Source organism: Aeromonas taiwanensis (assembly GCF_000820165.1).
GTDB classification, from domain to species: domain Bacteria; phylum Pseudomonadota; class Gammaproteobacteria; order Enterobacterales; family Aeromonadaceae; genus Aeromonas; species Aeromonas taiwanensis.
This window is the reverse complement of record NZ_CDDD01000015.1, coordinates 1-57,055: the sequence shown is the minus strand read 5'-3', so window position 1 is coordinate 57,055 and position 57,055 is coordinate 1. Positions and strand designations below refer to the sequence as shown.

Sequence of the window (57,055 nt, the reverse complement as noted above, 5' to 3'; positions counted from 1 at the left end):
TACGCAGGGCTTCGCCAAACTTGTCGACAGCCGGCTCGGCCAGACCATATTCCAGATCCTGCTGGGTTTGTCTGGCAAACAGGGTATGGATGAAAGGGGACTTGCTGTGGCGCACCGGGTGGCCAAAAACCAGATAACGATCCATCAAAGAGTTCCATCAGGGGGCAATATCCCGATTTAACGGGTTTTCTGATGCGGGGACAAGCCGAATATCGGCCAGTAAAAAGGGGCCGTCATGGCCCCTCGGTTCACAGCCACTCCCGTGGCGCAAGGTAATCGGCATACAACAACGCCTCTGGGCTCCCAGGCCCCGGCTGCCAGTCATACTCCCAGCGAGCCAGCGGTGGCATCGACATCAGGATCGACTCGGTACGTCCCCCGGTCTGCAGACCAAACAGGGTCCCCCGGTCATACACCAGGTTGAACTCCACGTACCGGCCCCGGCGGTAGAGCTGGAACTCCCGCTCCCGCTCACCATAGGGCAGCGCCTTGCGCCGTGCCACTATGGGCAGATAGGCATCGAGATACCCCTTGCCCACCGCCTGCATGAAGGCGAAGCACTCCTCGAACGGCCAGCGGTTCAGGTCGTCGAAGAAGAGCCCACCGACTCCGCGCGTCTCGTTGCGATGCTTGAGGAAGAAGTAGCGATCACACCAGGATTTGAACTCGGGGTAGATCTCCTCGCCAAAGGGTCGGCAGAGATCATGGGAAACCTGATGCCAGTGCCGCACATCCTCTTCAAACGGATAAAACGGTGTCAGGTCGAAGCCACCTCCAAACCACCAGATGGGCGCCTCGCCCTCTTTCTCGGCGATGAAGAAACGGACGTTGGCATGGCTGGTCGGCACATAGGGGTTGTTCGGGTGGATCACCAGAGACACTCCCATGGCCTCGAACCGGCGACCGGCCAGCTCGGGACGATGCGCGGTCGCCGACGCCGGCATGGCGTCACCATAGACATGGGAGAAGTTGACGCCCCCCTGCTCTATCACGGCACCATGGCGCAGCACCCGTGTCCGGCCACCACCACCGCCCTCGCGGTGCCAGAGGTCCTCCACAAAGCGCCCGGTGCCGTCAGCCTGCTCCAGGCCATGGCAGATCTCGTCCTGCAGCTGCAGCAGGAAGGCCTTGACCTGGGCCACATCCGGTTTGCTCATCTTGTCTCCAGTCAGACAGGATCTCGAACGCCCTGTCCATTTTTATCGTAATGTCATGGGCTTATCACCCAAAGTGCTACGCGGGATCCCACCTCCGCTCAGGAAGGGCGAATGATGGCGCCGGTACGGGCGTCCTTGATCTCCGACGGATTGGCCTGGCCCCCCACCTCGCCGGGCAGGATATAGGCCAGCTGGCTCGCCAGCAGTTCACCGATATCAGCAACCCGACGCGCAGGCTCTTCGCCGGTCAGGTTGGCACTGGTGGAGACCAGCGGCTTCCCAAAGGCACGGCACAGGGCCTGCACCTGAGGATGAGCCGTGACACGCACCGCCAGGGTATCGAACTGACCGGTCAGCCAGGACGGTGTCGTCGGGCGGGCCGGCATAATCCAGGTGAAGGGGCCTGGCCAGCTGGCTTCGACTCGCGCCAGTTGCTCATCGCTGAGCTGGCTCAGATCGATGTAATCCTGCAACTGCGCCAGCTCGGCCGCGATCAGGATCAGTCCCTTCTCAACAGGTCGCTGCTTGATGGCCAACAGGCGCTGCACCGCAGTTTCGGAATCCGGGTCACACCCCAGACCAAACACGGCCTCGGTGGCATAGGCAATCACCCCTTCACCTTCAAGGGCGATGACGGCTTGTTCAAATTCGTTTGACATAAAAAATGCGACAGCCGAGCTGTCGCCTCTCATCACTGGGTTGTTGGTTAAACCGCCATGGCAGCCCTCAGGGCCATCATCTTACACATGCAGGCCTCATGGAAACCTGATGTGCGGCATGGCATCAGGCCACGCTACATATCAGCTGTGTAGCCGCATCATGAGACAATCGAACGCCGACCCACCGATACGACGCGCGCCATATGGAGCATGGCGAGAGGAAATCTCTCGGTTAGCCACCGGCATCATGGCAGCAGGATTATACCCGCTCAATCTGATGGCAGCATTTCTTTTGCGGGCAGACCCAGCGCAGGCTCCCCCTCACTTTCTTCTCCACCATGATGCCCCAGCCACACTCGGGGCAAGGCATGGGAACCGGCTTGTCGTTCACCACATACTTGCAATGGGGGTAGGCATCACAGGAGTAGAATTGCTTGCCGTAGCGCGAGGTGCGGCTGACAAGGTGCCCCTTGCCGCACTCGGGGCAGAGGATCTGGGTGTCGTCGCTCTCCTGCAGGGATTCGATGTGTTGACAGGTCGGATACTGGGTGCACCCCACGAACAGGCCGTAGCGCCCCTTTTTGATCGCCAGGGGATGACCACAATCCGGGCATACCGACCCCTCGAGCACTTTCTCGATGTCGCGACCGGAGGGGGTAAGGGAGCGGATATAGTCGCAGGCGGGATAGGCCGAGCAGCCCAGAAAAGGGCCGTGCTTGCCCTGGCGGATCACCAGATCGGCACCACACTGCGGGCACGGTTCGCGCTCGAATGCGTGTTCGTGGGCAGAAAAGAGGTGATGATCGATCTTTGACATGGGCCGCGCCTTGAAATCCAGATGGCCTGAATTCTACCAGCGCGGCACAAGGCTGTCAGTGAATGACGCCGTCTGACTCGTCAAACACCAGCTCTTCCATCTGCTGGTAGGCATTCTCGCTGCCCGGCACGTTGAACAGGACCATCATGACGACCCACTTCAGGTCATCCAGTTCGATGTCCGGCTTGTCCAGCTCGAGCAGGCGCTCGATGCAGATCTCGCGGGTTTCGGCGTTGAGCACCTGGGCCTGCTCCAAAAACAGCAGGAAACCGCGACACTCGGTGCTAAGGCGCACCAGTTCTTGCGGGGCGTAGATCCGCATCGACCCTTGCGCACTGGCGGTGACGTACACCTCCCGCTCGCTGTCATGCAGATTGGCCAGCCGCTCCAGCCAGTTGAGCGCCTTCTCGATTTCGTCCTGATTGAAACCGGCCCGGCTCAGTTCGTCGGTGAGTTCATCCTGCTCGACCATCACATCTGCATCGCTGTGGATGTAGGTCTCGAAAAGGTACATCAATACATCAAACATGATTCGCCCTCCTCGCTCTGACGTATCCACCGGCTACCGCCATCACTGCACCGACCAGCTCCAGCTCAACCAACCTGCCCAACACGACTTCGACAGGAAGCTGGGCCCGCTCGGCAACGGTATCCACGCTCGTGGCTTCATAATCTACGTTATCCAACAAATCGGCATAAGGCAATTCGCCATTATGCAATGCCTCGGAAGCAATTCCCCTTCCTCCCATGGCCGACACCAGAGCAGGCAACTCCTCCAGCACATCGGCCGCATTCAAGACCAGCTTGGCCCCCTGCTGAAGCAGGCGGTTGCATCCGGCAGCCTGGGTATTCTGTGGAGCACCGGGCACGGCAAAGACCTCGCGCCCTTGCTCCAGCGCGTAGCGAGCCGTGATGAGCGAACCGCTTTGTTCAGCCGCCTCCACCACCAGCGTCCCCAGCGACAAGCCGCTGATGATGCGGTTGCGGCGGGGAAAGTGTTCGGCCAGTGGCCCCTTTTCCGGTGCCAGCTCGGACAGGAGCAGACCGCCCTGCTCGAGGATCTGCATCGCTAGCCCCTGATGGCGCCTGGGGTAGAGGCAGTCAAGCCCTGACCCCAGCACAGCCAGGGTTATACCACCCGATGCCATCGCCTGCTGATGGCAGACGCCATCGATACCCAGCGCCAACCCCGAAGTGATCGCCAGACCGCATTCCACCAGCTCGGCACACAGACGTGCTGCGTTGTCCTTGCCTGCATAAGTGGGGTGACGGGTACCCACCATCGCCACTTGTGGCAAGGAGAGGGATGGGATATTCCCGCGGCAATAGAGCAGCAACGGAGCGGCGGGGATCTCTTTGAGTAGCGCAGGATAGGCAGGATCATCCGGACACAGCAGGACGTTGTCAGGCGCCTCGGCCCAGCGCAGCCCTTGCTCCACCACGAGAGAGGGTTGCCTCAGTTGCCTGATCTGGGTCGGGAGAAGGCCGAGGGCCTGCAACTCGGCGTCATCACGTTCAAACAGGGTGTCGATGTTGCCATCGACATGTGCGAGCAGCCGGGCTGCCGTCACCGGGCCGACGCCGGTGACCGCATCCAGCGTCAGCCACCGTGACAACCGTTCGAGAGGGACGGGCACGTCAGAAGTTACTGACCTGATAACCAGAACCGACCAGATCCTGACTCTGCAGGATGAGGCCATAGCTCAACTTGTCATACACCTTGAACAGCATGACCCTGGCAACGGCCTCGGCAGGCAGGGTCGACTTGCCCGAAGAGTAGAATGCCTTGTCATAGACGGATGCATATTCCCGATATGACGTCTTGCCATTCTTGTCCACCAGCCCTGCGCCTGGACGCTGGATCTCGAGCACATCTCCAGGTGCAACTTGATCGCGCTGCCCCTTGTTGATCAGCACGACGTCAAACTTGCCTCCCCCGTGTACCTTGCTAGGTAACTCGATCACATACCCGGGCGAGATGGATGGCGCCGCCTTGGGCATGAACACGGCAGAGAGACTCTCTTGTGACGGCAGCGGCATCAGCTTGTCCCCCTGGTAAACCTCGCGCCTGTTGTGGGTCAATGTGACGCGGGTGCTGTCATTGTCCAGGCGATCCTCCGCCCGCACCGTGCCGACAAAGACAGCCTCCTGGCCGAGCAGCTCGCCAGTGTGCTTGTCCTTGTATGCCACGCCGGGGCGATAGACGCCGTAGCTCTGGCCGGGGGTCAGGGAACCCTTCACGTAGAGGGTATCACCCTCCAGCATGCCTATGTGTTTGTCGTTGTTGCCAAGCACATAGGGGAGATCCTTGCTCTGCTGGCTGTTGGCCAGAATGTGATCGGTTTGCAGGAAAGGGCCTATCTCGCTGAGGGGCAGGGTCGGGATCGGATTGGCCTTGTTCTCGTACCGGTTCTTGGGCGAGAGGCGGATGACCTGCTTGCCCCCCTGGCTGGCCTTGCCGAGGCGTGGCTCACCGTTGACCCAGCTCAGATGCAGCACGTCACCGGGGTAAATCCAGTGTGGATTGGCAATCTGGGGATTGATGTTCCAGAGGCGCGGCCAGAGCCAGGGTTCGGCGAGATACTGACCCGAGATATCCCAGAGGGTATCTCCCTTCTGGACCACATAGGTCTCGGGATAACCGGATTTCAGGGTCAACTGCTGTGCCATGGCGCCACCGGCCAGGGCTGTCGCCAGGCAGGCGACGACGATTTGCTTCAGATACATAACACTCCCTGTTACTTCTGCACGCAAAGTGTTGCTGTTTTTTGTCGGCGTAAATGACTAGAATTACGTCAATATTGACTGCGTTTATATGAAACTAAAGAAAAAATTATGGCCATTCTAGATGTATTGCGTTTCCCCGATGAACGCCTGCGCACAGTCGCGGCCCCTGTCGAGGCCTTTACACCCGAGTTACAACACATTGTAGATGATATGTTCGAAACCATGTACGCGGAGGAAGGCATAGGCCTGGCCGCGACTCAGGTCGACATTCATCAGCGTATCATCGTCATCGATGTCTCTGAAAACCGTGAAGATCAGCTGGTGTTGATCAACCCGGAGATCCTGGAGCAGTCCGGCAGTACCGGCATCGAAGAGGGTTGCCTCTCCGTGCCCGGCAACCGGGCTCTGGTGCCGCGCGCCGAGTGGGTCAAGGTCAGGGCGCAAGATCGCCACGGCAACACCTTCGAGCTGGAAGCGGACGATCTGCTCGCCATCTGCATACAGCATGAGATGGATCATCTGGTCGGCAAGCTGTTTGTGGATTACTTGTCCCCGCTCAAGCGCCAGCGCATTCGTCAGAAGCTGGAAAAGATGGCCCGTGAAGATCGCAAAGTCCTCTGAGGATCCGCCCCATTGAACAAGCTGAAACTGATTTTTGCCGGTACCCCCGACTTCGCCGCCCGTCACCTGGCGGCGTTGTTGTCTTCCGACCACGAGGTCGTCGCCGTTTATACCCAGCCCGACAAGCCCGCTGGCCGTGGCCAGAAGCTCACCGCCAGCCCGGTCAAGGAGCTTGCGCTGGCCCACGAGCTGCCGGTCTATCAGCCCGCCTCCCTGCGCAACGAAGAGGCACAGGCTGAACTGGCGTCACTGGGCGCAGATCTGATGGTCGTGGTGGCCTACGGCCTGATCCTGCCCAAGGTGGTGCTCGACACCCCGCGTCTGGGCTGCATCAACGTGCACGGCTCCCTGCTGCCGCGCTGGCGCGGCGCGGCCCCCATCCAGCGCTCCATCTGGGCGGGTGATGCCGAGACCGGCGTCACCATCATGCAGATGGACGTGGGACTGGACACCGGCGCCATGATTCGCAAGGTGACCTGCCCCATCGCGGCCGACGAAACCTCAGCCAGCCTCTATGACAAGCTGGCCGGTCTGGGCCCGCAGGCACTGGTCGACACCCTCAATGCCATGGCCGCCGGCAACACCGCCGCCGAGCTGCAGGACGACACCCTGGCCAACTACGCCGAGAAGCTCTCCAAGGAAGAGGCGCGCATCGACTGGTCCATGGACGCTGCCGCCATCGAGCGCTGCATCCGCGCCTTCAACCCCTGGCCCATCAGCTGGTTCGAGGTTGCCGGCCAGACCGTCAAGGTGTGGCAGGCCGAGGTCGTCGCACAGGAGCACGACCAGGCGGCCGGCACTCTGCTCAAGGCCGACAAACAGGGGATTGACGTGGCCACAGGCAAGGGTGTGCTGCGCCTGCTGACCCTGCAGCCCCCCGGCAAGAAGGCCATGCCCGTCACGGATCTGCTCAACTCTCGCCGCGACTGGTTTGAAGCCGGCACGCAACTGCTTTGATCTGGATTGAATTGACACAGGCGGGGCTCACGCCCCGACATGTGCATCTAAGGTAACGCTATGAAAACACGCGCACAGGCTGCTCTCGTCATTCAACAGGTGCTGGATCAGGGCCAATCCCTCTCCGCCGTTCTGCCTGCTGCCCAGGAGAAAGTCGCGCCCCGCGATCGCGCCCTCCTGCAAGAACTCTGCTACGGAACCCTGCGCTGGCTGCCCCGTCTCGATGCCGCTGTCGGCGAGATGATGGACAAGCCGCTCAAGAACAAGAGCCGCATCTTCCACTACCTGATCCTGGTCGGTCTCTATCAGCTCATCTACACCCGCATCCCGGCTCATGCCGCCGTGGCCGAGACCGTCAACGCCGTCAAGTTGCTCAAGGGCACCTCCCTGCGCGGCCTCATCAACGGGGTGCTGCGCAACTTCCAGCGCAGCGCAGAAGTCATACTGCTGCGCATCGACCGCGTGCCCAGCATCCGCCTCGGCCACCCGGAGTGGCTCACCAAGCGGCTGCGTCAGGCCTATCCCGACGACTGGGAATTCATCATGGAGGCCAACAACCAACGTCCCCCCATGTGGATCCGCAACAACGGCCAGCGCCAGAGCCGCGAGGCCATGCTGGCCCGCATGAGCGAGGCGGGTATCCCGGCCTCTGCCGGTGAAGAGGGGAAAGACTGCATCCTGCTAGAACGCCCTTGCGACGTGACCAAACTGCCCGGCTTCGAGCAGGGTGACTGCTCCGTGCAGGACGGCGCCGCCCAACAGGCCGCCCGCCTGCTCGACCCGCAACCGGGCGAGTGGGTGCTGGATGCCTGCGCCGCCCCCGGTGGCAAAACGGCCCACCTGCTGGAGCGCCAACCCAAGCTGGCTGGCGTCGTCGCGGTGGATGCCGACGAGCAGCGCCTCATGCGGGTGCAGGAAAACCTGGATCGCATCGGCCTCCATGCCCAGGTGATCCACGGGGATGCCAGCACGCCGGATCTGTGGTGGCCACAGGGGCAGTTCGACCGCATCCTGCTGGATGCTCCCTGCTCCGCCACCGGCGTCATCCGTCGCCACCCTGACATCAAGTGGCTACGCCGGGACCAGGACATCCGTGAACTGGCCGAACTGCAGCGCCGTATCCTGACCGCACTCTGGGGCAAGCTGAAAAGCGGTGGCACCCTGCTCTACGCCACCTGTTCAGTGCTGCCGGAAGAGAACCGGGAGCAGATCCGCGCCTTCCTGGCCGATACCCCGGATGCCCGCCTGGTGCCACTGCATGCAGCGGACACCCCGGCCAGTCCTGGCCGCCAGTTCCTGCCCGGTGAGGCGGAGATGGATGGCTTCTACTATGCCAAGCTCATCAAGCTGTAGGCCGAACAGGCGGATGGCAGGCCCGGTGACGGGCCGCCTCATTTCGAAGCAACAACCTTGAGTACGATGTCCTTATGAAGATCATCATTCTGGGCGCAGGTCAGGTAGGTGGCACCCTGGCCGAGAACCTCGCCGGCGAGAACAACGACATCACCATCGTCGACACCGACAGTGATCGCTTGCGGGAGTTGCAGGACAAGTTCGATCTGCGGGTGGTGAATGGCCACGGCGCCCACCCCAGGGTGCTGCGCGAGGCGGGTGCCCAGGATGCCGACATGCTGGTCGCGGTCACCAACAGTGACGAGACCAACATGGTCGCCTGCCAGGTGGCCTACTCCCTGTTCAACACCCCGAACAAGGTAGCGCGCATTCGCTCCCCGGCCTACCTGGTGGAGCGGGATCGCCTGTTCCTGCCGGAATCCGTGCCCGTGGATCACCTGATTGCCCCCGAGCAGCTGGTGACGGACTATGTGCGCCGTCTCATCGAGTATCCCGGCGCCCTGCAGGTGGTGGACTTCGCCGGCGGCAAGGTGGGTCTGGTGGCGGTCAAGGCCTACTACGGCGGCCCCCTGGTGGGCAATGCGCTCTCCACCTTGCGGGATCACATGCCCAACATCGAGACCCGGGTCGCCGCCATCTTCCGCCAGGGTCGTTCCATCCGTCCCCAGGGCACCACCATCATAGAGGCGGACGACGAGGTGTTCTTCGTGGCGGCGGCGGGCCACATCCGCGCCGTGATGTCGGAACTGCAACGCCTCGAGAGTCCCTATCGGCGCATCATGATCGTCGGGGGCGGCAACATTGGCGCCGGCCTCGCCCGCCAGCTGGAGAAGCGTTACAGCGTCAAGCTCATCGAACGCAACCAGAAGCGGGCGGAGCAGCTCTCCGAGAATCTGGAGCACACCATCGTCTTCTGTGGCGATGCGGCGGATCAGGAGCTGCTGGCGGAGGAGCACATCGACCAGATCGACGTCTTCATCGCGGTCACCAACGAGGACGAGGCCAACATCATGTCGGCCCTGCTCGCCAAGAAGATGGGTGCCAAGAAGACAATGGTGCTGATCCAGCGTGGCGCCTATGTGGATCTGGTGCAGGGTGGCTCCATCGACATCGCCATCTCCCCCCAGCAGGCCACCATCTCGGCCCTGCTGACCCATGTGCGCCGGGCCGACATCGCCAACGTCTACAGCCTGCGCCGCGGTGCGGCCGAAGCCATCGAGGCCATCGCCCACGGGGACGAGAACACCTCCAAGGTGGTGGGCAAGACGGTGGGCGAGCTCAAGCTGCCGCCCGGCACCACCATAGGTGCCGTGGTCCGGGGTGACGAGGTGCTGATCGCGCACGATCGCACCAAAATTCAGCAGGATGACCATGTGGTCATGTTCCTGGTGGACAAGAAGTACATCCCGGAAGTGGAACGCCTGTTCCAACCCAGTCCCTTCTTCCTGTAAGCCGGCCATGTACCAGGCAACGGCATCCAGACCCGGCTCCTTACCTCAGGCAAGGTCCGGGTCTTTTTTTAATCAACGACCAGGTTATCTTGCATGATCAAGCTGCGTCCCATCGTCTTCACCCTCGGGCTGGTTCTCTCCAAGCTGGCCCTCTTCATGTGGCTGCCCACCCTGCTGGCCTTGCTGACCGGCTCGGAAGGCTTCGTCGAATTTCTCAAGTCGGTGCTCATCACCCACGGCGCCGCCCTGCTCTGCCTGCACTACGGGCGCAAGGAGGAGTTCCACCTCGGGGTGCGGGAGATGTTCCTGCTCACCACCTCGGTCTGGGTGGTAGCCTGCGTTTTCGGCGCCCTGCCCTTCGTCTTCATCACCCACATCGGGTTTGCCGACGCCTACTTCGAAACCATGTCGGGGGTGACCACCACGGGCTCCACCGTGCTTTCCGGGCTGGACAACATGGCCCACAGCATCCTGCTGTGGCGCTCCATCTTGCAATGGTTGGGGGGCGTCGGCTTCATCGTGATGGCGGTGGCGGTGTTGCCCTACCTCAACGTGGGGGGCATGAAGCTGTTCCAGACCGAGAGCTCGGATTGGTCCGACAAGAGCGCCCCGCGCGCCAAGACGGTGGCCAACAACATAGTGCTGGTCTATCTGGTGCTCTCAATGCTCTGTTTCCTGGCCTACTGGGTGAGCGGCATGACCCTGTTCGAGGCAGTCAACCACTCGATGACCACCCTCAGCACCGGCGGCTACTCCACCTCGGATCAGTCCATGTCCCACTTCTCCAACGAGGCACACTGGATTGGCACCCTCTTCATGTTCCTCGGCGGCCTGCCCTTCCTGCTCTACGTACAGGCCCTCTCCCGCCGTGACAACAGTCTGTTGCGGGATGCCCAGGTACAGGGCTTCTTCTGGCTGATCGTCTGGGTGACCGTGGTGGTGACCTTCTATCTGTGGGTCAGAGATATTTACGGCTTCATGGACGCCCTGCGCATCAGCACTTTCAACATCGTCTCCGTGCTCACCACCACCGGCTTCGGCCTCGGCGATTTTGGTACCTGGGGGCCGCTCACCAGCATCATCTTCATGATCCTGCTGGCGCTCGGTGCCTGCTCCGGCTCCACCTCCGGCGGCCTCAAGATCTTCCGGGTACAGGTGGCCTTCGCCCTGTTCAAGAAGCAGATGCGCCAGTTGATGCACCCCTCCGGCGTCTTCCCGCAGAAGTACAACGGCCGCCCGGTGAACGACGCCATCATCCGCTCCCTGATCTCCTTCGTGCTGGTCTACTTCGCCATCATACTGCTGATTGCCGCCCTGCTGGCCGCCATCGGCCTGGATCCCCTGACCGCCATCTCGGGCTCCATCACCGCCGTGGCCAACGTGGGCCCGGGCATGGGGCCGGTCATCGGCCCCAGTACCAACTTTGCGAGCCTGCCGGATTCCGCCAAGTGGATACTGTCGTTCGGCATGCTGCTGGGACGACTCGAGATCCTGACCGTGGCGGTGCTCTTCTTCCCCTCCTTCTGGAAGCAGTAAGCCGCCGTCCACAGGAGCGCAGACGCAGAAAGGGCAGCCACTGGCTGCCCTTTCTGTTGTCGTGACCTGAATGAGCGAGCGCCTCAGTCGGCCGGCTCCTCCCGCTCCAGCGCCCGATCAACCAGGGACTCCGGCAGGGGTTTGGTGACCTCCACCCCCAGCTCGCGAAAGCGCTCGGCCTGGGCGATCAGGTTGCCGCGGCCGTTGACCAGCCGCCCCATCGCCTTGTCGTAGCTCTCCTGCGCCTTGTGCAGACTGCCCCCCATCTGCTGCATCTCCTCCACGAACAGCCGCAGCTTCTCGTAGAGGCGCCCCGCCCGCTCCGCGATCTGGCGCGAGTTCTGGTTCTGCCGCTCGTAGCGCCACAGATTCTCTATGGTGCGCAGCGCCACCATCAGGTTGGTGGGGCTCACCAGCAGGATGTTGTGATCCAGCCCGTAGCGCACCAGGGAGGGATCCGCCTCCAGGGCGGTGAGGAAGGCCGGCTCCACCGCCACGAACATCAGCACATAGTCCAGGGTACGCACCCCGGGCAGCTGCTGGTAATCCTTGCGGCCCAGCTCGCGAATGTGGTTGCGCACCGAGGCGACGTGCTCCTTGATCGCCACCGCCTTCTCCAGCTCGTCGTCCGCGTTGTACCAGCGCTCATAGGCGGTCAGCGACACCTTGGCGTCGATGATGATGTCCTTGTCCTGGGGCAGGTGAACGATGACATCGGGCTGATAGCGCTTGCCCTTGTCCACCTCGATATTGACCTGGGTGTGGTACTCGTGGCCCTCCCGCAGGCCGCACTCGGAGAGGATCCGGGCCAGCACCACCTCGCCCCAGTTGCCCTGCTGCTTGCTGTCCCCCTTGAGGGCGCGGGTCAGGGCCGCCGCCTCTTCCGTCATGCGGGCGTTGAGCTCGGCAAGGCGCTCCAGCTCGAACTTGAGGTTGTGGCGCTGGGCCGTCTCCTGGGCGTGGGTCTCTCCCACCTGACGGCGAAAGCCCTCGATCTGCTCCTTGAGCGGGGTTAGCAGCAGATCCAGGCTGTTTTGATTGAGTTCGCGGAAGTTACCCGAGTTTTGCTCGAAGATGCGGTTGGCAAGGTTTTCGAACTGCTGGCTGAGGCGTACCTCCGCCTGCTGCTGCAGCTGCAACTTCTCGGCACTGGCGAGGCGCTCGCTGCGCAGGGTGGCTTCGGCATCCTTGAGACGGGCGGTGAGCTTGAGCAAGAGGGTCTGCTGCTGCTCCAGCTTCTGCTGGACCAGCATCTTGTCGTCCTGCAGCTCGTCGCAGCGATCCTGCAGCACCTGATGACGCTCTTCGAGGAGCAGGGCCTCTTCCCGGGCACTGCGGCGCCCCGCCAGCCAGCCAAGCAGCAGGGCGAGCAGGGCCGCCAGCACGGCGGGCCACCAGGTCAGCAGCGGGCTCATCGGTCACCCCGTCTGGACAGGGTATGGAGGAACACCTCTGGCACGCTCGGCGTTGCGACCCGGCACATCATCGACGCCCCCGCTGGCGCAGGAAGAGTTCGAGGTAGCGGTTGAGCAGCAACCAGAGCAGCACGTAGATCAGATAGGCCGCCAGCACCACCCACTTGTGGCTGTTGACCCCGGTATCGAGTTCGCTGAACTCGATACCCTTGAGATGGCAGTAAGCCCACATCAGCAGGGGGAAGACATAGAGCAGAGAAGCACGCCACAGAAATAGCCACATGAGTTCATTCATCCCGCAAAAAGATCCGCCTAGCTTACACAAGGGCAACCCGGCTTGCGATCCTGCCCCGAGCTATTCTCTGGCTTGCCCGGTGAAAACTGGATAAAATTAACCCCTAATAGGTATAGGGGTGAGCATGACTCATTTTTTCTGTCGCTGGCTGGCACACGCATTGAGAGGCCCCCGCAGACCCAAGGTGGTTTGCCATGAGGCGCGCCCGCCCTGGGCCATCGAAGAGTCCCAGTTCCTCACCCTGTGCAAGCGCTGCGGGGCGTGCTTCAAGGCCTGCCCCAACGGCCTGCTCAAGCCCGCCGACCGGCCCGAGTACGCTGGCAGCCCCGTCGCCGGCACCCCGGTGCTGGATCTCGCCTGCGGCCAGTGCAGCTATTGCGGCAGCTGTGCCAGAGCCTGTCCCACCGGGGCGCTGGACCTGCGCCTCGGCCGCCAGGTGCAGACCCGGGTCAGGATAGAGGCGAGCTGTCAGGCCCGTCAGGGCTTCTATTGCCTGTTGTGCGAGGATGCCTGCCCCCTGCAGGCGATCAAGGTCAGCAACGGCGGGGTCAGCGTCAACATGGCGGCCTGCGATGGCTGCGGTGCCTGCGGCCTTGCCTGCCTGCACGGCGCCATCACGCTTGTCCCCCAGCCCTGAACCGATTTCCAAGCCAGATTGATGCAGACAGCAAAAAGGGGCCATCAGGCCCCTTTGTTCTGCCATCGCCCTCAGGCCATGGTCAGGATATTGTCCTGCTCGATGCCAAGCAGGTGGCAGAGCCGGGTCGGGTCCCGCACCGCATCGGCCAGGGTGTACTCCCCCAGCACCTCGAGGAAGGCGTTCATGGCACGGCGCAGAATGCCCTGGATGCGGCAGCCGCCGGAGAGGCGGCAGTTCTCGCGCTTGCAGTCCACCGGGCAGAGCACGTGTTCCATGTCCATCACCACATCCCGCAGGTTGATGGAGACGGCGGAACGACCGAGCCGGATACCCCCATGCTTGCCGCGCACCGTCTCGATGTAACCCTTGATGCCGAGCTGGTGCACTATCTTGACCACATGGTTGCGGGAGATGGCGAAGGTGTCGGCCACTTCCGTGATGGTCGACAGGCGATCACCGGGCTGGATCGCCAGGAAAGTCAGGGTACGCAGGGCGTAGTCGGTAAATCGTGTCAGTTGCATGGTCGCACTTGCCTCTTACTACAAGCCAGAAATCAGGACGACAGCCGATGGCCAAAGAGGGAAGACTGCACATGCTTTCGCACGGGGTTGCCGCTTCGACCGAGTCGTGGAGTGACAAGGTTAAGAGCAGCCCGGACGGGTGTCGATGAAGATGTACATAAATCGGCACTTTCTTTGATTGATCGCAAACTTGCCGGCTTGGCCCGGGGTTTTGGCCGTTTCCGGCGTCAACATGCCGGGGAGAGGAGGGTTATCGTCACCCCGGGCAGCCTGCCGTCAGAGGGGCTCAGTGAGGATGTTTCAGCCAGTTTTTCAGGGCCTGGGAGGGGATGGAACTCTCGGAGGCGACCGCGAAGGCGCCCCAGTCCACCGCGCACTGCAGGGCATCCCCCATCGCCATGCCTCGCGCCAGCCCGTGAATGAGGCCGCCGGCGAAAGCATCCCCCGCCCCCGTGGTGTCGACCACGGAGACGGGCCGCGCCGCCACCCGCACCTGCTCCTCACCGTGGATGGCCACGGCCCCCGCCTTGCCCTCGGTGAGCACCAGCCATTCGAGCTGCTCGCCGGCGAGTTGGCGGGCATGCTGCCAGGGGTCGCTCACCTCGCCGAGATCGGAGCGGGAGGCCACCAGCACGTGGCAGGGGCGACGCGCCTGCCCTCCCTTGGGGTACTGGGCCACCACGAAACTCTTGCCCAGCATCTGGCGCATGTAGCCGATGATGGCGGTGCCGGGATAGTTCACATAGAGGCAATCCACCCCCTCGCTCGGCAGATCCCCCGGCAGATCCGGGCGACGTGGACGGCGCAGTATGGTGCGCTCCCCGGTGGAATCCACCAGCACCAGCAGCTCCCCCGTCTCGCCGCCGAAACGCTCCACGTGGCTGCAGTCCAGGCCATAGGAGGCCGCCTGCTCCAGCAACCAGTCGCCGGTCTCGTCCAGCCCGATCCGGGAGGCGATGATCACCTCGTGCCCGGCCCAGACCAGCCCGATGCCGGTGTTGGCGGCACCGCCCCCGAGCCGGCGGCCCTGATCCACGTATTGCAACCGCGCCCCCGCCACCAGAGGCTCGGCCAGGGAGAGGACGTGATCACAGTTGAGATTGGCGAGCAGCAGAATGCGGGACATGGGAACCTCGACAGGGCGGGCAGGCGCCGGCACCCGAGGTGCCGGACAGACAACGGGAGAGCATTCAGTAGACGGGCAGTTCCACCCCGGCCAGCAGTTCGTCGATGCGCGCCTGGGTCGGCTGTTGCATCACGTTCTGGATCATCTCCTTGGTGAGATGAGGGGAGAAGGAGCTGATGAAGTCATACATGTAGTTCTGCAAGAGAATGCTCTTGCTGAAGCAGATCTGGGCCGGGCAGGGCTCGAACAGGTGCTCCAGGTTGATGGCCACGAGGCCGGGCGCGTCGTGGTCGTTGGCCACCAGGGAGGAGATGATGCCGATGCCAAAGCCCAACTCCACGTAGCGCTTGATGACGCCGGCATCCATCACCGTCATGTAGTAAGTGGGGGTGAGGCCGGCGGCCTGAAACACCTTGTCCTGCACCTGGCGCCCGGTGGCACCGCTCTCGTAGCTGAGGATGGGGTACTGGCAGAGCTGCTCCAGGGTCGGCTTCTTCACCTTGGCCAGGGGGTGATCCTGCGGCACCACCAGGGAGAGGGTCCAGAGGTAGGCGGGCAGCGCGATCAGCTCCTTGTCGAAGCCTATCTCGTGGGCCACGATGGAAAAATCCGAATATCCCTTGCTGATCTGCTCCTTGGTGGCGGACATCACGGGGTGCAGGTGGAACGAGATCTTGGGGTACTTCTTGGTGAAGTAGGTGACGCTTTTCGGCAACAGGTAACGGGCGATGGTGTGGGTGGTGTGGATGTTGAGGGTGCCCACGGTCGGATCCAGATACTCCCGGGAGATGGCCTTGATCTTGCTCTCGATGTTGAGCATGGCCTCGGCACACTTGATGATCTCCTCCCCCACCGGGGTGATCCGGTGCAGGTGCTTGCCGCGACGCTCGAAGATACGCACCCCCAGCTCGCTCTCCAGCAAGCCGATCTGCTTGCTCACCCCAGGCTGGCTGGTATAGAGCGCATCGGAGGCGACGGAGACGTTGAGATTGTGGTCCCGCACCGCGATCAGATACTTCAACTGCTGTAGTTTCAAGGTTGCACCCTCACAGGCTGGCGCGGCTGTCCTTGATGGACAAGGCCGCCAAAAATGGCGGCCAGTGTATCATCCGATACTGGGCATATCGCCGCTTGATCCTTCATTTTGCTACAAAATCTAGCATCAGCGCGACAGATATGACAAACGGCGGCTCAGTGTGCGGCAACCCCGACCGGCAGGATGCCGAGGAACTGCAGCAGCCACTGCATCATGGTGGCGGAGTCCACTTCCCCCTCCAGGGAGGAGAGGCTGCTCTGGTAGTGTGCATCGGGCAGCCGGTCCCGCCGCCGCTCGATCAGCGCACGGTTGTATTCCACCGAGAACTCCGGGTGGCCCTGAATGGCCACTATGTTGTCCCCCTGCAAAAACATGAAGTTGGGGCAGAAGTCATTGCCCGCCAGCAGGGTCGCCCCCGGCGGCAGCTGCTCCACCTGGTCCTGGTGGCTGGCCAGGATGCGGATGGTCTCGAGCCCCGGCGCCATCCAGGGTTTCACCGCCTGCATGGCGTGCACCGAGACACCCAGCCCCCACCCCTTGGTGGACTTCATCACCTCGCCCCCCAGGGCCTGGGCGATCACCTGGTGGCCGAAGCAGACCCCCGCCAGCTTGACGTTGGCATCGTGGGCCCGGCGGATCCACTCCCGCAGCGCCAAGATCCAGGGCACGTCGCTGTAGGCGTCGTGGCGAGAGCCGGTGATCAGCCAGGCATCGCACTCGGTCAGGTCATCAGGCAGCTCGCCGTCGAGCGCCGACCAGACCCGGAATTCCAGTTCCGGCGCCAGCGCCCGGAAACCCTTGATAAACATCTCGGAGTAAACGGGGCCGAAATCCCCCACCAAATCGGGGTCCAGCCGGTCACAATCGAGAATACCCAGTCGCATCTGTCACTCCTTCACAGGGATAGCGGGCACGCCGGCGGATCCCTTCCGCCGGGCCATGTCCGGGCTAGCTGCTGCATGTTGATCATTTCATGGTCGGCATGGAGAACTCGGCGCCGGCGCGCAGGCTCTGGGGCCAGCGTGCAGTCACCGTCTTCATCCGGGTGTAGAAGCGCACCCCATCCGGCCCGTGCATGTTGAGCGGCCCGAAGATGGACCGCTTCCAGCCACCGAAGCTGTGAAACGCCATGGGCACCGGAATGGGAACGTTCACCCCTACCATACCGACCTGAACCCGTGTGGTGAAGTCCCTTGCGGTATCCCCGTCGCAGGTGAAGATGGCGGTACCGTTGCCGTACTCGTGTTCGTTGATGAGGCGCAGTGCCGTCTCGTAGTCCGGCGCCCGCACGATGGCGAGCACGGGGCCGAAGATCTCCTCCCGATAGATGCGCATCTCGGGCGCCACCCGATCGAACAGGCTGCCGCCGATAAAGTAGCCCTCACCGTGACTCACCCCACGGCCATCTACCACCAGCTCGGCCCCCTCGGCCACTCCCTGATCCACATAACCGCGCACCTTGGCCAGGTGCTCGCGGCTGATGAGGGGCCCCATCTCGTTCTCCGGACTCTGGCCAAGGCCCGGCCCGACCCGCAGGGCCGCCACCAGAGGCGACAGCTTCGCGACCAGGGCGTCGGCAGTCTCGTCACCCACCACCACGGCCACCGAGATCGCCATGCAGCGCTCGCCGGCGGCGCCATAGGCCGCCCCCATCAGGGCGGAGACCGCCTGATCGAGATCCGCATCCGGCATCACCACCATGTGGTTCTTGGCACCGCCCAGGGCCTGCACCCGCTTGCCGTGAGCCGAGGCGGTGGCATAGATGTACTGGGCGATGGGGGTGGAGCCCACGAAGGAGACAGCCCCGACCCGCGGGTCGGTGAGCAGCACGTCCACCACCTCCTTGTCGCCGTTGATCACGTTGAGCACCCCGTCCGGCAGGCCCGCCTGCTTGAGCAGTTCTGCCATGCGCAGAGAGAGGGAGGGATCCTTCTCCGAGGGCTTGAGGATGAAGGTATTGCCGCAGGCCAGCGCCACCGGGAACATCCAGAGCGGCACCATGGCCGGGAAGTTGAACGGCGTGATGCCAGCGCACACCCCCACCGGCTGCATCATGGAGTGGCTGTCCACCCCGCGGCCCACGTTGAGGGAGTGCTCCCCCTTGAGCAGATGGGGAATGCCGCAGGCAAACTCCACCACCTCGAGGCCCCGGGTCAGCTCACCCTGGGCGTCGGAGAAGACCTTGCCGTGCTCGCGGCTGATGAGCTGGGCCAGCTCGTCCCTGTGCTGCTCCATCAGCTCCTTGAAGCGGAACAGCACCCGGGCGCGCACCAGGGGCGGGGTCTGGGACCAGTCGGCAAAGGCACGTTCGGCACTGGCGATCGCCTCGGCACACTCGGCGGCAGTGGAGAGGACGACGGAGCCCTGCTGCTGACCGGTGGCCGGGTTGAAGATGGCGCCGAAACGTTCGCTGCGACTCTCGGTCGTCTCGCCGTCAATGAAGTTGTCGATCCTGTAACTCATAAATCCTCCGTGATGGGTCATCCGTCCTCCCCTCGCCGCGTCGGGGGCGGCACAGGGAGATGGCGCCCGGGGCGGGCACCATCCAGTGCGATAAAGGGGTCAGTCCTGGGCCTGCAGGGCGTCCTGCAGCAGGGTGAAGAGATCGTCGATCTGGCTGCGTTCGATGATGAGGGGTGGCGACAGGGCGATGATGTCGCCGGTCACCCGGATCAGCGCCCCCTTCTCGAAGCAGCGCACGAACACCTCGTAGGCGCGCTTGCCCGGTGCATCGGGCATGGGCTCCAGTTCGATGCCCGCCACCAGGCCGTAGTTGCGCACGTCCTTCACGTGCTTGCAGCCCTTCAGCGAGTGGGCAGCCTCTTCCCAGTAACCCGCCAGATCGGCGGCGCGGCTCAGCAGGTTCTCGTTGCGATAGATCTCGAGGGTCGCCAGACCCGCCGCTGCGGCCACCGGGTGGCCCGAGTAGGTGTAGCCGTGGAACAGCTCGATGGCTCCCTTGCCCGCCGCCATCATGTCGTCATAGATGTGGTTCTGTACCAGCACGGCGCCCATGGGGATGGCCCCGTTGGTGAGCCCCTTGGCACAGGTGATCATGTCGGGGATGACGTCGAACTCCTGGGCGGCGAAGGGAGAGCCGAGGCGACCGAAACCGGTGATCACCTCGTCGAAGATGAGCAGGATGCCGTGCTTGGTGCAGATATCCCGCAGCCGCTTGAGGTAGCCCTTGGGCGGCATGATGACGCCCGTGCTGCCGGCGATGGGCTCGACGATCACCGCCGCGATGTTGCTGGCGTCGTGCAGGAAGACGATCTTCTCCAGCTCGTCAGCCAGGCTGAGATCTTCCTCCGGCAGCCCCTTGGTGAAGGCATTCCTGGCGATGTTGAGGGTGTGGGGCAGATGATCCACCCCGGTCAGCAGGGAGCCGAACCACTTGCGGTTGCCGGGGATGCCGCCCACAGAGATGCCACCGAAGCCGACACCATGGTAGCCTCGCTCGCGGCCAATCAGCCGGGTGCGGGTACCCTGGCCACGAGCTCGCTGCCAGGCCAGCGCAATCTTGAGTGCCGTGTCCACGGACTCCGAACCTGAGTTGGTATAGAAGACGTGGCCGAAGCCCCTGGGGGCGATCTCCACCAGCTGGTTGGCCAGTTCGAACGGCAGGGGGTGACCCATCTGGAACGTTGGGGCAAAATCGAGGTGGGAGATCTGCTGGGAGACCGCCTCGGCAATCTCGCGCCGACCATGGCCCGCGTTGCAACACCAGAGGCCCGCAGTGCCATCCAGTATCTTGCGGCCATCCTCTGAGTGATAATACATCCCTTCTGCCGACTTCAGGATGCGCGGCGCCGCCTTGAACTGCTGGTTGGCGGTAAAGGGCATCCAGAAGGCGGACATGTCGGGGGTATTGATGTCGCTGACAGGTTTCATGGTCACCTCATCCTTAAGGCGTTTAGTAACACCCGGCTCTTGCCTATTAAATTAAACACCTGAATCCATAAAAAAGGGCTTTTATCGCCCCGCTTGGTGTCACCCCTCAGGGGTGGTATAAGATATTTAACACAATTTTAATAATAGTAAACAGTCAAGGAGTGTCTATCGATGGATATCGGTCACCGCCTCAAGGCGGTTCGCACCAAGGCGGCCCTTTCCCAGCGCGAGCTGGCCAAACGCTCCGGTGTGACCAACGGCTTTATCTCCCAGATCGAAAAGAATCAGGTGAGCCCCTCTGTGGCCTCCCTGCGCAAGGTGCTGGAAGGCATCCCCATGTCCCTGGCCAGTTTCTTCACCGACGAGACGGAGATGGATTCCGAGGTGATCTTCCGTGCGGACGACATGCCGGATCTCGGCACTCACCCCATCAGCTACCGCCTGGTGGGCCACAGCCGCGCCAACCGGGCCATCGGCATGATGCAGGAGATCCTGCCCCCGGGCGCCGACACCGGCGACGACATGCTGAGTCACGAAGGGGAAGAGTGCGGCATCATCATCCGGGGCGAGGTGGAGGTGACCGTCGGCGAGCAGGTCTATCTGCTGACGCCGGGGGACGGCTACTACTTCGACAGCCGCACCCCGCACCGCTTTCGCAACGTGGGGGAGCAGGAGTGCGTGCTCATCTCCGCCAACACCCCCGCCAGCTTCTAAGAACAACCTGCTGAGCCCGCTAACCCGGGGAGTGCCAACTCCCTGACGGCGCGGCTAAAACCGGGGCCCATACCGCCATTAACGGGAGCCATGCTCGCGTTCCGTCACTGCGACCGAAGCGGTCGCCAGCGGTGATGACAGGGGGCAGTGTTTAACGAATTGTTACAAGATGGATTTACAAGCGGCAGGATGTTTAGCATATTGATACGCGGGAACTGACTTAAGACCGGTTCAAGGAGTGAACATGAGTGACCTGACCCTGGCCCAGTGGCAACACAAGGCCGCCCATCTGACCCTGCCTTCGCAGGCCTTTATCGACGGCAGTTATCGGGACGCCATCAATGGCGCCACCTTCGACTGCATCAACCCGGCCAACGGCCAGCTGCTGACCCGGGTCGCCTCCTGCGACGCCGACGATGCCGAGCTGGCGGTCCAGGCGGCCCGCGCCGCCTTCAACGACAAGCGCTGGTGCGGCCTCTCCCCCAAGCAGCGCAAGCTGACCCTGCAGCGTTTCGCCGAGCTGATGCGCCTCAATCTGGTGGAGCTGGCGTTGCTGGAGTCCCTGGACATGGGCAAGCCCATCGGTGACGCCATGGGGTATGACGCCCCCGCCGCCGCCAACTGCATCGCCTGGAACGCCGAGGCCATCGACAAGATCTACGATCAGGTCGCCCCTGTGGAGGAAGCCGCCCTGGCCCTGGTGACCCGGGAGCCCCTTGGCGTCGTGGCCGCCATCGTGCCCTGGAACTTCCCGCTGGTGATGGCCTGCTGGAAGCTGGGCCCGGCGCTCGCCACCGGCAACTCGGTGATCCTGAAACCTTCCGAGAAGTCCCCCCTCACCGCCCTGCGCATCGCGGGTCTGGCGAAAGAGGCGGGCATTCCGGACGGTGTCTTCAACGTGCTGCCCGGCTTCGGCCACACCGTTGGCGAGGCGCTGGCCATGCACATGGACGTGGACTGCATCACCTTCACCGGCTCCACCAAGATCGGCAAACACCTGGTGCAGTGCTCCGGGAAGTCGAACCTCAAGCGCGCCTTCATGGAGTGTGGTGGCAAGAGCCCCAACGTCGTACTGGCGGACGCGCCGGACCTGGATGCCGCCGCCAGAAGCGCCGTGGGCGCCATCTTCTACAACCAGGGGGAAGTGTGCACCGCCGCCTCCCGCCTGCTGGTGCAAAACAGCATCAAGCCGCAGTTCATGGAGCGGCTGCTGGCCCATGCCCGCGAGTGGGTCTCGGCCAACCCCCTGGATCCCTCCACCCGCATCGGCGCCATGGTGGACAGCATCCAGATGGAGCAGGTGCTCAACTACATCAATATCGGCCAGCAGGAAGGTGCCAAGCTGCTGCTGGGGGGCAAGCGCACCCAGACCGAGAGCGGCGGTTTCTACATCGAGCCCACCATCTTCGACGACGTAACCCCGGAGATGCGCATCTTCCGGGAGGAGATCTTCGGCCCCGTGCTGGCGGTGACCGGCTTCGACACCCTGGAAGAGGCCATTGCGCTGGGCAACGACACCGACTACGGTCTGGCGGCGGCGATCTGGACGGCGGATCTCAACAAGGCGGTCAAGGGCTCCCGCGCCCTGCGCGCCGGCACCGTCTTCGTCAACAACTGGGACGGGGGCGACATGACCATGCCGTTCGGCGGCTTCAAGCAGTCCGGCAACGGCCGCGACAAGTCCCTGCACGCGCTGGAGAAGTACACCGAGCTGAAAAGCACCTGGATCCAGCTCGAATAACGTCGTAAATGACGCTTGCCGACAAGAAAGGGGGAGAAATCCCCCTTTCTCGTTTTTACGCTTTTATCCACGCGCCCAATCGATATAATCGTCAAATAGCAAGCCATTAAATTTAAAGATAAAAATGCTGTTTTTTCTGGGAAGTGTACTGTTTCTGGTCGTAGGGTTGCCGCTGCTGTTCTTCATCCTGGGACAGGGTGAGGCCTATGTGACCTGGGGCCCCTGGATCTCCGCCATCGCGCTCATGCTGTGGCTGCTGCTGGATGTGGAGAAGATACGCCGCGGGGGCGGCCGCTGACCCCGTTTCTGCTGCCAAAGCCCCATCGGACCCATTTATTGTCTTCTTTCCCCTCAAAAGGATCGCTACACTGACTTTTTGCGATGTTCCCCGACATCCGCTCTCCAGTGAAGGCTATCCATATGCAACAACACGTTCAGCGCCAGGGCGTCCTCTATGCCCTCGGCGCCTATACCCTTTGGGGCCTGGCCCCCATCTACTTCAAGTCCCTGTCCGCCGTGCCGGCCGCCGAGATCCTGACTCACCGCATGATCTGGTCCTGCGCCCTGCTGATGGTGCTGGTCCTGCTCGGTCGCCAGTGGCACAAGGTGCAGGCGGTGCTGCGCCAGCCCAGGGTACTGCTCACCCTGGCCTTTACCTCGGTCACCGTCGGCGGCAACTGGCTGCTGTTCATCTGGGCCATCAACAACGGCCACATGCTGGATGCCAGCCTCGGTTACTACATCAACCCCCTGTTCAACGTGCTGCTCGGCATGGTGTTTCTGAGCGAGAAGCTGCGTCGGCTGCAGTGGTGGGCGGTCGGGCTCGCCTTTGTCGGTGTCGCCGTCCAGCTCATCGCATTCGGCTCCCTGCCCTGGATCGCCCTGGTGCTGGCCTCGAGCTTTGCCATCTATGGCCTCATTCGCAAGAAGCTGGCGCTGGATGCCCTCACCGGCCTGCTCATCGAGACCCTGATCATGCTACCGCCGGCCGCCTTCTACCTGTGGGGCATCGCCGACAGCCCCACCAGCCACCTCACCCAGAATGACTGGCACCTGAACCTGCTGCTCATCGCCGCCGGGGCCGTCACCACGGCGCCCCTGCTCTGCTTCACCGCCGCAGCCACCCGGCTCAAGCTCTCCACCCTGGGCTTCTTCCAGTACATAGGCCCCAGCCTGATGTTCATCCTGGCGGTGACCCTGTATGGCGAGGCGCTGGCGCTGGACAAGATGATCACCTTCGGCTGCATCTGGAGCGCTCTGGTACTGTTCAGCCTGGACGGTCTGCGCAGCGGCAAGCGGCGCCAGGAGGCCGGCTGAAGCGCCGGCGCAATAATCTACAAGCCAAGGGGCGGCTTTCGGGGTATCTATAGGGGATGAACGCACCCCAATCCCGCATCCACTACTGGCAATCCCGGCTGTTGCCGGGGGTTGAACTCTCCCACTCCCACCACAGGGAGTTCAGCTATGGCCGCCACGTGCACCTGGACTACCATATCGGTCTGGTGCAGCAGGGCGGCCAGAAGTTCATCCACAAGGGCAGCAGCCACAATCTGGTGCGGGGCGAACTCTCCACCGTCAATCCGGACGAGATGCACGACGGCCTGAGCCTGTTGCCGGAAGGGTACGAGGTGCGGGTGTTCGCCATCGCCCCGGAGCAGCTGGCCCGCTGGCTGCCGGAGCACCCGGAGCCCTTCTTCGACAAGGGGCTGCAGAGTCGCCCCGACCTCTATCAGGGCTTCGCCCGCCTGCACATGTACCTGGATCAATCAAACCCCGACGGCCTGCTGGCGGAGAGCCAGCTGCTGGCCCTGCTCGGCGAGCTCTTCCGGCTCGCCCCCGAGCGCCACGCCCTGGCGGATCCCCAGCTCAGATACCTGCGCGACCATCTGATGGCCCGGCTGGACGAGCGCCACAGTCTGGAAGACCTGGCCGCCCTGTTCGGACTGGATCGCTTCGCCTTCCTGCGTCAGTTCAAGAAGAAGACCGGCATGACCCCCTACGCCTGGCTCAAGCGCCTGCGCCTCGAGCAGGGCAAGCGCCTGCTCGGCAGCGGTCTGCCGGTGACCGAGGTGGCGCTCGCCGTCGGTTTCTTCGATCAGAGCCACTTCCACCACGGTTTTCGTCAGGCCTTCGGGCTCACCCCGGCGGAGTACCGCCAGCAGATGCTGCCCGCCTGATCGTCGTCGCTGCAATCTTTTACAATCCAGCGCCCCCCGTCCTGCCCCATGCTGTCACCTCCATACCGCTGTCGGAGGTCTTTTATGTTCACCAACCTGTTTCTGACCCTGGGTCTCGTCCACCTCGTCGCCCTGGCGAGCCCGGGCCCGGATTTCGCGCTCATCCTGCGCACCAGCCTGCACAGACCCACCGCCCTCGGGGCGGCCCTGGGCATCGCCCTCGCCATCCTGCTGCACGCCACCCTGAGCCTGACCGGCATCAGCCTGCTGATCGCGAGCCAACCCTGGCTCTTTCTCGCGGTGAAGGTGGTGGGCGCCCTCTATCTGGGCTGGCTCGGCTGGGGAGCGCTGAAGGCGGCCTGGCAGGGGTCGGGGGATGCCGTGCTGCAGGCGGGCAACGAGCGACCGGGCTGGCGCAAGGGGGTGAGACGGGGGCTGGCCACCAACCTGCTCAACCCCAAGGCGCTGCTGTTCTTCATGGGGCTGCTGGCCGCCATGGTGACGCCCCAGGTGGATGGCCTGACCCGGGGCCTGCTGATCCTGGAGCTGTTCCTGATCTCCCTCCTCTGGTTCGGCGCCCTGGCCTGGAGCCTCTCCACCGTCCGGGCCCAGCGCCTGCTCGGCCGCATCCAGCGCCCCCTCAACCTGGTCACCGGCCTCTTGTTCGGCGCGGTCAGCCTCTCCATCCTGATGGAGCTGCAGGCGCACTGGCTGGGATTGGTGTAGTGGGTGGGATTGGTGTAGAGGGGCAGAGGGGAACCCGTCGGGCTGGCACCCTACTGCCAAGGCACTGTGGGGAAAACCCCGGGCGCTACTCCCCGCGCCGGGTCCCCTTGCGCAGGTAGACGTACCCCTCCCCCGGGCTGCCCCAGCGCTGGCGGGCACCGTTGTCATAGGCCCGATCCAGCAGCCTGACGCTGTCCGGCCCGATCCAGAGGTACTGCACCAGGGTGGTGGCGCCGCCAAAGTCGGTGGCACAGCGGCCAACCCGGCTACTCCCCCTGTATTCCCCGCCCGGCTCCCGGGTCAGCCAGATCTCGCACCCCTCCCGCAGGGAGAGTTGCTGGGGGGTGAGGGAGTCGAGCAGTTCGGGCCGGCGCCAGGCACCGGCGAAGTCGGTGGCCCTCGGCATGGTCAGCTCGGCCATCAGAATGCGGCCATCGGGCAAGGGGGAGAAACGGTAGATGCGCTGGCGAAACGGTCGCTGCGCCCGCTCGGTCAGAAACTGCTCCGCATAGACCCAGCGAAAGGGGCTCTCCCCGGGCCAGATCTCCACCAGCCGCAGCTCGGCGCTGGTGAAGCGCTTGTCATAACCGGCTTGCTCCTGGCTGGAAAATTCCCCCGCGAACCAGGAGAGCAACGGCTCCATCCTGGCCTGTGTCGGGGAGAGGCTGGCCGGAACGGCCACGAAGGGAACGGGCGCCGCCCAGATCAGGCCGGCGTAAAACAGCCCCAGCAGGGCCGCCATCAGCTGTGTCATCGAATCCTTCCGAGTCGCGTCCATGGCGGCGATTATATGAGCGAACGGTGACAATAACCGCTAACTTGATCAACTCCTCGCCAATCCATCGCAAAATCATTCTGTTAGCGAAGAAACCGGTCGCGGGGACCAGACGCGCCCATGACCCCTTCGCCTCCCGGCGCCCCTCTGCCGTGGCCGTTTTCCCGCTGCCTTGACCCCGTCCGGGGGCCGACCCATGCTCATGATCTGACGGACAGTGCCGGGCAATCCCTATGAACCAATCCCGCTTTTCCCCCCTGGATCCCATCTCGCGCTACGCCGAGATCCTGTTCGGCCTGCTGATGGTGCTGACCTTCACCGGCGGCTTCAACGCCCTGGAGGCGGGGCGGGCCGAGGTGCGGGATCTGCTGATCGCCGGCATCGGCTGCAACATCGCCTGGGGCATGATCGATGCCATCGTCTACCTCATCACCACACTGGTCGAGCGCGGCCACGCCCAGCGCTTGCTGCAACGGCTCAACCAGCTGCCCGCGGGGGATGACAGGGGCACGGCGGCCCTGCGAGACGCCCTGCCCCCCCTGCTCGCGGCGATCTGCCGCGACGACGAGATCGCCGACTGGCAGGCGCGCCTGCGCCAGCGTCCCGAACTGATCCAGGGATCCCTCTTTCGCCTGAACGATCTCCTCAACAGCCTGGGGGTCTTCTTCATGGTGTTCCTCTCCACCTTCCCCGTGCTGCTGCCCTTCCTCTTCCTGACGGAGCCGGTGCCGGCCCTACGCCTCTCCCACGCCATCGCCCTGGCCATGCTGATGGGCATTGGATACGGCCTGGCCCGCTATGCCGGCTCGCGGCGTTCCTGGCTTATCGGTGTGATCTTCGCCGCCGCCGGGGTCGCCATCGTGATGGCCACCATCGCCCTCGGCGGCTGACGAGTAAAACGACGACAGGGGAGGCAGCTGCCTCCCGCGCTTTTCCCCTCCTACCGGGATCGGCCCGGCGGTGACGACTATCCTTGGCTCCAACACCAACGAGAAGGAACTCCTCATGAGCACAGGCACTGTGACACTCCACCGCGTCCTCAAGGCGCCGCCCCTGCGGGTCTATCGCGCCTTTATCGAAGGGGAGGCCCTTGCCAAGTGGCTGCCGCCCCACGGCTACACCTGCCGGGTGGAATCCCTGGAGGCCCGGGTCGGCGGCAGCTTCCGGATGGCGTTCACCCACTTTGGCAGCGGCCACAGCCACGCCTTCGGCGGCGAATACCTGGCGCTGGAGCCGGGCAGCCTCATCCGCTACACCGACCGCTTCGACGATCCCAACCTGCCGGGGGAGATGCGAGTCACCATCACCCTGACCCAGGTGCTGTGCGGCACCGACCTTGCCATCGAACAGGCGGGGATCCCCGAGCAGATCCCGGTGGCCATGTGCTACCTCGGCTGGCAGGAGTCCCTCCTCCAGCTCGCCGCCCTGGTGGAGCCCGAGATCCCGAACGAATAACCCGCAGTCCTCGCCAGCCCCAAAAAAGAGAGCCTGCCACTGTGGCAGGCTCTCTTTTTTGGGCAGAAAGCGATTTACGACCTATCCCCATAGGGATGATTGTCGAAGGCAGTGTGGACACCGCCAGCGCGCAGCAACCGCCGCGTACTGGAGCACGTGAGGATGTCGAGCACGGCCCGGGTTCAACATGGCGAGTCAAATAGCCTGATTGGATGGGTTCTTATTGCAGGTTCAGGCCGCCCAGGTAGTCGCGCTTGCCGAGTTCTACCCCGGCCTGGCGCAGCAGGGCATAGGTCATGGTCAGGTGGAAGTAGAAGTTCGGGATGCCGTACTCGTGCACGCAGGTGTGACCGTCCATCCCCTTGCCACCGGCCCAGTAGGGGGTGTAGTGACCGCTCGCATACTGGCTGAAGTCGGCGTCCAGCTTGCTTTGCAGATAGGCGATGGTCTTGGCCACGTGGGCGCGCAGATCCGCCATGGTCTTGGGATCGTCCCCCAGCACCGGCGGCTCGCTCAGGCTGGCGGTGGCCACCAGGGCGCGGGCGCTGTCGCAGCAGATCAGCACCTGCTTGGAGAAGGGCAGCATGTCCACGATCAGGCGCTCATTGAAGAAGTTCTCCACATTGAACTGCTTCGCCTCGGCGTGGGCTTCGGCCTTGGCCAGGCACTGGTCGAGGTTGGTCAGCATCTTGATAAACTGGGCAGCAATCTCACGATTCATAATGCACTCTCGGTTGGTTGAAGGCGGATAAACGAGCGGCCTCCACTATAGCGCATCCCTTTTGCAGTTCGAGCCCGTGGCCGCAAAAAGCGGGCATGAGTTGCGACAGGAGATGGCTGGCGACACGAAACGGATGCGCCCCCTGTGCGCCTCCCCCTGACCCTTCTGCGCCCTTTTTTGATCTGTGACAGGCATCGCATTTTTCAGGGGAGTAGTCTGGGGCCGTTGCTCCCGGCACGGGCCGGGACACCCACCCGAAAGGAGAATGCCATGAAGATCTATGATCGGAACCGCAATGTGCTGACCCTGGGCCAGCGCGTGATGATCGCCGCCACCGGCGCCGTCGACACCCTGAAGGAGGCCCACACCGACCACCTGAGCCCCTACGAGGCGGAGCACGAGAAGTGCGTGCTGCTGACCAACACCCGAGAGCGTTACGCGCCCATCGAGTTGATTAGACTAGGCTGATCCCTTTCCCTGTCACCCTACTCTTTACAATTCACCCGGCCGCCGCGTCCCATCTGGCGGCCGGGTTTCTGATTTCTCCTCTTCATCCCACCAAATGCCGAAAAATTGAACCGGGTCACACCCCGACCGATTTGAGCGATTGTCAGCCAGCGCAGGCTCATGCGAACCTTTAAATCCCGTTAACTCACTAAAAAATAACGACTATGTTCAGGCAAATAATGATGAGTGCCGCCCTGCTGTCGGCGGCGCTGCTTTCCGGTTGTGCTTCCGTACCCATGGCCGATGCCACCGCAGACGCGCAGGCCAAGCAGTTTGTGGCGCCCAAGGATGCGGCCAACCTCTATATCTATCGCAATGAAACCTTCGGTGCCGCCGTCAAGATGCCGCTGCTGGTGGATGGCATGGCGGTCGGCGACACCGTGGCCCACACCTATATCCTCAAGCAGGTGACGCCGGGCAGCCACACCATCACCTCCAAGTCGGAGAACGATGCCACCCTGACCCTCAGCACCGAGGCGGGCAAAAACTACTACGTCTGGCAGGAGGTCAAGATGGGCCTGCTGATGGCCCGTTCCAAGCTGAGTCAGGTCAGTGAAGAGGAAGGCAAGCAAGGGGTGATGGAGAGCAAGTTGGTGAAGTGATCTGATGCCTTCATCAAAAACACTACGTAGTCTCATTGGTTACACCTCTGTCAGAAAGGTTAGGGCCTCAGATTTTATTTAACTCGGGTATGGCGTTATGAAAAAAAGTCTAGAGAGCAAACTATCTGAATTCGAAATGAGCAAAGAAGATATAGATTATTGCGTAGATCTTTATAGAAATCTTCCAAATGGAGTTTTAGATAAATCTTTCATAGAAAAAATAACTACCAATGATTTAGATTCATTGAGTCATCGGCTATCAGAACTATTTGTATCTAATCTTTTTCATGAGAAATATCAGAGCTTACTATCAGGGTTAGATAATGGACCTGACTTGATATTAAATATTGGCAGTAGGCGAGTTAATATAGAGATTATAACTCCATGTCTCGTGGAAAATACCAAATCGAATATTGCGGTATTTGAAAATGGAAATGAAATAAAAAGCAAGCCTATAGATGTTGTTGAAATAAACAGCTTTAAACTTAGAATATCATCCTCATTTAGGACTAAGTTGTCTCAGTTTGAGAAATGGAAAGTGAAAAATATAGTTTCTAGTGATGATATTAATTTGATACTCATTAACATCGGCTTTATGGAAAATATTTTACATGGAAATATAGAAGAGCTCAGGCACGTATTTTATAAAGAAACAACGATTGTTTTACATAGAGATGAGCAGGGGGTACATGTAGAATTTGTTGAGTTTGACACTCATGCAAAAAAACAGAGTCATGGAGATGAAGAAGAGAAACTACTTACACAAAGCTATTTTGAAAGCAATCAGTTTGAAACTGACATTATATCTGGCGTCATTATCACAGACATTAACAATCTAATCAACAAGCGAACCTATGGGTATAACGGAATAATTTTTAAGAACTCTTGCAACACTGACTCAACAGATGCCATTCTTGATAGCTTGAACTTACCATTCAAGATTTATGAACACCCAGATAAATACTTTATGGAGCAAATTAAAAATAATAGTGGAATGTTGGGTTGGAAATAATTTTATTTATCTTCTCTAAGTTGGTGAGAGATGAAAGTATGTCAACTCTAAGCCAAGTGGGGCAGGTGACACAAGTGGGTGGAGAGTAAACTGGCTAAGTTAGCGGACATTATCACCTAAAAAAGGCGTGGCCTAATCAGCAACGCCTTAACAATAAATGGGGTTTTCATGTTCCTAGTAACTAGTTTGCTTCAGTTTCTGGCCTTACCCAACCAAAACTAGTGAAAAGATCAAAAATTCGCGTATACGATCGTGTCTGACGTAATTCAGTGCAGCGCACATAGAATCGAGTCATTGATTCTCTTGCTGGCCTATTCTCAGGTGCTATATTTTGCAATGCTACTAATAGTAATGATGGTGTTTCTGATGCATCCCAGTTCTGCCCATTTGATAAAACAGCGTCTAGTAATGAATTAACTTGATTGCTATTCATTCGCTCGGCAAATGGTAACACTAGTTGTCTGAAATTATCCTCAGAACCACGAAAGCTTCCCGACTCACGATATATTTCTATCCCACGTTCCCATAGCTCAGGAATGGTCGTTTGAGATATTGCTCTCAATACAGATGGTGTATCTAGTCCAGCAATCACTCTTAAGATTGCATTGCGGAGTTGTGGAACCATAACACCTCTCAACACTCTATAATCAGTTATTTCAAGAGGGTTTATATTGTTTGCAGTCTCTTGAAGTGCAATCTTGGTAGGTTCTTGTAATTGTTCGAAAAATGCAGGAAAATTAGCAAGAAAAGCTATTGTTCTAATTCGATGTTCAGGGCCGGCATTGTCAAGCAGTCTTATTACAGAGGTTTCAACATCGCGCCATGTTTCTGAACTACGATCCCGTACAGCAACGAGAGAAGATATAATCTTTCCATTATGCGCTTCCCATTCAGAAGGAATGGCTTTAATTAATGACTTGGCCAGAATTATTCCAAAATTAGAAATGTTCGCTGTTCTTACACGTTGAAGATATCTTTGCTCAACGTAATCTACAATCTGTTCGTGCTTTGTCGGGAATCCAACTGATTGAACATCGACATTAAATAATTCGAATATCGCTCTTCCCTGTCTAGGCTCGCATGCCAATACAAGGCCGACTACATTTTTAAGATGAAGTCTAACTAATTCGGCTGATGGTTCAAAAAGTTCTGCTTCTGCAGAGTAAGCAGGATGGGCACATAGGTGCCTATCTTCACGTAGGCGAGACAGTTGTCTGAAGTCCATCGTGTTCAGTATCTGAGTTGTATTTGTTGCATGACTAAGAATGTCTTTTTCTAACTCTAAAAGCTTCTTTAAATCCTGATTAACATTGGCATTATCCCATGTTTGGATAAAAGTAGCTGCCGAGTTCTCACCATTAGCGCTCAACTCACGATACTTTGCGATAAGGTCATATACCAATGCAACCCACGCAGAGGTTAGAGATGCACGTAGTGCTCCAGCCTTATATGATCTAATTGAATCTAGAAAGTATTTTTTGATGCTGGGTTGCGAATCGTTGAAGTCAAAATATCGATATCAATAAAGCTAGAATCCATTTTGATACATTTCCTCTTAAGTTTTTCACAGCATATCATTTGAAGTTACAAACTTCTTTCTAAAATCCATCATGCTTTTTATTCTCATCAGAGTGCAGAAATTAGTAGATAAGCATAATCATACGGTTGCTCCATGAAGGCTACCGTAATGACCTATATAGAGACCAACCCGACCTAAGCCGGGTTGATTGCGTCAAAAAGCGGAAGAAATCAGAGCACCTCAAGGCGGGCATACGCCGTCACCAGCCACTTGGCGCCGACGTCATCGAACTGGATCTGTACCCGGCTCTGCTGGCCGACCCCTTCGAAGTTGAGCACTATCCCCTCCCCGAATTTCGGATGGAGCACCCGCTGGCCGAGCTTGATGCCGCTGGCGTCGAAGCTCTGCTGCACCTCGTTCTGGCTGAAGCGGCCGTACTGGGTGGGGCGGCTGACCTGAGTGCGCAGCCGGATCTCTTCCAGACACTCGGCGGGCATCTCGCGGATAAAGCGACTCGGCTTGTGGAACATCTCGCGGCCGTAGATGCGGCGGCTCTCGGCATAACAGATGTAGAGCTTCTCCATGGCGCGGGTCATGCCCACGTAACAGAGGCGCCGCTCCTCCTCGAGCCGCCCCGACTCCTCGGTGGATTGCTGGCTGGGGAACATCCCCTCTTCGACGCCGACCAGCAGCACCAGGGGATATTCCAGCCCCTTGGCGCTGTGCAAGGTCATCAGCTGCACCGCATCGGCATATTCGTCCGCCTGATTCTCACCGGATTCCAGCGCCGCGTGGGCGAGGAAGGCGGAGAGATCGCTCATGTCTTCCAGCTCGTCAGGACGCTGGTACTGACGGCAGGCGGTGACCAGTTCGTCCAGGTTTTCTACCCGCGCCTGGGACTTCTCGCCCTTCTCCGCCAGATACATGGCCTTGAGGCCGGAGTGCTGGATGGCAATGTCCGCCTGCTGGTGCAGCGGCAGCAGGGAGACCTGCTCCTCCAGCGCGTCGATCAGCTCGACAAAGCCGCGCACCGCGTTGCCGGCGCGGCCGGTCAGCACCTTGTCATTGAGCAACGCCTTGGCGGACTGCCACAGGTTCTGGCCCTGATCGCGAGCGTTATTGCGCAAGATCTCCAGGGTGCGATCGCCGATGCCGCGGGTCGGCGTGTTGACCACCCGCTCGAAGCTGGCGTCGTCGCCACGGTTGTTGATAAGGCGCAAATAGGCCATGGCGTCCTTGATCTCCTGGCGCTCGAAGAAGCGCAGGCCGCCGTAGATGCGGTACGGCATGGCGTCCTGCATCAGCGCCTCTTCCAGCACCCGTGACTGGGCGTTGGAGCGATAGAGGATGGCGCAGTCGGCGAGCAGACCCCCCTTCTCTTTCCAATCCTTGAGACGGCCGACCACGAAGCGGGCTTCGTCCACCTCGTTGAAGGCGGCGTAGAGCGAAATCGGCTCCCCCTCGGCCCCCTCGGTCCACAGCTCCTTGCCGAGGCGCTCGGCGTTGTTAGCGATGACGCTGTTGGCGGCCTTGAGGATATTGGCGGTGGAGCGGTAGTTCTGCTCGAGGCGGATGGTCTGCGCCCCCTCATAGTCGGTCAGGAAGCGCTGGATGTTCTCTATCTTTGCGCCGCGCCAGCCGTAGATGGACTGGTCATCGTCGCCGACGATCATCACCTTGCCGGTGTCGCCGGCCAGCATCCGCAGCCAAGCGTACTGGATGCCGTTGGTATCCTGGAACTCGTCCACCAGGATGTTCTGGAAGCGATCGCGGTAGTGCTCGAGGATATGGGGCTTGTTCAGCCACAGCTCGTGGGCGCGCAGCAGCAGCTCGGCAAAATCCACCAGACCGGAGCGATCACAGGTCTCCTGATAGGTCTTGTAGATCTGCTGATAGGTGCGGGTGACAGGGTCGCCGTAAAGATCGATGTCGCCGGGGCGCAGCCCCTCGTCCTTCTTGCCGTTGATGTAGCCCATGACGGCGCGGGGAGCCCAGTGCTTCTCGTCGAGATTGAGCGCCTTGAGCACCCGGCGAATGAGGCGGTACTGGTCGTCGGAGTCGAGGATCTGGAAGTCCTGGGGCAGGCCCGCATCCAGATGGTGGGCCCGCAGCAATCGGTGGGCGATGCCGTGGAAGGTGCCGATCCACATGCCCCGCACGCCGTCACCGATCACCTTCTCGACCCGGCCGCGCATCTCGGCCGCCGCCTTGTTGGTAAAGGTCACGGCGATGATGGAGAAGGGTGAGCAGCGTTCCACCTGCATCAGCCAGGCGATGCGGTGCACCAGCACCCGGGTCTTGCCCGAACCGGCGCCGGCCAGCACCAGCAGGTTGCAGCGAGGGGCCGCAACGGCATCACGTTGTTTGTCGTTGAGCCCGTCGAGCAGGGTTGAAACGTCCATCACCACTCCTGTTTATTTATACAGGCGGCGATTATACGGCCTGCGGGGCCAGAGACCAAGCCGGGGCGACAAGGGGCGCGTCAGCCCGCCTCGGCGGCAGCGGCCGTGGCACGGTAATCGGCGTCGATAGGCACCACTTTTTTCATCGAGGGAGGAAAACGGTTGCGCATAACACTATGAATACAAAGATAAATGTCGATCGGCACCTATTAATCCCAGAATTTAAATCTGCAAAAAAGCACAAAAACAAACACTTATAAGGCAATTTGCTTATATTTCAAACCGTTAACGCAAACGTTTTTCCTCTATGATCCCCTTGACCCACAGACTGGCTCACTTACAGTTAGCCAGCGTGCTTTATAGCCTGCTGCTACGGCGGGTTGTGGACCCTCAACATAACAATCAAGGATACGATCGTGACTAAAGTGCTCAAGCTGGCCACCGTGGCCGCCCTCACCCTCGCTGCCCTGTCCGCCCAGGCAGCCTCCGAGCCCGCCGTCATCTATGACACCGCCGGCAAATTCGACAAGTCCTTCAACGAAGCCGTGTTCCGCAACGGCGTCGAAGTCTACAACAAGGACAAAGGCGTCAAGGTCAAGGAGTTCGAGCCCCAGAACGAAGCCCAGCGCGAGCAGGGCCTGCGCCGTCTGGCCAGCCGTGGCAACGGCCCCATCGTCGCCGTCGGTTTCAACATGGGCTCTGCGGTAGAGAAGGTCGCCACCGAGTTCCCGAACACCCAGTTCACCATCATCGACATGGTGGTCGACAAGCCGAACGTGCAGTCCCTCATCTTCAAGGAGCATGAAGGTTCCTTCCTGGTGGGTGCACTGGCCGCCATCGCCTCCAAGACCGGCAAGGTCGGCTTCGTGGGCGGCATGGACATCCCGCTGATCCGCAAGTTCGAGTGCGGCTACGAGCAGGGCGCCAAGTACATCAATCCGAAGATCGACGTCTACCAGAACATGACCGGCTCCACCCCGGCGGCCTTTGCTGACCCGGCCAAGGGTGCCGAGCTGGCCAAGTCCCAGTTCGCCAAGGGCGCGGACGTGGTCTATGCCGCCGCCGGCGGTACCGGCATCGGTGTCTACCAGGCTGCCAAGGACGAAGGCAAGCTGGCCATCGGCGTGGATTCCAACCAGAACCACCTGCAACCGGGCACCATGCTGACCTCCATGGTCAAGTCCGTGGGTCTGGCTGCGTACAAGAGCTGGGATGACGCCGCCAAGGGCAGCTGGAAGCCGGGCATCCAGTCCCTGGGTCTGGCCGAAGGCGGTGTGGACTGGGCGCTGGACGACAACAACGCCAAGCTGATCACCCCGGAGATGAAGGCCAAGGTCGAGAGCATCAAGGCCGACATCATCGCCGGCAAGATCAAGGTGCACGACTACATGAGCGACAACGCCTGTAAGTACTGAGTCATTGCTACGACTCTCAACCTGTGATGACCGGCCCGCAGGGGCCGGTTTTTAGTCTCTACTTCATGACCCGCAAGGACTGCATCATGGACCAGACAGATCGCTATGCCATCGAATTAAGAGGTATCGATAAGCGGTTCGGCGACGTGTACGCCAACAAGCAGATCGACCTCCAGGTTCGTAAAGGCAGCATTCACGGCATCGTCGGTGAAAACGGCGCCGGCAAGTCGACCCTGATGAGCATCATTTACGGTTTCTACCACGCCGACAAAGGCGAGATGCTGATCGACGGTAAACCCTTCAAACCCCATGGCTCACAAGATGCGATTGCCGCAGGCGTGGGCATGGTGCACCAGCACTTCATGCTGGTGAACAACTTCACCGTGCTGGAGAACGTCATTCTCGGCGCGGAAAACGGCTGGCACCTGGGCAAGAGCCTGGCGGCGGCCGAAAAACTGCTCGGCGAGCTGGCCCGGGACTATGGTCTCGAGGTGCCGCTGCACGAGAAGGTCGAGGATCTGCCGGTGGGCCTGCAACAGCGGGTCGAGATCCTCAAGGCGCTCTATCGCGGCGCCCGCATCCTGATCCTGGACGAGCCGACCGGGGTGCTGACCCCGCAAGAGGCGGACCACCTGTTCGAGGTGCTCAGGAAGCTGCGGGATCAGGGGGCGACCATCATCCTCATCACCCACAAGCTGCGGGAGATCCTGGCCATCACGGATCAGGTCTCCATCATGCGCCGGGGCGAGATGGTGGCCCACGTCGCCACCAAAGACACCGACAAGGAGCAGCTCGCCGAACTGATGGTGGGCCGCAAGGTGCGCCTCAAGGTCGACAAGGGCAGCGCCCATCCGGGCGAGGCCAAGCTCAAGGTCGAGGGCCTCTCTTACGTCGATGACGCCGGGGTGGAGCGGGTCAAGTCCGTCAGCTTCGCGGTGCGCGCCGGGGAAGTGGTCGGCATCGCCGGGGTCTCCGGCAACGGCCAGTCCGAGCTGCTCAGCCTGCTCGGCGGCATCCTCAAGCCGAGCAAGGGCAGCTTCACCCTCGTCGGGGAGCAGACCCACGAGGTGAGCCTGAGCCACCCGGCGGACCCGGAGCAGGTGCGCAACTTCGGCCTCGGCCACATCCCGGAAGACAGGCACAAGATGGGGCTCATCAATCGCTTCGAGGCGAAAGAGGCCTTCATCCTCGGCTATCACCGCCGTGCCCAGTACAACAAGGGCTGGCTGCAGGACAAGGAGGCGATCCGCCAGGATTGCCAGGCCAAGATGGACAAGTGGGACGTGCGCCCGCCGAGCCCGGAGCACAAGACCGCGAACTTCTCCGGCGGCAACCAGCAGAAGCTGGTGATCGCCCGGGAGGTGGAGCAGGATCCGGACGTGCTGCTGGTCGGTCAGCCGACCCGGGGCGTCGACATCGGCGCCATCGAGTACATCCACCAGCAGATCATCGCCATGCGCGACAAGGGCAAGGCCGTGCTGCTGGTGTCGGTGGAGCTGGACGAGATCATGAGCCTCTCCGATCGCATCCTGGTCATCGCCGATGGCCGCATCGTCGGCGAGCTGGACGGCGCCAGGGCGGATGAACGCACCATAGGCCTGATGATGGCGAACATAGTTCCCGACGAGGTGGCGGCCAGCCAGCCCCAGGGAGTGACCCCATGAGCCAGCAACCCATTCGCAACACCGTGGGCCGGATGACCGCCCCCGACGAGACTGCCAAGGAGGCTCGCCCATGAGCCAAGCACGTGTTCCCGCCTGGATCTCCGTGGGCGTCCTGCCCGCGCTCAACATCCTGCTGGCCTTCCTGGTGTCGGCCATCCTGTTCTACTACCTCGACATCAACCCGGTCGATGCCGCCGAGATCATGTGGTATGGCGCCTTCGGCACCGGCGAAGGGATAGGCTTCACCCTCTACTACGCCACCGGCTTCATCTTCACCGGTCTGGCGGTGGCGGTGGCCTTCCACGCCGGCCTGTTCAACATCGGCGGTGAGGGGCAGGCCTATATCGGCGGCCTCGGCGTCGGTCTGGTCTGCCTGCTGCTCGGCGACGTGCTGCCGTTCGCCCTGCTGCTGCCGCTGGCCATCATCGCCGGCGGCCTGTTCGGCGCGGCCTGGGCCTTCATCCCGGCCTGGCTGCAGGCCAAACGCGGCAGCCACATCGTCATCACCACCATCATGTTCAACTTCATCGCCGCCTCCCTGATGGCCTACCTGCTGGTCGACATCTTCAAGCCGGCGGGCTCCATGGCCACCGAGAGCAAGGTGTTCGCCGAGGCGAGCTGGCTGCCGAAGATGAGCGAACTGCTGGCCGGCTTCGGCATGGAAGTCCCGAACAGCCCGCTCAACATCAGCTTCTTCTGGGCGCTGATCTGCGCGCTCCTGGTCTGGGTCTTCATCTGGCATACCCGCTGGGGCTACGAGATCCGCTCCGTGGGTGCGAGCCAGAGTGCCTCCGCCTATGCGGGCATCTCCTACCCCAGGGTGGTGATCCTGGCCATGGTGATCTCCGGCATGCTGGCGGGCTTTTTCGCCCTCAACGTGCTGCAGGGTGAGCTGCACCAGATCAAGCTGAACTTCGTGGAAGGTTTTGGCTTCACCGGCATAGCAGTGGCGCTGATGGGCCGCAACCACCCGGTCGGCGTCATCATCGCCAGCCTGCTGTTCGGCTTCCTCTACCAGGGCGGCGCCGAGCTCAGCTTCGAGTTCGGGGTGGACCGCAACATCGTCGTGGTGCTGCAGGGTCTGGTGATCCTGTTCTGCGGCGCGCTGGAGCACATGCTGCGCCCGCGCATCGAGCAGGCCTACCTGGCCTTCGCCAACCGCACGGCCGCGCAAGTCAAAGGAGCCTGACCATGTTCGAAACGCTGATATTGATGCTGGATGCCACCATTCGTACCGCGCCGCCGCTCATTCTCGCTGCCATGGCGGGGATGTTCTGCGAGCGCTCCGGGGTGGTCAACATCGCCCTGGAGGGCAAGCTGCTGGCAGCTGCCTTCGCGAGCGCGGCTGCGGCGGCCGTCACCGGCTCCGCCTGGATTGGGCTGGGGGTCGGGGTGGGCGTTTCCATCCTGTTCGCCCTGATGCACGGCTTCGCCACCATCACCCACCGGGGGGATCAGGTGGTAAGCGGCATGGCCATCAACATCCTGGCAGCCGGCCTGACCGTCACCCTGGGCCGTTACTGGTTCGATCAGGGCGGCCAGACGCCGGCGCTCTCCGGTGATGCCCGCTTCGCTCCCATCGACCTGCCCTACGCCAAGGAGCTCTTTGACGTGCCCGTCATCGGCCAGCTCTACAGCGAGCTCCTGAGCGGTCACTCCCTGCTGGAGTACGTGGCGTTCGCCGCCGTGCCCCTGGCCTGGTGGGTGCTGTTCCGCACCCGCTTCGGCCTGCGCCTGCGGGCGGTGGGCGAGGCCCCGGCAGCGGTGGACACCGCCGGTATCTCCGTGGTGCGCATGCGCTACACCGCGCTCATCATCGGCGGCCTGCTGGCCGGCATCGGGGGCACCTATCTGGCGGTGGCCCAGACCGCCCAGTTCATCCCCAACATGAGCGCGGGCAAGGGCTTCATGGCCCTGGCGGCCCTGGTGTTCGGCAAGTGGCGCCCCTGGAACGCCATGGCGGCCTGCCTGCTGTTCGGCTTCCTCGACGCGGTCGCCATCCGGCTGCAAGGGGTCAGCATCGGCGACTTCCCGATCCCGGTGCAGGCCATCGAGGCACTGCCCTACATACTGACGGTCTTCCTGCTCGCCGGTTTCATCGGCAAGGCGGTGGCCCCCAAGGCCCTCGGCACCCCCTACGTCAAGGAGCGGGAATAGCCCCGTCCTTCATGCCATGCAAAAAGGCCCGCTTGTGCGGGCCTTTTCTTTTTGAACGCTCAACCAACCGGCCGCACCAGGGCGGGCTGATGGGGGTCGCTGAGGCGCTCGGCCAGGTAGTCCACCAGCAGCCGCACCTTGGGGGAGAGGTGGCGGTTGTGGGGATAGAGGGCCCAGATCCCCTCCGCCGGGGCCCGCAGCTCCGGCAGCAACTCGATAAGCTCGCCGCTGGCCAGATGGTCGCTGACGTAGTAGTCCGGCAGCTGGATGATGCCGATCCCCTTGAGGGCTGCATCCAGCAGGGCGTGGCCGCTGTTGCATTGCAGCAGGCCGTGGACCCGCACGCTGTGGGGCTTGTCGTTCAGGGTGAAGTGCCACTCGTCGCTGTTGCCCACCAAACAGGTGTGACGGGCAAGTTCGGAGAGGCTGTTGGGCATGCCATGGCGGGCGGTGTAGGCCGGGGAGGCGCACACATAGGGCACCCGCTGCGCCAGCTTGCGCGCAACCAGGCTGGAGTCCTTGAGGTGGCCGAGGCGGATCGCGAGATCGAACCCCTCGTGCACCAGGTCCAGCAGCTGGTTGGTGAGGTTGAGGGTCACCTCCAGCTGGGGGAAGCGCACCATGAAGTCGTTCACCAGAGGGGCGATGCGGCTCTCGCCGTAGGAGACCGGGGCCGTGATGCGCAGGGTGCCCTGGGGCACCGCCTGATGGCGCCCCACCGCCAGCTCCGCCTCGTAGAGGTTGTCGAGCAGCTGGCGGCAGTGGCGAAAATAGATCTCCCCGAGCTCGGTGAGCCGCACCTGGCGGGTGGTGCGCAGCAGCAACTTGGCCTGCAGCCTGTCTTCCAGCTGCGCCACCTGGCGGCTCACCTGGGCCACCGAGACCCCGAGCTTGCGCGCGGCCGGGGTAAAGCCCCCCTGCTCCGCCACGCTGACAAATTCACAGACCCCTTCCCAGCCGAACATTATTACCTGTGTGTAAAAGTGATTTCAGATTTCACCTTATTATCACCAAATCGGCGGGAAACTACACTGGATCTCCGAACTCATTTCCGTTCATCCAACCACTACGAGGACGTCATTCATGGCACAGGTTCAAAGCATCAAGTGTAAGGCCGCCATCGCCTGGGGACCGGGCCAGCCCCTCTCCATCGAAGAGGTCGAGGTCATGCCGCCCCAGGCCGGTGAAGTGCGGGTGCGGATCGTCGCGACCGGCGTCTGCCACACCGATGCCTTCACCCTGTCCGGTGAGGATCCGGAGGGAGTCTTTCCCTGCATCCTGGGCCACGAGGGCGGCGGCATCGTCGAATCCGTCGGCGAGGGCGTCACCAGCGTCAAGGTGGGCGATCACGTGATCCCGCTCTACACCCCCGAGTGCGGCGAGTGCAAGTTCTGCAAGTCCGGCAAGACCAACCTGTGCCAGAAGATCCGCGCCACCCAGGGCAAGGGGCTGATGCCGGACGGCACCACCCGCTTCTCCAAGGATGGCCAGCCCATCTACCACTACATGGGCACCTCCACCTTCAGCGAATACACTGTGCTGCCGGAGATCTCCATCGCCAAGGTGGACCCGGCCGCCCCATTGGAAGAGGTCTGCCTGCTGGGCTGCGGCGTCACCACCGGCATCGGCGCCGTGATGAACACCGCCAAGGTGAAAGAGGGTGAGAGCGTCGCCATCTTCGGGCTGGGGGGCATCGGCCTCTCCGCCATCATAGGCGCACGCCTGGCCAAGGCCGGACGCATCATCGCCATCGACATCAACGAGAGCAAGTTCGAGCTGGCCCGCAAGCTGGGCGCCACCGACTGCATCAACCCGAACACGTTCGACAAGCCCATCCAGGAGGTGATCGTCGAGATGACCGACGGCGGCGTCGACTTCTCCTTCGAGTGCATCGGCAACGTCAAGGTGATGCGCGCGGCGCTGGAGTGCTGCCACAAGGGCTGGGGCGAGTCGGTCATCATCGGCGTGGCCGGTGCGGGCCAGGAGATCAGCACCCGTCCGTTCCAGCTGGTCACCGGCCGGGTGTGGCGCGGCAGCGCCTTCGGCGGCGTGCGCGGTCGCAGCGAACTGCCGAGCTACGTGCAGCGCTACATGCAGGGTGAGTTCAAACTGGACGACTTCATCACCCACACCATGCCCCTCGAGCAGATCAACGAGGCGTTCGATCTGATGCACGAAGGCAAGAGCATCCGCACCGTCATCCACTACTGATCCCATGAGAGCCCCGCCCATCGATACATGGGCGGGGCAAGGAGTCCTTCGATGAATCTGGACATCATCAGCAGCAACAAGAGCTTCGACGGCTGGCACAAGCAGTATCGCCACCGCTCCACCGTGCTCGATTGCGAGATGCGCTTCGCCATCTATCTGCCACCCCGAGCCCTCACCGGCCAGAAGGTGCCCGTGCTCTACTGGCTCTCCGGCCTCACCTGCACCGACGAGAACTTCATGCAGAAGGCCGGGGCCCAGCGCATCGCCGCCGAGCTCGGCATCGCCCTGGTGGCACCGGACACCAGCCCCCGCGGCGAGGGAGTGGCGGACGATCCCGGCTATGACCTCGGCATGGGGGCCGGCTTCTACGTCAATGCCACCCAGCACCCCTGGCGCGACCACTACCAGATGTACGACTACGTCACCCGGGAGCTGCCCGATCTCATCGAGACCCACTTCCCGGTCTCGACGAAGCGCGCCATCAGCGGCCACTCCATGGGGGGCCACGGTGCCCTCATCGCCGCCCTGCGCGAACCCGGTCGCTACCGCTCGGTGTCGGCCTTCAGCCCCATCAGCCACCCGAGCCGCTGCCCCTGGGGCCAGAAGGCGCTCGGCGCCTACCTCGGCAACAACCCCTTGCTGTGGCAGGAGTGGGATGCCTGCCAGCTGCTGCGCCATCACGACAGCCCGCCCCTGCCGACCCTGGTGGACGTGGGGCTGGACGACCCCTTCCTGACCGAACAGCTCGGCATCGACACCCTGGCCGAGGTGGCCGGCACCAAGGGCTGGCCCCTCGAGCTCAACCGTCACCCCGGCTACGACCACAGCTACTACTTCGTGGCGAGCTTCATCGAGGCGCACCTGCGCTTCCACGCCCGCCATCTGGGCGACGCGGCCCAGAAGTAAGGGGCCAGACCTGGTGGCCGCCACCATGCTGGCGGCCCCGAGACACAAGGAACGAGAAACAAGGATGCCTCTCTTCACCACATTGCTGGCCATGCCGGATCAATTTGAGCAGCTGCTGGCACAAGTTCCAGCCGACCATCTGGACTGGGAGCCTGCCAACTGGGCCGGGATCCCCTCCGAGCGTTTCAGCGCCCGGGGCCACCTCTGCCACCTGCTGGACATCGAAACCCTGGGCTATCAGGTGCGCTTTCGCCGCACCCTGGCTGAGCACCTGCCCGAACTGGCCTCCCTCGATGGCTATCAGCTGGCGCAAGACAACCAGTATCGGCAGCAGGATCCCGCCGTGCAGCTGGCGCGCTTTCGCACCGCCCGCAGCGAGACGGTCGACTGGCTGAATACGGTGCCGTCCGACGCCTGGCAGCGCCGGGCACGCTACGGCAACTATGGGGAGGTGACTCTGGATGGGCTGGTGCGGCTGCTCGTCAGCCACGACCACCAGCACCTCGCCGGCATGCAGTGGCTGCTGATGCGCCTGAATGCGGATCATCGCCTCGCCCTGCCCCTCGCCTGAGACAAGGCCCAACATCCGCGGATAACAAAACAGGCCCTGCCGGGCCTGCGTCTTTATCAGGATAAGGCGGACGACTCAGCCCCCCAGCCGGCTCACCCGGCCGGAGCCCGCGATCTCGCTGGTCAGGGCGGGATCGCCCCAGTAACCGACCGAGCCGGCACCGGCGATGCCGATCTTCAGCTGCCCGCTGGCCCGCACCTTGACGTCGCCGCTGCCCGCGATGTTGACTTCGACCTCCCTGCCTTCGAACCCCTCGCCCGAGACGCCGCCGGCACCGGCCACGTTCAGCTCGATCTCTCTGGCCGAGCCCTGCCCCAGAGCCAGGCTGCCCGCCCCGGCCACGTTGCCCTCCAGCCGGTTTACCTCCAGCCGATCGGCGACGATGTCGCCCAGGCCCGCCACCGACAGCACCAGCTCATTCCCCTTGAAGCCGCTCAAGTCGCCGCGAGCCAGGCCCGCCAGGGCCAGCGCCTCGACCCGGGGCAGGGTGATGTCGATGTCGATGGGCTCGGAGAGCTCGAACCGGTAGCCATCCCTGACCTTCATCTCCAGGGTGTCGTCCCGCTCCGTCAGCACCAGATAGGGCAGCAGATCCTCCTGCCCGCGGATCACTATGCCCCTCTGCTCCCCCGCCTTCAGGTGGATGCTGGCCGGCACTGCCGCCTCCACCCGGGTCACCTGCTGGCCCAGGCCACGATGCTGCTCGATGACGGGGCCACTCCCCCTCACCAGGGTATAATCCAGCTGGTTGCAGCCCCCCAGCCCCAGCGCCAGCATCACCCCCAGAATCCACTTCATGTCTCTCTCCCTGTTGATGGCCGATCCCGGCCCGATCGATCTCGTTCGGACCAGATGATGGCAATCCCTGTGCCATAATCTCAATTGAATGATTTATATGATTTTTTCTATTTTACCTGGTCATGTCATCAGGCTGTAAGGTGCCATTTAGACCATATGTTGGCAAAACTGGCCATGCCCGGACGGGGATGCGTTTCCCCTGGCGGCCCCCGACCATCACGGCAGACCCCGACAGTTTTTTGTTGTCGCGCCGGTCTGTTGAGCCAATAGTGATACCTGGTGCGTATAGAGCACTCCATCGATGCATACCAACAAGGAGTCAGAGCGTGACCCAAGCCAGCCACCCCTTCGTCACCCCAGAGGGCCTGCCCGCCCCCACACGAACCCCGCTGTTGACCGGCACGGATCCCGAGCACAAGCGCCGCGAGCTGCTCGCCTACTTCTGCCAGACGTTTGATCTCTATGACTCCCTGTTCGAGTGCCTGGCCGACGAGCGGGCCTGGTTTGACAAGGCGATCCCCCTGCGCCACCCGCTCATCTTCTACTACGGCCACACCGCCGCCTTCTTCGTCAACAAACTGCTGGCGGCCCGCCTCATCGAAGGGCGCCTCGATCCCCGCATCGAGGCCATGGTCGCCATCGGGGTGGACGAGATGAGCTGGGACGATCTGGACGAGACCCATTACGACTGGCCCTCCGTCAGCGAGCTGCGCGCCTATCGCGGCCGGGTGCGCGCCCTGGTGTGTGATTTCATCGAACAGATGCCGATCGAGCTGCCCATCCATTGGCAGAGCCCGGCCTGGGTCATCCTGATGGGGATAGAGCACGAGCGCATCCATCTCGAGACCTCCAGCGTGCTGATCCGCCAGCTGCCGCTCGCCTGGGTGCGCAGCCAGCCCCAGTGGCCGGTCAGCCCCGAGGCGCGCCATCGCCGTGACGAAGTGCCTGCCAACACCTTGCTGCCGGTAGCCGGCGGCCGGGTGCGCCTCGGCAAGCAGGACGCCACCTACGGCTGGGACAACGAATATGGCGAGCGCCATATCGAACTGGCCCCCTTCCAGGCCAGCCGCATGCTGGTGAGCAACGCAGAATTTTTCGACTTCGTGCAGGCCGGTGGCTACGAGACCCGCGCCTGGTGGGATGACGAAGGCTGGGGCTGGCGCCAGTATGCCGGGGCGCGCATGCCCACCTTCTGGGTCGGCGATCCCGCCGAGCCCGAACAACTGCAATTGCGGCTGATGACCGGGCAGGTCCCCATGCCCTGGGACTGGCCGGTGGAGGTGAACCAGCTGGAGGCCGCCGCCTTCTGCCGCTGGAAGGCGGATCAGACCGGGCTGCCCATCCAGCTGCCGAGCGAGGCGGAGTGGATGTTGCTGCGCGAACAACTGGCCGGCGATCAGCCGGACTGGATCGAGGCCCCCGGCAACCTCAACCTGGCCCGCTTCGCCTCCGCCTGTCCGGTGGATGCCTGCCCCCAGGGCAGCTTCTTCGATCTGGTGGGCAACGTCTGGCAGTGGACCAGCACCGCCATCGACGGCTTCGAGGGGTTCAAGGTGCATCCCCTCTACGACGACTTCTCCACCCCCACCTTCGATGGCAAGCACACCCTCATCAAAGGGGGCAGCTGGATCAGTACCGGCAACGAGGCGCTCAAGTCCTCCCGCTACGCCTTCCGTCGCCACTTCTTCCAGCATGCGGGCTTTCGCTATCTGGTATCCCGCCATCAGGAGCCCGTCATCGTGAATCCCTATGAAACCGACACGCTCGTCGCTCAGTACCTCGACTTCCAGTACGGTCCGAGCCACTTCGGGGTCGCCAACTACGCCCAGGCTCTGGCCAGCCTTGCCAGCGAGCTGTGCAGCCGCCATGAGCGGGCGCTCGACATCGGCTGCGCCACCGGCCGCGCCAGCTTCGAGCTGGCGCGCCACTTCGCCCACGTGGACGGGGTGGACTACTCGGCCCGCTTTATCGACGTGGCGCTGGCGCTCGCCAGCCAGGACAGCTTCCGCTACGCGGTGCCGGTGGAAGGAGACCTGGTGGAGTATTGCGAGGCGCGGCTCTCCCGCCATGAGCTCGGCCGCGAGCAGGCCGACCGCGTCCACTTCAGCCAGGGGGATGCCTGCAACCTCAAGCCCAAATACGGCGACTATGACCTGGTGCTCGCCTCCAACCTCATTGACCGGCTGCGGGAACCCGCCCGCTTCCTGCGGGACATTGCCCCGCGCCTGCGCAGCGGCGGCCTGCTGGTCCTCACCAGCCCCTACACCTGGCTGACCGACTACACCCCCAAGGCCAACTGGCTCGGCGGCATCCGGGAAAATGGCGAGGCCCTCGGTACCTATCAGGCGCTGCAACGGTTGCTGGCGGAGGAGTTCGAGGAGCACATGCCCCCGAGGGATGTCCCCTTCGTCATCCGCGAGACCGCCCGCAAGTACCAGCACACGGTGGCCCAGCTCACCGTCTGGCGCAAACGCTGACGAGGCGGCAAACGAAAGAGGGAGGCCCACTGGCCTCCCTCTTCTTTATCCGGACGTCTTACCCCTGCTGCACCTGGGGCACCGTCTCCTGCTCGTGGTAGCGACGAGCCAGCACGGCGCACACCATCAGCTGGATCTGGTGGAAGATCATCAGGGGCAGCACCATGACCCCGACGCTGGCAGCCGGGAACATGACGTTGGCCATGGGCACCCCGTTGGCCAGGCTCTTCTTGGAGCCGCAGAAGACGATGGTGATCTCGTCCGCCTTGCCAAAACCGAGGCGGCGGCTGATCCAGACGTTCCAGCCCAGCACCAGTGCCAGCAGCACACAGCTCAGCAGCACGATACTGGCGAGATCGTACCAGCCGACCTGGTGCCAAATCCCCTGCACCACCGCCTCGCTGAAGGCCACATAGACCACCAGCAGGATGGAGCTCTGATCCAGCTTGCCGATGAGCGGCCGATGGCTGTCGACCCAGCGGCCAATGAGGGGGCGCGACAGGTGGCCCACCACGAATGGCAGCATCAGCTGCACCATGATGGCCTGAATGGAGTGCCAGGTATCGACCCCCTCCCCCTGCACATTGATCATCAGCCCCACCAGCACCGGCGAGAGGAAGATGCCGAGGATGCTGGAGGCCGAGGCGCTGCACACCGCCGCCGACACATTGCCGCCGGCCATGGAGGTGAAGGCAATGGCCGACTGCACGGTGGCGGGCAGGGCGCAGAGGTAGAGGAAACCGAGGTAGATGGCCGGGCTCAGCCAGTTGGGCACCAGCGGCGTGAGCAGCAACCCCAGCAGCGGAAACAGCAGGAAGGTGCTGGCCATCACCACCAGATGGAGCCGCCAGTGGCCGAGGCCCGCCAGCAGGTTCTGGCGCGACAGCTTGGCACCATGCATGAAGAAGAGCAGCGCCACCGCCAGCTTGGTCAGCAGACCGAACCAGACGGCCACCTGCCCCTCGCAGGGGAAGAACGAGGCCAGCGCGACCACGGCAATCAGTACAGAGGTAAAAGGATCCAGACGCACGAGCGGTCTCCGGTGAAAGCAGATCCCGTCCCCGCGCAGGGCCGGTGATCGGGGAAGACAGGAAACACAACAGGAGCTGTGGCACAGCTCCTGTTGAAACGGATCCCCAGCTTACCCCGATAAGCGGGAGGCGCAAAGTTGAGCGACTACCTCATTTGTTTCATTTTGTTAAGCGGACAAGGGGCCACTCGGAAACCACCCCTGCCCGCGCTTTTCACCAAAAAAACGGGCGACCGAGTCACCCGTTGCTCTTTTGGCTTGCTCAGCTCTGCTTGGCCAGCTTGCCGCCAACTGTGCCGGTGGCCTGCTTGCGGGCCTGCCGCTTCTCGAAGCGGGAGATCCACCAGTAGGCCAGCGCCGAGAAGACAGCCGTCATAAAGACGTTGATGAAGAAGGCGCGCACCAGATCCACCCCGGCCGGGAAGGCGGAGGCGCTCATGCTCACCACGAAGATGGCGATCAGCACCGACACCACCGCCATGCCGAACTTGCGCGATCCCATGCGGAACTCGCGGGGAGTGTCGTCATGTTTCCAGCGGAACACGAAGTAGGCCACCATGATGAAAATCGGCGGCAACATGGCGGTACCGGCGGTGAGATTGATGGCGGTGTTCATCATCTGCTGCACGGATTCCGAGCCGAAGCCGTTGGCCACCAGCATCACGAACACGAAGGCAAACTGCCACCAGGCGGCGCGCACCGGCACGCCGTGCTCGTTGAGCTGGGTGGTCTTCTCGCCGTAAACCCCTTGCGGGATCTCGGAGAAGTGGATCTTCACCGGCGCCGAGGTCCACATCATCATGGAGCCGAACATGGCGATGAACAGCACCACGCCGACGAAGCGGCCCACCAGCGCCTCCGACAGCTGGAAGTACTGGGCCATGCCGGTGAAGATCTCCACCATGCCGCCGGCATAGGTGAGGCTCTCGCGCGGTACGAACACGTTCACCAGCAGGGAACCGACCGCATACATGGCACCGATGACGACGCCGGCACTGATGATCACCTTGATGAAGGATTTCTGGCCCCCCTTCACGTCATTGAGGTAGGCCGCTGCCGTCTCGGCACCGCCCGCCGCCTGGAAGATCCAGCACATGATACCGAGCGTCGCCCAGTTGACGGTGGGGGTCATGGCCTCCAGCGTAATCGGCTGGGCCGGCACGTGATCGCCGCCGAGGGCCATCAGGGCACCCAGCACATAGATGGCGAACAGGGCAAACACCCCGTAGGCCACGATCTCGGCAATCTTGCCGAGCCAGCTCGCCCCCTTGGTGGAGATGTGGGTCGCCGCCGCAAACAGCACGATGGAGATGACCGAGGTGACCATGGGCGAGAAGCTGTACTCATAGCCCAGCATGGCGTAGGAGGCATAGGCGATGACGTTGGGCAGCAATGAGACGAACCAGAACAGGTTCACAAACCAGTAGAGGAACGAGCCCAGATAGGCCAACCGGGTGCCGAGCGGTTTTTTAAGCCAGTCGTACATGCCCGACTCGGAGTTTTTGTTGGCCGAGACGAACTCGGCAATGATGAAGACGAACGGGATGAAGTAGACGAGGGTCGCCAGCAGGAAGATGGGGGCGGAGCTCAGCCCCAGCTCGATGTTGTTGTTGACGATGTTGCGCACGTTGAACACGGCGGCAAAGGTCATCGACAACAGGGCAAACTTGCCGATGGTGCCGCGTACGGATTCAGACATGGTGTCCTCCAGTGGACTCGCGCTCCCTGCGGGTAACGCTGTGACTCTGTGATGTGTTTGGCAAGGGTCTGTCGGCCCTGCGCTTTACTCTCTTGTTATGATCGGGCCGCTTGGGCGGCCTCGTTGGTGAACCGGTGCAGTCTCACCGCACCAGCTCGCAAAACCAGTCAGACGATCGGAGTGCCCGGTGCCATCGGCACCCGCGGCTGCAACAGCACGCTCTGGCTCTCGTCCGGGGTCTCGGCGCAGAGCAGCATGCACTCGGAGCGCTCACCGCGCATTCGGGTGGGCTTGAGGTTGGTCAGCACCACCACCTCGCTGCCCATCAGCTCCTCTTCGCTGTAGTAAGGCACCAGACTGGTGACGGTCTGCAGCGGTCGCTCGCCCCCCACGTCGATCTGGACGATATAGAGTTTGTCGGCCCCGGGGTGGCGCACCACCTCCAGCACCTTGCCCACCTTCATCTCGACCCGCTTGAATTCGGCAAACTCGATCGTCTCGCTCATGCTCTTCTCCTTATCTGGCTCAATGGTTTGCGGGTGGCCAACGGCCACCCTGTCTGATTGGGATTCAATGCAGTGCCTATGGCGCCTGCATGGCGACCTGCGCCGCCGGCTGGGCCTCTTTCGCGCGCGCCTCGGCGCTGAGGGAGGCCTCGTATCTGTTGTATTTCCACCAGGCAAAACCGAGGAAAATCACGATCCCGCCGACGTTGTAGAAGATGATGGTCATGATGTCGGCGCCGGTGGGGAAGGTGGAGGCGAGGAAGCCCACCGAGAAGAGGACGATCAGCACCGACACCACGGCGATGCCGGTGGTGCGCGACCCCATCTTGAACTCCCGCGGCAGGTGATCGAGCTTCAGCCGCAGATTCAGGTAGGCCAGCATGATGAACAGCGGCGGCAACATGGAGGCGGCGGCGGTCATGTTGATGACGGTGTTCATCAGATCCTGTGCTGTGTTGGAGCCCAGGGTCGGGATCACCATCAGCGGCAGCACTATGAGGTACTGGATCCAAGCTGCGCGGGCGGGCACGCCGTTTTCGTTCAGCTCGACCGTCTTCTTGCCGAAGATGCCGGCCGGGATCTCGGAGAAGAAGATCTTCACCGGGGTGGCCGTCCACATCAGCAGGGAGCCGAACATGGCGGTGAAGGAGACCAGACCCACGAAGCGGTTCATCAGGATCTCCGGCAAGCCGAAGTAGGCGGCAAGCCCCTCGAACACCTGCACCGAGCCACCGGTAAATTTCAGGGTGCCGCTCGGCACGAAGACGTTGATCAGCAGGGACGCGACGGAGTAGAGCACCCCGATAAAGATGCCGGCGACGATGATCACCTTCACGAAGGATTTGGAGCCGCCCTTCACGTCATTGACGTAGACCGCCACTGACTCGGCGCCACCGGCTGCCATAAAGATCCAGGTCGTAATACCCAGGAAGGCCCAGCTGAAATCGGGGATCATGGCCTCTACCGTGATGGGGTCTGCCGGCTGCACGCCGCCCACCAGAGCCGCACCTGCCAGCAGGATGTAGGAGAGTGTCAGCAGCAGCATCAGGGACGAGGTCACCGAGGTGATGGGGCCCAGCATCCTGGCGCCGTTAGTGGAGACATAGGTCGCCAGGGCGAACAGGATCATGCTTAAGCAAGTGGTGGTCAGCGGGGTGAGGATGTATTCGTAGCCCAGGAAGGCATAGGAGGCGTAGGCGATAACCCGCGGCAACAGCGAGGTAAAGAAGAACAGGTTCACGAACCAGTAGGTGTAGGCGGAGATAAAGGCCCAGCGACCGCCGAGGGAGCTCTTCACCCAGGCGTACACCCCCGCTTCGGAGTTTTTGTTCAGTGACACGAACTCCGCAATGATCAGACAGAACGGAATAAAGTAAAAAATGGTGGCCAGAAAGAACATCGGGGCCGAAGCCAGACCGATTTCGATGTTGTTGTTGATGACGTTGTTGAAGCTGAATACCGCCGCGAAGGTGAGCGACAGCAGACCAAACTTGCCTATCGTATTGCGTTTGGAATCAGACATGGTGCATCTCCAGACCTGTAGTTATTGCAGCGAAAGAGCGGGGCATGATTTGTAGGGTGAGCCCCGCCCTTCCGGCTTTGTCAGTGCAGAACCGGCGGCTTGTTATTTGTTTTTGAAGTAGCCGCCTTCGACGGTGACCTTGATGATCACCTTGCGCACCGGGCTGTCGCCGACGAATCGGTAAGCCTCGTCGTTCTCGAAGATCACCACCTGGCCGTTGCCGACCTGCTGGCGCTCACGCACCTCGCCAGCCAGCCACTCGCGGTCTGTGGTGTCGTCGTAAGCCTGTTCGACCCGCAGATCCGACTTGGCAGCCCACTCCACCGTCTCTGCCCCTTCCAGGTAGTAGTGAACGTCGAAGTAGCGGCGTTGCCCCTCGAACAGTGAGGTGGCCGGGCTGGCCCCCTCCTGCAAGCGATAGGTGAGGGAGTCACCGATGGAGTGGCAGATACCGGGCTTGAGGTTGGCCAGGTTGTCGATGGCCTCCACGCAGCGGCCCCACTTCTTGCCCTCCCGGTAGATGTTTTTGAACAGGGTCAGGTTGTCCAGGGTGATCATGCGAGGTTCCTCCCGCCGTTGATGGTGAGATCGAGCCCGGCCAGCGCAGCCGGATTGAGGTTGCCACGGGCGATGGGCAGCAGGGTCAGACCGAAGCTGAACGGCTCGAAGCGCACCCGCCAGGAGTCCAGCACCTCGGAGCCCCAGGAGTTGGAACCCAGCCCCAGCACCTTGTGATCCAGATTGAGGGTGAGATAGCCACTCGGTTCCAGCTCATTGATGTGCTGCGCCGCGTGGATATGCTCCCAGCTGTAGGGCCAGACGCTCAGGTTGATGGGGGCATCGGGCCGCACGTAGAGACCGGCGCCGTGACGGTTGGTCAGGGTCGCCCAGCGCACCTGCTGGCGGTTGCCGTTGTCCTGCGGGAAAGGGTAGTGCTCCCACATCTCGCCCACTGTGCTCTGGAAGCTGTCGATCCAGTTGCTCTGGCGGCTGTCCTGATAGTTCTCGCCCGGACCCATGCCGTAGTAGTGCACCCGGTCGAGATCCTTACGAATACCCAGCTCGAAACCGATCTTGGGAATGATGTCGTCATAACCGCCGTAGGGCTGACCGGACAGGGCCACGTGCAGCTGACCGTTCGGGCTAAGGGTGTAGACGTAGCGGCAACGCATACCGAAGTCGAACACCGGCGGGGCGATCAGGCTCTCGACCGTCACCTCGACCGCCTCGCCCAGCTGACGCCAGCTCAAGGTACGGAAGTGCTCCTGCATGATCTGCAGGTGGTTCGGGTGCCACAGGCTCTCGTACTCCTGCTTGTGGTTGTCGATCATCGGCTTGAAGAAGGTGAGGCGGGGCGAGCGCTCGATCAGCTCATTGCCATCCTGCTGCCAGCTCACCAGCTGGCCGTCGAGGCGCGAGAAGCGCAGGGCAAAGCCGCTGCCGCTCAAGGTCAGCGCGAGGCGCTCATCGGCAATCTGCAGCGCAGTGGCATTGGGATTGGCAAAGGGCTGCAACTGACGAGTCGACTCTTTCAGCTGGAACTGGTACTGGCCCAGTTCGTGCTCCGCCGCGCTGTAGCGGGTAGCACTGGCCTTGATGACCCGCAGCTGGACGAAGGTTTCCCGCCCATCGAGGGATGGCAGCTCGAGTTGCAACTCGGTGGTGGCACCGGGGGCCACCCCTTCCAGCCGGATTTGCTGGCTGGCCAGCAGCTCGCCCTCCGCCTTCACTTCGACCAGCAGACGGATGTCGTCGAGATTGGAGAACCAGTAACGGTTTTCCACTTCCAGCTTGCCGCTCGCCAGATCCAGCGCGCGCACCTTGACCGGGCAGATCACCTGCTTGTATTCGCGCAGGCCAGGCCCCGGGGTCTGATCCGGATAGATGAGGCCATCCATGCAGAAGTTGTAGTTGTTGGGGTAGTCGCCATAGTCGCCACCGTACTTGTAAACGGGGCGGCCCTGCTCGTCCTGATCCAGAATGCCGTGATCGCACCACTCCCAGATGTAGTGACCCTGTATGTGGGGATGACGGTCGAACACCTGCTGGTATTCGCTGAGACCACCCGGGCCGTTGCCCATGGCGTGGGCGTATTCGCAGAGGATGCGCGGCTTATCCATCGGGAACTCGCCAAAGCAGTTCATCTGGGAAACGCGCGAATACATGGTACTGACCACATCCACCACCTCGGCATCGCGATCCTCTTCGTAGTGCACCAGCCGGGTCGGGTCGATCCCCTTGCAGCGCCGGTACATGGCCCTGATGTTGCAGCCATAGCCGGACTCGTTGCCCAGCGACCAGATGATGATGGAGGGGTGGTTCTTCTGGGCGTGCACGTGGCGCTCGATGCGATCCACGAACACCGGCTCCCAGAAAGGGTCGTCGGTGATGCGGCTGAGATCGCCGACGTTGGCAAAACCGTGGGTCTCCACGTCGGTCTCTGCCATCACGAACAGGCCGTACTGGTCGCACAGCTCGTAGAAGCGCGGGTCGTTCGGGTAGTGGGCGGTACGCACCGAGTTGAGGTTGTGCTGCTTCATCAGCACGATGTCGCGCTCCACCCGATCCATGCCGACCGCGCGGCTCTTGAGGTGGTCGTTGTCGTGGCGGTTCACCCCGTGCAGCTTGAGGTAGTGGCCGTTGACATGGAAGAGGCCATCCTTGACGGTGATTTCACGCACCCCGACCCGCTGCGGGATCACTTCCAGCAGCTCGCCCTGACCGTTATAGAGGGAGAGTTGCAGCTGATAGAGGTAAGGATCTTCGGCGCTCCACAGATGGGGGTTGGCCAGATCCAGCGTGAAGCGGCAATCACACTTGCCGTCGATGGCGAGATGGTCGAGCGAGCCGCTGGCGATCTCGCTGCCCTGATCCAGCAGCGACCAGACCAGACGGTGATCTCGGGCCGACTCGCCCAGGTTCTCCAGCTGGATATCGCAGCTCAGGGTGGCGCTCTGGTTGTCGTCAGCCAGCGCGGTGCGAATGAAGAAGTCCTGCACATGGGCGGCCGGTTTGCCCACCAGATAAACGTCGCGGAAGATCCCCGCCATCCACCACATGTCCTGATCTTCGATATAGGTGGAGTCCGCCCACTGCATCACCCGCACCGAGAGCAGGTTCTCGCCAACCTTGGCGTAGGCACTGATATCGAACTCGGCGGTGAGGCGGCTGCCCTTGCTGAAGCCGACGTAGTGGCCGTTCACATAGACCTCGAAGTAGGTCTCCACCCCGTCAAACTTGATGATCACCTGCTCACCGTCCCAGGCCTGGCTCAGCGTGAAGCTGCGCTGATAGGCGCCGGTGGGGTTGTTGGTCGGCACGAAGGGCACGTCGATGGGGAAGGGAAAACCCTCGTCGGTGTATTGCAGCTGGCCATGCCCTTCCATCTGCCACATGTTGGGCACGGTGATCTGGCCCCACTCGTTCATGGGGCTGTGATAGAAGGCCTCCGGCACCTGCAGGGGGTGGTCGAAGTAGTGGAACTGCCACTGGCCGCTCAAGGAGAGGAAGCGGCGGCTCAGCTCACGCTGCATGGTGGCCGCCAGCCCGTGCTCGGCATAAGAGAAGAAGTAGGCGCGCGGGGCCAGCCTGTTTTCACCAACGAATTGGACGTTTTCCCAGTTATTCACATGTCCTCCCGGAACAAGGCAACTTTGACTGGGTAAACTCTAGATAAATATTTACTAAATATCAGTTTTGGATCGGTAAAGTTTTAACCTGATCACAATGGCTGGATGGTTTTGTGAGTGAGATCAGAAGCGGAGGATAAAAGAAGGTGGAGCAGAGAGGGCTGGCATGGATGTTGACGAGCACAGGTTTACTGACAATTAATTCGATATATAACAATATGATACTAGTTCGCTGGCTACTGATGGGAAAGAGATTTACCAGGAAGAGCTGCCGCACCACTGCAAGATGGTGCGGCTAAAATCCATTTCATTTTACTAAAACTACTGAGTGGTACCACGCAGAGTCAGCTTGCTCGGTACCAGCACCCGCAGCGGGATATCCCGCTCGTCACGCAGCCTTTCAACCAGCAGATTGACCCCCTGGGAGCCCATCAACTCGGAGTGGATCCGCACCGTGGAGAGCGGCGGGAAGGTGAACTTGGCGGTAGGGATATCGTTGACGCTGATAAGCTCGATCTGCTGGGGAATAGCCAGCCCCTTCTCGTGGATGGCACGCAGCACGCCGATGGCGATGGAATCGGAGGCAACGAACAGCGCCCTGGGCCAGTCGCCGGCCAGCATCTCCTTCGCCAGCTTGTAGCCGGAGGCACTGGAGAAATCCCCGCGATAGAGATCCTGCTCCTGCACCACCCCCAGCCGCTGCCCGTAGTCGAGAAACGCAAGCTCCCGCAGATCGGGCCCATCGTCCTGGCCACCGATATAACCGATGCGCTGATGGCCCTGGGCGATGAAGAAATCCACCACCTGCTGGCTGATGAGCGCCAGATCCACGTCGACCGAGTCGAACTCCCCCCGGGAGCGGCAATCGACGAACACCAGCTGGGCAGAGAGGGAGTGAAGCGCGGCGAGACGTTCCTCGGGCAGATGCCCGATGACCAGGATGCCGTCGACGGCGGAGAGCTCACGCCCTTCCGCACCGCTGTAGCAGTGGGTCAACTCGATATTGAGGCGGGCACACTGGCTCTCGATGCCGTAGCGGATGGCGAGGTAATAGGGGTCGTTGACCTCGGTACTCTGCGGGTAGGCATAGACCGCCAGGAAATGCAGCTTGCTCTTGTGTACCCCTTTGCGGGCACTGCTGGTCTTGTACTCCAGACGCTCGGCAATCTCGAAGATCCGATGTCTGGTCTCTTCCTTGACGCTCAGGCTGGGATCCTCGTTCAACACCCTGGATACGGTCGCGAGCGAGACACCCGCCTCCTGTGCTATTTCCTTCAACGTAGCCATCAATACCTCGCTGGCAGCATCACGTGTTAATCGGCAACGGCTAAAGAGTAACGAGCAATCCCTTGATAGCCCAGCATTTTTACTAAAAAACCGCCAGAAGAGAGGGGGATGGCAGAAACGCAAAAAGGCCTCCCGAATGGGAGGCCTCTTCTGAATAGGTGCCTGACAGTGTCCTACTCTCGCATGGCGAATGCCACACTACCATCGGCGCTACCGCGTTTCACTTCTGAGTTCGGCATGGGTTCAGGTGGTTCCACGGCGCTAATGCCGTCAGGCAAAAAGCGTTTAAAGCTGCTTACTTAAAAATGGTGCTGATACCCAGAATCGAACTGGGGACCTCATCCTTACCAAGGATGCGCTCTACCGACTGAGCCATATCAGCACACTAACCGGTAAAGACCACGCTCAGCGCGCAATCTTGAAATGGGTGCCTGGCAGTGTCCTACTCTCGCATGGCGAATGCCACACTACCATCGGCGCTACAGCGTTTCACTTCTGAGTTCGGCATGGGGTCAGGTGGTTCCACTGCGCTATTGCCGCCAGGCAAAAATCTTCAATCTGAAAAAGCTGACGTGAATCACAACTGAGCTAGTGTGTTGCGTCGCTCTCACTGAATTAGTAAGTAGTTCA

The 57,055-nt window shown here is 61.8% G+C and carries 53 protein-coding genes, 1 tRNA gene and 2 rRNA genes (1 of these 56 cut by a window edge); 25 read left to right on the top strand and 31 right to left on the bottom strand.

Translation table 11 applies throughout. The features are described from left to right. The 7 genes from aroE to BN1136_RS03085 all read right to left on the bottom strand — a co-directional run. A protein-coding gene (aroE, locus tag BN1136_RS03115) for a shikimate dehydrogenase (protein ID WP_043763414.1) crosses the window boundary here: on the bottom strand, positions 1-145 show its 5' portion. 677 nt of this gene lie to the left of the window's left edge; only the first 145 of its 822 coding nucleotides appear in the window; it begins with the start codon at positions 143-145; its stop codon lies beyond the left edge, outside the window. A 103-nt stretch (positions 146-248) separates the two neighbouring features. After that, positions 249-1,157, bottom strand: coding sequence for an oxygen-dependent coproporphyrinogen oxidase (gene hemF / locus BN1136_RS03110; protein ID WP_043763416.1), 909 nt, complete (start codon positions 1,155-1,157; stop codon positions 249-251). A gap of 98 nt (positions 1,158-1,255) precedes the next feature. Then, positions 1,256-1,816 (bottom strand): L-threonylcarbamoyladenylate synthase type 1 TsaC, encoded by a 561-nt coding sequence (locus tag BN1136_RS03105; RefSeq protein ID WP_043763418.1) that lies wholly within the window; start codon positions 1,814-1,816, stop codon positions 1,256-1,258. Between the two features lie 259 nt (positions 1,817-2,075). Further along, positions 2,076-2,633, bottom strand: a complete 558-nt coding sequence (locus tag BN1136_RS03100) for a DNA topoisomerase family protein (protein WP_043763420.1) — start codon at positions 2,631-2,633, stop codon at positions 2,076-2,078. Between the two features lie 55 nt (positions 2,634-2,688). Then, complete coding sequence (locus tag BN1136_RS03095) at positions 2,689-3,162, bottom strand: DUF494 family protein (RefSeq protein ID WP_043763422.1); 474 nt, start codon at positions 3,160-3,162, stop codon at positions 2,689-2,691. Then, positions 3,155-4,270 carry a DNA-processing protein DprA gene (gene dprA, locus BN1136_RS03090; protein ID WP_043763425.1) on the bottom strand — a complete coding sequence of 372 codons (1,116 nt, stop codon included), beginning with the start codon at positions 4,268-4,270 and terminating at the stop codon, positions 3,155-3,157. Before dprA ends, BN1136_RS03095 begins: the two co-directional genes overlap by 8 nt. 1 nt (position 4,271) lies before the next feature. Further along, positions 4,272-5,360, bottom strand: a complete 1,089-nt coding sequence (locus BN1136_RS03085) for a LysM peptidoglycan-binding domain-containing protein (protein ID WP_043763428.1) — start codon at positions 5,358-5,360, stop codon at positions 4,272-4,274. A gap of 108 nt (positions 5,361-5,468) precedes the next feature. On the opposite strand from BN1136_RS03085, the gene def reads away from it, so the two are divergent. The 5 genes from def to BN1136_RS03060 all read left to right on the top strand — a co-directional run bounded on the left by def (position 5,469) and on the right by BN1136_RS03060 (position 11,278). Beyond that, on the top strand, positions 5,469-5,981 hold the full coding sequence (def, locus tag BN1136_RS03080) for a peptide deformylase (RefSeq protein ID WP_042078370.1): 513 nt from the start codon (positions 5,469-5,471) through the stop codon (positions 5,979-5,981). 12 nt (positions 5,982-5,993) lie between these two features. Then, on the top strand, positions 5,994-6,938 hold the full coding sequence (gene fmt, locus BN1136_RS03075; RefSeq protein ID WP_043763430.1) for a methionyl-tRNA formyltransferase: 945 nt from the start codon (positions 5,994-5,996) through the stop codon (positions 6,936-6,938). 60 nt (positions 6,939-6,998) lie between these two features. Continuing rightward, entirely contained in the window at positions 6,999-8,291 is a 1,293-nt protein-coding gene (rsmB, locus tag BN1136_RS03070; RefSeq protein ID WP_043763433.1) for a 16S rRNA (cytosine(967)-C(5))-methyltransferase RsmB, read from the top strand. Positions 8,292-8,365: 74 nt separating this feature from the next. Beyond that, positions 8,366-9,742, top strand: a complete 1,377-nt coding sequence (trkA, locus tag BN1136_RS03065; protein WP_043763436.1) for a Trk system potassium transporter TrkA — start codon at positions 8,366-8,368, stop codon at positions 9,740-9,742. A 93-nt stretch (positions 9,743-9,835) separates the two neighbouring features. After that, positions 9,836-11,278 carry a TrkH family potassium uptake protein gene (locus BN1136_RS03060; protein ID WP_043808031.1) on the top strand — a complete coding sequence of 481 codons (1,443 nt, stop codon included), beginning with the start codon at positions 9,836-9,838 and terminating at the stop codon, positions 11,276-11,278. 83 nt (positions 11,279-11,361) lie between these two features. On the opposite strand, the gene rmuC is transcribed toward BN1136_RS03060, so the two are convergent. Continuing rightward, positions 11,362-12,693, bottom strand: coding sequence for a DNA recombination protein RmuC (gene rmuC, locus BN1136_RS03055; RefSeq protein ID WP_043763438.1), 1,332 nt, complete (start codon positions 12,691-12,693; stop codon positions 11,362-11,364). A gap of 67 nt (positions 12,694-12,760) precedes the next feature. Next, complete coding sequence (locus tag BN1136_RS03050) at positions 12,761-12,976, bottom strand: hypothetical protein (protein WP_043763441.1); 216 nt, start codon at positions 12,974-12,976, stop codon at positions 12,761-12,763. Between the two features lie 136 nt (positions 12,977-13,112). Between BN1136_RS03050 and BN1136_RS03045 the strand changes: the two genes are divergently transcribed. Then, complete coding sequence (locus tag BN1136_RS03045; protein ID WP_043763443.1) at positions 13,113-13,625, top strand: ferredoxin-type protein NapF; 513 nt, start codon at positions 13,113-13,115, stop codon at positions 13,623-13,625. 71 nt (positions 13,626-13,696) lie between these two features. Here BN1136_RS03045 and BN1136_RS03040 read toward each other — a convergent pair whose 3' ends face one another. From BN1136_RS03040 to BN1136_RS03015, 6 genes are all read right to left on the bottom strand, one after another. Then, a complete protein-coding gene (locus BN1136_RS03040) occupies positions 13,697-14,149 on the bottom strand; it encodes an Rrf2 family transcriptional regulator (protein WP_005326180.1) in 453 nt (150 codons plus the stop codon). 286 nt (positions 14,150-14,435) lie between these two features. Then, positions 14,436-15,275, bottom strand: a complete 840-nt coding sequence (locus BN1136_RS03035) for a PfkB family carbohydrate kinase (RefSeq protein ID WP_043763449.1) — start codon at positions 15,273-15,275, stop codon at positions 14,436-14,438. Positions 15,276-15,339: 64 nt separating this feature from the next. Next, positions 15,340-16,311, bottom strand: a complete 972-nt coding sequence (locus BN1136_RS03030) for a LysR substrate-binding domain-containing protein (protein WP_043763451.1) — start codon at positions 16,309-16,311, stop codon at positions 15,340-15,342. Between the two features lie 155 nt (positions 16,312-16,466). Beyond that, positions 16,467-17,195 (bottom strand): glutamine amidotransferase-related protein, encoded by a 729-nt coding sequence (locus tag BN1136_RS03025; RefSeq protein ID WP_043763453.1) that lies wholly within the window; start codon positions 17,193-17,195, stop codon positions 16,467-16,469. Between the two features lie 82 nt (positions 17,196-17,277). Then, entirely contained in the window at positions 17,278-18,774 is a 1,497-nt protein-coding gene (locus tag BN1136_RS03020; RefSeq protein ID WP_043763454.1) for a CoA-acylating methylmalonate-semialdehyde dehydrogenase, read from the bottom strand. Positions 18,775-18,873: 99 nt separating this feature from the next. Next, the gene (locus BN1136_RS03015) at positions 18,874-20,202 is read right to left on the bottom strand and encodes an omega-aminotransferase AptA (RefSeq protein ID WP_043763456.1); all 1,329 of its coding nucleotides are present in this window, start codon (positions 20,200-20,202) and stop codon (positions 18,874-18,876) included. Between the two features lie 171 nt (positions 20,203-20,373). On the opposite strand from BN1136_RS03015, the gene BN1136_RS03010 reads away from it, so the two are divergent. The 6 genes from BN1136_RS03010 to BN1136_RS02990 all read left to right on the top strand — a co-directional run bounded on the left by BN1136_RS03010 (position 20,374) and on the right by BN1136_RS02990 (position 25,560). Further along, entirely contained in the window at positions 20,374-20,916 is a 543-nt protein-coding gene (locus BN1136_RS03010) for a cupin domain-containing protein (protein ID WP_043763458.1), read from the top strand. Between the two features lie 244 nt (positions 20,917-21,160). After that, positions 21,161-22,657: an aldehyde dehydrogenase gene (locus BN1136_RS03005; RefSeq protein WP_043763460.1), complete on the top strand. Its 1,497-nt coding sequence runs from the start codon at positions 21,161-21,163 to the stop codon at positions 22,655-22,657. A 124-nt stretch (positions 22,658-22,781) separates the two neighbouring features. After that, positions 22,782-22,955, top strand: coding sequence for a hypothetical protein (locus tag BN1136_RS20345; protein ID WP_167332244.1), 174 nt, complete (start codon positions 22,782-22,784; stop codon positions 22,953-22,955). A gap of 122 nt (positions 22,956-23,077) precedes the next feature. Continuing rightward, a complete protein-coding gene (gene rarD, locus BN1136_RS03000) occupies positions 23,078-23,974 on the top strand; it encodes an EamA family transporter RarD (RefSeq protein ID WP_043763466.1) in 897 nt (298 codons plus the stop codon). A gap of 56 nt (positions 23,975-24,030) precedes the next feature. Further along, positions 24,031-24,834 carry an AraC family transcriptional regulator gene (locus BN1136_RS02995; RefSeq protein WP_043763469.1) on the top strand — a complete coding sequence of 268 codons (804 nt, stop codon included), beginning with the start codon at positions 24,031-24,033 and terminating at the stop codon, positions 24,832-24,834. An 84-nt stretch (positions 24,835-24,918) separates the two neighbouring features. Next, positions 24,919-25,560, top strand: a complete 642-nt coding sequence (locus BN1136_RS02990; protein ID WP_043763471.1) for a LysE family translocator — start codon at positions 24,919-24,921, stop codon at positions 25,558-25,560. An 85-nt stretch (positions 25,561-25,645) separates the two neighbouring features. On the opposite strand, the gene BN1136_RS02985 is transcribed toward BN1136_RS02990, so the two are convergent. Beyond that, positions 25,646-26,314 carry a chromophore lyase CpcT/CpeT gene (locus tag BN1136_RS02985; protein WP_167332245.1) on the bottom strand — a complete coding sequence of 223 codons (669 nt, stop codon included), beginning with the start codon at positions 26,312-26,314 and terminating at the stop codon, positions 25,646-25,648. A gap of 254 nt (positions 26,315-26,568) precedes the next feature. Between BN1136_RS02985 and BN1136_RS02980 the strand changes: the two genes are divergently transcribed. Both BN1136_RS02980 and BN1136_RS02975 read left to right on the top strand, forming a co-directional pair. Further along, positions 26,569-27,225, top strand: a complete 657-nt coding sequence (locus BN1136_RS02980) for a VIT1/CCC1 transporter family protein (RefSeq protein WP_043763477.1) — start codon at positions 26,569-26,571, stop codon at positions 27,223-27,225. 115 nt (positions 27,226-27,340) lie between these two features. Continuing rightward, positions 27,341-27,790 carry an SRPBCC family protein gene (locus BN1136_RS02975; RefSeq protein ID WP_043763480.1) on the top strand — a complete coding sequence of 150 codons (450 nt, stop codon included), beginning with the start codon at positions 27,341-27,343 and terminating at the stop codon, positions 27,788-27,790. Positions 27,791-28,010: 220 nt separating this feature from the next. Here BN1136_RS02975 and BN1136_RS02970 read toward each other — a convergent pair whose 3' ends face one another. Further along, positions 28,011-28,511 carry a DUF1993 domain-containing protein gene (locus BN1136_RS02970; protein ID WP_043763483.1) on the bottom strand — a complete coding sequence of 167 codons (501 nt, stop codon included), beginning with the start codon at positions 28,509-28,511 and terminating at the stop codon, positions 28,011-28,013. A 270-nt stretch (positions 28,512-28,781) separates the two neighbouring features. On the opposite strand from BN1136_RS02970, the gene ydfZ reads away from it, so the two are divergent. From ydfZ to BN1136_RS20135, 3 genes are all read left to right on the top strand, one after another. Then, complete coding sequence (gene ydfZ / locus BN1136_RS02965; protein ID WP_043763486.1) at positions 28,782-28,979, top strand: putative selenium delivery protein YdfZ; 198 nt, start codon at positions 28,782-28,784, stop codon at positions 28,977-28,979. Between the two features lie 203 nt (positions 28,980-29,182). Further along, the gene (locus BN1136_RS02960) at positions 29,183-29,620 is read left to right on the top strand and encodes a DUF2846 domain-containing protein (RefSeq protein WP_017788673.1); all 438 of its coding nucleotides are present in this window, start codon (positions 29,183-29,185) and stop codon (positions 29,618-29,620) included. A 136-nt stretch (positions 29,621-29,756) separates the two neighbouring features. Beyond that, positions 29,757-30,632, top strand: coding sequence for a hypothetical protein (locus BN1136_RS20135; RefSeq protein WP_152552645.1), 876 nt, complete (start codon positions 29,757-29,759; stop codon positions 30,630-30,632). Positions 30,633-30,813: 181 nt separating this feature from the next. Here the strand turns inward: BN1136_RS20135 and BN1136_RS20130 are convergent, their stop codons facing one another. Further along, on the bottom strand, positions 30,814-32,001 hold the full coding sequence (locus BN1136_RS20130) for a hypothetical protein (RefSeq protein WP_152552646.1): 1,188 nt from the start codon (positions 31,999-32,001) through the stop codon (positions 30,814-30,816). A 380-nt stretch (positions 32,002-32,381) separates the two neighbouring features. Further along, positions 32,382-34,553, bottom strand: a complete 2,172-nt coding sequence (uvrD, locus tag BN1136_RS02950) for a DNA helicase II (RefSeq protein ID WP_043763493.1) — start codon at positions 34,551-34,553, stop codon at positions 32,382-32,384. A 416-nt stretch (positions 34,554-34,969) separates the two neighbouring features. Here uvrD and BN1136_RS02945 point away from each other — a divergent pair, with 416 nt between their 5' ends. The 4 genes from BN1136_RS02945 to BN1136_RS02930 all read left to right on the top strand — a co-directional run bounded on the left by BN1136_RS02945 (position 34,970) and on the right by BN1136_RS02930 (position 39,789). Next, positions 34,970-35,968, top strand: coding sequence for a BMP family lipoprotein (locus tag BN1136_RS02945; RefSeq protein ID WP_043763496.1), 999 nt, complete (start codon positions 34,970-34,972; stop codon positions 35,966-35,968). Positions 35,969-36,054: 86 nt separating this feature from the next. Then, positions 36,055-37,632, top strand: a complete 1,578-nt coding sequence (locus BN1136_RS02940) for an ABC transporter ATP-binding protein (protein WP_043763540.1) — start codon at positions 36,055-36,057, stop codon at positions 37,630-37,632. A 70-nt stretch (positions 37,633-37,702) separates the two neighbouring features. Then, positions 37,703-38,821, top strand: coding sequence for an ABC transporter permease (locus BN1136_RS02935; protein ID WP_043763498.1), 1,119 nt, complete (start codon positions 37,703-37,705; stop codon positions 38,819-38,821). Positions 38,822-38,823: 2 nt separating this feature from the next. Beyond that, positions 38,824-39,789, top strand: a complete 966-nt coding sequence (locus BN1136_RS02930; RefSeq protein WP_043763501.1) for an ABC transporter permease — start codon at positions 38,824-38,826, stop codon at positions 39,787-39,789. A gap of 59 nt (positions 39,790-39,848) precedes the next feature. Here BN1136_RS02930 and BN1136_RS02925 read toward each other — a convergent pair whose 3' ends face one another. Beyond that, the gene (locus BN1136_RS02925) at positions 39,849-40,754 is read right to left on the bottom strand and encodes a LysR substrate-binding domain-containing protein (RefSeq protein WP_043763504.1); all 906 of its coding nucleotides are present in this window, start codon (positions 40,752-40,754) and stop codon (positions 39,849-39,851) included. Between the two features lie 118 nt (positions 40,755-40,872). On the opposite strand from BN1136_RS02925, the gene BN1136_RS02920 reads away from it, so the two are divergent. The 3 genes from BN1136_RS02920 (at position 40,873) to BN1136_RS02910 (ending at position 43,477) form a co-directional block, all read left to right on the top strand. Next, on the top strand, positions 40,873-42,000 hold the full coding sequence (locus BN1136_RS02920) for an S-(hydroxymethyl)glutathione dehydrogenase/class III alcohol dehydrogenase (RefSeq protein ID WP_010672469.1): 1,128 nt from the start codon (positions 40,873-40,875) through the stop codon (positions 41,998-42,000). A 51-nt stretch (positions 42,001-42,051) separates the two neighbouring features. Then, positions 42,052-42,906, top strand: coding sequence for an S-formylglutathione hydrolase (fghA, locus tag BN1136_RS02915; RefSeq protein ID WP_043763508.1), 855 nt, complete (start codon positions 42,052-42,054; stop codon positions 42,904-42,906). Between the two features lie 64 nt (positions 42,907-42,970). Beyond that, entirely contained in the window at positions 42,971-43,477 is a 507-nt protein-coding gene (locus tag BN1136_RS02910) for a DinB family protein (protein WP_043763512.1), read from the top strand. 75 nt (positions 43,478-43,552) lie between these two features. Here BN1136_RS02910 and BN1136_RS02905 read toward each other — a convergent pair whose 3' ends face one another. After that, positions 43,553-44,275, bottom strand: coding sequence for a head GIN domain-containing protein (locus tag BN1136_RS02905; RefSeq protein WP_043763514.1), 723 nt, complete (start codon positions 44,273-44,275; stop codon positions 43,553-43,555). Between the two features lie 326 nt (positions 44,276-44,601). Here BN1136_RS02905 and ovoA point away from each other — a divergent pair, with 326 nt between their 5' ends. Next, complete coding sequence (ovoA, locus tag BN1136_RS02900; RefSeq protein WP_043763516.1) at positions 44,602-46,752, top strand: 5-histidylcysteine sulfoxide synthase; 2,151 nt, start codon at positions 44,602-44,604, stop codon at positions 46,750-46,752. A 58-nt stretch (positions 46,753-46,810) separates the two neighbouring features. On the opposite strand, the gene BN1136_RS02895 is transcribed toward ovoA, so the two are convergent. The 10 genes from BN1136_RS02895 to rrf (BN1136_RS02850) all read right to left on the bottom strand — a co-directional run bounded on the left by BN1136_RS02895 (position 46,811) and on the right by rrf (BN1136_RS02850) (position 56,969). Then, a complete protein-coding gene (locus BN1136_RS02895; protein WP_043763518.1) occupies positions 46,811-47,782 on the bottom strand; it encodes a bile acid:sodium symporter family protein in 972 nt (323 codons plus the stop codon). A gap of 262 nt (positions 47,783-48,044) precedes the next feature. Continuing rightward, positions 48,045-49,481, bottom strand: coding sequence for an amino acid permease (locus BN1136_RS02890; protein WP_043763520.1), 1,437 nt, complete (start codon positions 49,479-49,481; stop codon positions 48,045-48,047). A gap of 167 nt (positions 49,482-49,648) precedes the next feature. Next, on the bottom strand, positions 49,649-49,987 hold the full coding sequence (locus BN1136_RS02885; protein ID WP_026080427.1) for a tRNA-binding protein: 339 nt from the start codon (positions 49,985-49,987) through the stop codon (positions 49,649-49,651). A 76-nt stretch (positions 49,988-50,063) separates the two neighbouring features. Continuing rightward, positions 50,064-51,509 (bottom strand): amino acid permease, encoded by a 1,446-nt coding sequence (locus tag BN1136_RS02880; protein ID WP_043763527.1) that lies wholly within the window; start codon positions 51,507-51,509, stop codon positions 50,064-50,066. Positions 51,510-51,611: 102 nt separating this feature from the next. Beyond that, a complete protein-coding gene (locus BN1136_RS02875; RefSeq protein ID WP_017785276.1) occupies positions 51,612-52,067 on the bottom strand; it encodes a beta-galactosidase subunit beta in 456 nt (151 codons plus the stop codon). Next, positions 52,064-55,138, bottom strand: coding sequence for a beta-galactosidase subunit alpha (gene ebgA / locus BN1136_RS02870; protein ID WP_043763533.1), 3,075 nt, complete (start codon positions 55,136-55,138; stop codon positions 52,064-52,066). The genes BN1136_RS02875 and ebgA overlap by 4 nt, the downstream gene beginning before the upstream one ends. Positions 55,139-55,459: 321 nt before the next feature. Beyond that, positions 55,460-56,425 carry a transcriptional regulator EbgR gene (gene ebgR, locus BN1136_RS02865; protein WP_043763536.1) on the bottom strand — a complete coding sequence of 322 codons (966 nt, stop codon included), beginning with the start codon at positions 56,423-56,425 and terminating at the stop codon, positions 55,460-55,462. Between the two features lie 160 nt (positions 56,426-56,585). After that, a 5S ribosomal RNA gene (gene rrf, locus BN1136_RS02860) occupies positions 56,586-56,700 on the bottom strand. A gap of 31 nt (positions 56,701-56,731) precedes the next feature. After that, positions 56,732-56,807: transfer RNA gene (locus BN1136_RS02855), tRNA-Thr, on the bottom strand. A gap of 47 nt (positions 56,808-56,854) precedes the next feature. Then, positions 56,855-56,969 (bottom strand): 5S ribosomal RNA (gene rrf / locus BN1136_RS02850). Positions 56,970-57,055 lie beyond the last annotated feature (86 nt).

Bases quoted from the DNA above. Each gene is read 5' to 3' on its own strand.
- hemF (WP_043763416.1), bottom strand. From the start codon at position 1,157: ATGAGCAAACCGGATGTGGCCCAGGTCAAGGCCTTCCTGCTGCAGCTG.
- BN1136_RS03105 (WP_043763418.1), bottom strand. From the start codon at position 1,816: ATGTCAAACGAATTTGAACAAGCCGTCATCGCCCTTGAAGGTGAAGGG.
- BN1136_RS03100 (WP_043763420.1), bottom strand. From the start codon at position 2,633: ATGTCAAAGATCGATCATCACCTCTTTTCTGCCCACGAACACGCATTC.
- BN1136_RS03095 (WP_043763422.1), bottom strand. From the start codon at position 3,162: ATGTTTGATGTATTGATGTACCTTTTCGAGACCTACATCCACAGCGAT.
- BN1136_RS03085 (WP_043763428.1), bottom strand. From the start codon at position 5,360: ATGTATCTGAAGCAAATCGTCGTCGCCTGCCTGGCGACAGCCCTGGCC.
- def (WP_042078370.1), top strand. From the start codon at position 5,469: ATGGCCATTCTAGATGTATTGCGTTTCCCCGATGAACGCCTGCGCACA.
- rsmB (WP_043763433.1), top strand. From the start codon at position 6,999: ATGAAAACACGCGCACAGGCTGCTCTCGTCATTCAACAGGTGCTGGAT.
- trkA (WP_043763436.1), top strand. From the start codon at position 8,366: ATGAAGATCATCATTCTGGGCGCAGGTCAGGTAGGTGGCACCCTGGCC.
- BN1136_RS03060 (WP_043808031.1), top strand. From the start codon at position 9,836: ATGATCAAGCTGCGTCCCATCGTCTTCACCCTCGGGCTGGTTCTCTCC.
- rmuC (WP_043763438.1), bottom strand. From the start codon at position 12,693: ATGAGCCCGCTGCTGACCTGGTGGCCCGCCGTGCTGGCGGCCCTGCTC.
- BN1136_RS03050 (WP_043763441.1), bottom strand. From the start codon at position 12,976: ATGTGGCTATTTCTGTGGCGTGCTTCTCTGCTCTATGTCTTCCCCCTG.
- BN1136_RS03045 (WP_043763443.1), top strand. From the start codon at position 13,113: ATGACTCATTTTTTCTGTCGCTGGCTGGCACACGCATTGAGAGGCCCC.
- BN1136_RS03040 (WP_005326180.1), bottom strand. From the start codon at position 14,149: ATGCAACTGACACGATTTACCGACTACGCCCTGCGTACCCTGACTTTC.
- BN1136_RS03035 (WP_043763449.1), bottom strand. From the start codon at position 15,275: ATGTCCCGCATTCTGCTGCTCGCCAATCTCAACTGTGATCACGTCCTC.
- BN1136_RS03025 (WP_043763453.1), bottom strand. From the start codon at position 17,195: ATGCGACTGGGTATTCTCGATTGTGACCGGCTGGACCCCGATTTGGTG.
- BN1136_RS03020 (WP_043763454.1), bottom strand. From the start codon at position 18,774: ATGAGTTACAGGATCGACAACTTCATTGACGGCGAGACGACCGAGAGT.
- BN1136_RS03015 (WP_043763456.1), bottom strand. From the start codon at position 20,202: ATGAAACCTGTCAGCGACATCAATACCCCCGACATGTCCGCCTTCTGG.
- BN1136_RS03010 (WP_043763458.1), top strand. From the start codon at position 20,374: ATGGATATCGGTCACCGCCTCAAGGCGGTTCGCACCAAGGCGGCCCTT.
- BN1136_RS03005 (WP_043763460.1), top strand. From the start codon at position 21,161: ATGAGTGACCTGACCCTGGCCCAGTGGCAACACAAGGCCGCCCATCTG.
- BN1136_RS20345 (WP_167332244.1), top strand. From the start codon at position 22,782: ATGCTGTTTTTTCTGGGAAGTGTACTGTTTCTGGTCGTAGGGTTGCCG.
- rarD (WP_043763466.1), top strand. From the start codon at position 23,078: ATGCAACAACACGTTCAGCGCCAGGGCGTCCTCTATGCCCTCGGCGCC.
- BN1136_RS02995 (WP_043763469.1), top strand. From the start codon at position 24,031: ATGAACGCACCCCAATCCCGCATCCACTACTGGCAATCCCGGCTGTTG.
- BN1136_RS02990 (WP_043763471.1), top strand. From the start codon at position 24,919: ATGTTCACCAACCTGTTTCTGACCCTGGGTCTCGTCCACCTCGTCGCC.
- BN1136_RS02985 (WP_167332245.1), bottom strand. From the start codon at position 26,314: ATGACACAGCTGATGGCGGCCCTGCTGGGGCTGTTTTACGCCGGCCTG.
- BN1136_RS02980 (WP_043763477.1), top strand. From the start codon at position 26,569: ATGAACCAATCCCGCTTTTCCCCCCTGGATCCCATCTCGCGCTACGCC.
- BN1136_RS02975 (WP_043763480.1), top strand. From the start codon at position 27,341: ATGAGCACAGGCACTGTGACACTCCACCGCGTCCTCAAGGCGCCGCCC.
- BN1136_RS02970 (WP_043763483.1), bottom strand. From the start codon at position 28,511: ATGAATCGTGAGATTGCTGCCCAGTTTATCAAGATGCTGACCAACCTC.
- ydfZ (WP_043763486.1), top strand. From the start codon at position 28,782: ATGAAGATCTATGATCGGAACCGCAATGTGCTGACCCTGGGCCAGCGC.
- BN1136_RS02960 (WP_017788673.1), top strand. From the start codon at position 29,183: ATGTTCAGGCAAATAATGATGAGTGCCGCCCTGCTGTCGGCGGCGCTG.
- BN1136_RS20135 (WP_152552645.1), top strand. From the start codon at position 29,757: ATGAGCAAAGAAGATATAGATTATTGCGTAGATCTTTATAGAAATCTT.
- uvrD (WP_043763493.1), bottom strand. From the start codon at position 34,553: ATGGACGTTTCAACCCTGCTCGACGGGCTCAACGACAAACAACGTGAT.
- BN1136_RS02940 (WP_043763540.1), top strand. From the start codon at position 36,055: ATGGACCAGACAGATCGCTATGCCATCGAATTAAGAGGTATCGATAAG.
- BN1136_RS02935 (WP_043763498.1), top strand. From the start codon at position 37,703: ATGAGCCAAGCACGTGTTCCCGCCTGGATCTCCGTGGGCGTCCTGCCC.
- BN1136_RS02930 (WP_043763501.1), top strand. From the start codon at position 38,824: ATGTTCGAAACGCTGATATTGATGCTGGATGCCACCATTCGTACCGCG.
- BN1136_RS02925 (WP_043763504.1), bottom strand. From the start codon at position 40,754: ATGTTCGGCTGGGAAGGGGTCTGTGAATTTGTCAGCGTGGCGGAGCAG.
- BN1136_RS02920 (WP_010672469.1), top strand. From the start codon at position 40,873: ATGGCACAGGTTCAAAGCATCAAGTGTAAGGCCGCCATCGCCTGGGGA.
- fghA (WP_043763508.1), top strand. From the start codon at position 42,052: ATGAATCTGGACATCATCAGCAGCAACAAGAGCTTCGACGGCTGGCAC.
- BN1136_RS02910 (WP_043763512.1), top strand. From the start codon at position 42,971: ATGCCTCTCTTCACCACATTGCTGGCCATGCCGGATCAATTTGAGCAG.
- BN1136_RS02905 (WP_043763514.1), bottom strand. From the start codon at position 44,275: ATGAAGTGGATTCTGGGGGTGATGCTGGCGCTGGGGCTGGGGGGCTGC.
- BN1136_RS02890 (WP_043763520.1), bottom strand. From the start codon at position 49,481: ATGTCTGAATCCGTACGCGGCACCATCGGCAAGTTTGCCCTGTTGTCG.
- BN1136_RS02885 (WP_026080427.1), bottom strand. From the start codon at position 49,987: ATGAGCGAGACGATCGAGTTTGCCGAATTCAAGCGGGTCGAGATGAAG.
- BN1136_RS02880 (WP_043763527.1), bottom strand. From the start codon at position 51,509: ATGTCTGATTCCAAACGCAATACGATAGGCAAGTTTGGTCTGCTGTCG.
- BN1136_RS02875 (WP_017785276.1), bottom strand. From the start codon at position 52,067: ATGATCACCCTGGACAACCTGACCCTGTTCAAAAACATCTACCGGGAG.
- ebgR (WP_043763536.1), bottom strand. From the start codon at position 56,425: ATGGCTACGTTGAAGGAAATAGCACAGGAGGCGGGTGTCTCGCTCGCG.